Raw genomic sequence first — 57,671 nt, forward strand, 5'->3', positions numbered from 1 at the left:
TCGCGCTGACGATAGACGATGCCCAGGCGCTCGCCGTAACGCTGGCCGAGTTGTGCCAGCAGCGGCAGCGGATCGTGGTCGTTGCAGAAGCGCATCGTCTCGCCCGGCATCAGCGAATCGAGCGCTCCGAAGATCGCCGCGTGGCGAAAGCGCTTGGCGACGCCGCGGGCGTCGAAGGGATAGAGGGCTTCGGGGGTCGGCTGGTCACATGCGTGCATCTTGTCTTCCTTGTCGAAAAGCCGCCGGAACGGACGGCAGGCGGATCATCGGCGGTTTCGCCCGGAAAAACCTTGATCTGCATCGCCATGGCCCCGCGATCCGCGGGGTTTCCGGCAATCACCGCCGCCGACTGTCGACGCCCAGCCACAGCCCGCTGCCGATGATCACCGCCATGCCGGCCAGCGACCAGCCGTCCGGCCAGTGGTCGAACACCAGACCGCCGAGCAGCGTCGCCCACAACAGCTGGACGTACAGGAAAGGCGACAGCAGCGATGCCGGCGCGTTGCGGAACGCATGGATCAGCAGGAAATGCCCGCAGCCGCCGAACAGGCCGAGCAGGCCGACCGCCAGCCATTGCAGCGGCGTCAGCCAGTGTTCCGGCCAGAACCACGGCAATCCGGCCGTGGCGCCGAGGGTGCCGAGCAGCGCGGTGTAGAACAACAGCGTCAGCGGCGGCGTGTGCGCTGCCAGTTGCCGGGTCAGCAACTGGTAGAGCGCGTAGCAGACGGCACCGCTCAGCGCCAGTTCGATGCCGGCCATCGACATGGCGCTGCCTGGCCGGGCGATGGCCAGAATGCCGGCAAAACCGGCCAGTGCCGCCAGCCAGCGGCCCAGCGACAGGCGTTCGCCGAGCCACGGCCCGGCCAGCAGCGCGACCAGCAGCGGCGACGTGAAAAACACCGCCGTCGTCTCGGCCACCGGCATTTTCGACAGCGCCAGGAAGCCGAAGCCGGTGCAGCCGAGCAGCATCAGGCCGCGCAGCACCTGCAGCGGCAATTGTCCGGCGCGGACCAGGCCGCGTCCGAGCCGTGGCCCGAGGACCAGCAGCATGACCAGCAAATGCGTGGTGTAGCGTCCCCAGACCAGCAGCGGCACCGGAATCTCGCGCGACAGCAGCTTGACCGAGCAGTCCAGCAAGGCAAACAGCAACACGGCCCCGAGCAGGTAGAGAATCGCCCTGCCCTGGCGGTTGTCGGCTGGCGTGGCGGCGTGCTCCGGCATTTTTGCGGTCAACTCAGGCGTCGACCGCAAAAGCCTCGCCGGAGGCGAGGAAATTGCCACCGGCCAGGTAATGGACGGTGCGCGAGGCGTCGTCCGGGAAATGCCAGCGGCCGTTCGAGAAAATATCGGCGTCGGCCCAGGCGGCGGTCACTTCGGCGACAAACAGGTCGTGCCGGGCATGATTGTCCGGCTCGTCGATGACACGGCAGGCCAGCCAGGCGGCACAGCCGGCGATCAGCGGCGCCGGCGCGGCCGGTTCGGCGATGACCGCCACGTCGCAAGCGGCGAACTTGTCGCCGTCGCGCCCGCTGACCGAGCCGACCGCCAGCACCTGGGCGGCGATACGTCGGCACGGAATATTCAGCACGAAGGCGCCGCTGGCATCGACCAGTTGGCGGGTGAACGACGTGGCGTCGATCACCACGGCGACTTTCGGCGGCGAGAAATCGACCGGCATGGTCCACGATGCCGCCATCACGTTGCGTCGCTCGCCGTGCGCGCTGGAAACCAGCGTCACCGGGCCGTGATTCATCAGCAGGTAAGCCTTGTCGAGCAGGACGGGCTGGCGGTTCATGGGTTTCCTTGCATGCAAAACGGGGGCCGAAGCCCCCGCGAATCCGGCTTGCGGTCGACCGGCATTTTCCGCGAAAAATCCCGTCGACCGCAGCCGTGTGTTATTGCAGCTCTTCCAGACGGATGCGCTTGACCTTGCCCTTTTGCGCGGCCAGCCCTTCGATCTTGGCAATCGCGGCGTCGGCGGCGCTTTCCTTGCAGACGTGGGTCAGGATGATGATGTCCGTCTCGCCCTCGCCCTCGCCCGGCTCGCGTTGCAGCATGGCATCGATGGAGATGCCCTGGTCGGCCAGGATGCGCGTGATGTCGGCCAGCACGCCCGGCTTGTCCTCGACGCGCAGGCGCAGGTAGTAGCCGGTCTCGATCTCGCTCATCGGCAGGATCGGCAGGTCGGACATGGCGTTCGGCTGGAAAGCCAGGTGCGGCACGCGGTGCGCGGCATCGGCGGTGGCCAGGCGAGCAACATCGACCAGATCGGCGATGACGGCCGACGCGGTCGGCTCGGCGCCGGCGCCCTTGCCGTAGTACATCGTCGCGCCCACGGCGTCGCCCTTGACCAGCACGGCATTCATGGCGCCCTCGACGTTGGCGATCAGGCGCTTGGCCGGGATCAGTGTCGGATGCACGCGCAGTTCGACGCCGTCGTCACGACGCTTGGCGATACCCAGCAGCTTGATGCGGTAGCCGAGCTGTTCAGCGTACTTGATGTCGGAGGCTTCCAGCTTGGTGATGCCTTCGACGTAGGCCTTGTCGAACTGCACCGGGATGCCGAAGGCGATGGCGGAGATCAGCGTCGCCTTGTGCGCGGCATCCACGCCTTCGATGTCGAAGGTCGGATCGGCCTCGGCGTAACCCAGGCGCTGGGCTTCGGCGAGGACGTCGGCGAAGGGCAGGCCCTTGTCGCGCATCTCGGAGAGGATGAAGTTGGTGGTGCCGTTGATGATGCCGGCGGCCCACTCGATGCGGTTGGCCGACAGGCCTTCGCGCAACGCCTTGATGATCGGGATGCCGCCGGCCACGGCCGCTTCGAAGGCGACCATGACGCCCTTGGCCTGCGCCGCCGCGAAAATCTCGGTGCCGTGCACGGCGAGCAGCGCCTTGTTGGCGGTAACCACATGCTTGCCGTTGGCGATGGACTGCATGACCACTTCCTTGGCCACGCCGTAGCCACCGATCAGTTCGACGATGACGTCGATTTCCGGGTCGTTCACCAGCGCGAAGGCGTCATCGGTGACGCGCGCGGCGCCGCCCGTGACCTGCTTGGCCAGTTCGACGTTCTTGTCGGCCACGGCGACGATCTGAATCGGCCGGCCGGCGCGGCGGGTAATTTCTTCCGCGTTACGCTGCAAAACGGTCCAGGTGCCACCGCCGACGGTGCCGATGCCGATAAGGCCAACATTGATGGGTTTCATCAGATTCATGCTCATGAAAAGGGCCGTGCGCTTGCCGGAGAAACGCGAACGGCGATTGGGAAAAGGGCTCAGGCGGTACCGTGCCGCTGACGATACAGAGCGAGGAATCCGGCCAGGCGGGAAATCGCCTCGCGCAGATCGTCCTCGTGGGGCAGGAAGACGATGCGGAAATGCTGGTTGTCCGGGTAGTTGAAACCCGAGCCCTGCACCAGCATCACCCTTGTTGCGCGCAGCACTTCCATGAAGAACTGGCGGTCGTCGGCAATCGGGTACATGGCCGGATCGAGCCGCGGGAACATGTACAGCGCGGCCTGCGGCTTGACGCAGGTGACGCCGGGAATCGCCGTGATCAGTTCGTAGGCCAGATCGCGCTGGCGGCACAGACGGCCGCCCGGACGGACCAGGTCGTTGATGCTCTGGTAGCCGCCGAGCGCGGTCTGGATCGCCCACTGGCCCGGCACGTTGGAGCCGAGCTTGAGGTTGGCGAGCATGTTCAGGCCTTCGATGTAATCGGCGGCGTCGGCCTTCGGCCCGGACAGCACCATCCAGCCGGCACGATAACCGCAGGAACGATAGGCCTTGGACAGCGAATTGAAGGTCAGCGTCAGCACGTCGGTGCTCAGGCTGGCCATCGAGGTGAATTTGACGCCGTCGTAGAGCACCTTGTCGTACACCTCGTCGACCAGCAGCACCAGGCTGTGCTCGCGGGCGATGGCGATGATCCCCTGGAGCAGCGATTCGGGATAGAGGACGCCGGTCGGATTGTTCGGATTGATGACGACGATGCCGCGTGTACGCGAGGTGATCTTGGCGCGGATGTCGTCGAGGTCGGGCAGCCAGCCGTTGTCCTCGTCGCAGCGGTAATGCACCGGCGAGCCGCCGGACAGCGAGGTGGCCGCCGTCCACAGCGGATAATCCGGCGTCGGCACGAGCAGTTCGTCGCCCTCGTTGAGCAGCGCATTGGTCGCCATCACGATCAGTTCGCTGGCGCCGTTGCCGAGGTAGATGTCGTCGAGCGTGACGCCTTCGATGCCCAGTTGCTGGGTGTAATGCATCACCGCCTTGCGCGCGGCGAAGATGCCCTTGCTGTCCGAATAACCGGCCGACGCGGGGAGATTGCGGATCATGTCCTGCTGGATCTCTTCGGGCGCATCGAAGCCGAACGGGGCCATGTTGCCGATGTTCAGCTTGATGATCTTCTGCCCTTCGTCCTCCATCTGCTTGGCGGCGTCCACGATGGGACCGCGCACATCGTAAAGAACGTTGGCGAGCTTGGCGGATTTCTTGATCGGCTTCATGGTGTGAAATGGTCCGTGTCTACGGCGAATCGGCCCAGCCGGGCCAAAGGTATAATCCTACTATCAACGCTTGGTGCACCGCAAAGTGAAACTCCACCTGTCCAATACTGCCGGCCTCAACCTGTTCACCGCCTACGGCGACGGTTATGTTGCGGTCAACCACCAGAAACACGAGAAAAACCTGATCCTGCTGCCGGAAAGCCTGATCGAGGCATGGACGACTGCCAGCGTCGACACGTTGCAGGAAAGCGACATGCAGCAACTGCTCGGGCTGGGCGTCGAGGTGATTCTGCTCGGCACCGGTCGCCGGCTGCGTTTTCCCGCCGGCCCGCTGATGCGCCCCTTCGCACCGGCCGGCATCGGCCTCGAAGTCATGGACCTGCAGGCCGCCTGCCGGACCTACAACATCCTCGCCGCCGAAGGCCGCAAGGTCGCCGCGGCGCTGTTGTTCGACTAATCCCGGTTCTTCCCGGCCGGCGCCCCTCGCCCCGCGTCCGACGATTCGTGCAACTCACTAACGCGGCGTCGCGTACAGACAGGGCTGCAACACCTCGGCCAGCCAGTTCATGAACAGCCGCACGCGCTTGGCCAGGTGGCGCCGGTTGCCGTAGAGCAGCGTCACCGGCAGCGCCGGCGGCCGATGCTCGGGCAGTATCTCGACCAGTTGGCCGCTCTCCAGCAACGGCTGCATGCCATGCACCGGCGCCTGGATAATCCCGAGCCCGGCCAGACAGGCGGCGCGATAGGCATCGGAATTATTCACCACCAGGCTGGCCGGCAGGCGCTGCACGCGCAGTTCGCCACTGGCCGGATCGATGTACTCGAAGCCGGCCGGCTTGTCGCCCAGCGTGCTGCTGTAATGGACGATGCGGTGGCCGGTCAGCGCCTCGGGCGACACCGGCACGCCGTGGCGGGCCAAGTAGGCCGGGCTGGCGCAGTTGCCCTGGCGGAAATAGCCGAGATGGCGGGCAACCAGCGAGGAATCGACCAGCGGCCCGACCCGTAGCACGCAGTCGAAACCTTCACCGATCAAGTCGACGCGACGGTCGGTGCTGCCCAGTTCGAGGGCGATGCCGGGATGCTGTTCGAGGAATTCCGGCAAGCGCGGCATCACCAGGTCGCGCGCCACCGCCAGCGGCAGATCGACGCGCAGGCGTCCGTGCACGCCCGTCTCGTCGTCGCGGAACATCTGGTCCAGCTCGTCCATGTCGGCCAGCAAGTCCTGGCAACGCGCCAGGAAAGCCTGACCGTCTGGCGTCAGCTGGACACGCCGCGTCGTCCGCTGCAACAGCCGCGCACCAACCCGGCTTTCCAGTTGCTGCACGGCCAGCGAGACCGATGCCTTGGGCACGCCAAGGCTGTCGGCGGCGCGGGTGAAGCTGGCCATCTCGGCCACCCGGACAAAAATCTGCATCGCATCGAGCGGGCTCATCGCGCACCTTTATCCAAAACGAGCGAACAGTCTAAACAAAATTCCACGATTTATTCGATGAAATGCCAGCAATAGACTGCCCCCATCATTCAAACCCCAAAAGGAGTGCACCATGACCCGCAAAATCGCCCTGATCACCGGCGGCAGCCGCGGCCTCGGCCGTAACGCCGCACTGAAGCTCGCCGCCCGCGGCGTCGACCTCGTCCTCACCTACCGCCAGCGCGGCGACGAAGCCGCCGAAACCGTCGCCGCCATCGTGGCGCTCGGCGCACGCGCCCTGGCGCTGCCGCTCGACGTCGGCGACAGCGCCAGCTTCGCCAACTTCGCCGAACGCCTGCAGGCCGGTCTGGACACCTGCTGGCAACGCCGCAACTTCGACTTCCTGGTGAACAACGCTGGCATCGGCATCCACGCCGCCTTCGCCGAAACCAGCGAAACGCAGTTCGACGAACTGATGAACATCCACCTCAAGGGCAGCTTCTTCCTGACCCAGCGCCTGCTGCCACTGCTCGCCGACGGCGGCGCCATCCTCAACATCTCCACCGGCCTGACCCGCTTCACCCAGCCCGGCTTTGCCGCCTACGCGGCGATGAAGGGCGGCGTCGAGGTGCTGACCCGCTACCTCGCCAGGGAACTCGGAGCGCGCGGCATCCGCGTCAACGTGCTGGCGCCCGGCGCCATCGAAACCGATTTCGGCGGTGGACAGGTCCGCGACAACCCGCAAATGAACGCCTACCTGGCCAGCCAGACCGCCCTCGGCCGCGTCGGCCGCCCGGACGACATCGGCAACGCCATCGCCCAGCTGCTCGCCGATGAAAGCGGCTGGATCAACGCCCAGCGCATCGAGGCTTCGGGCGGGATGTTCGTGTGAAAGAAAAAAGGCCGGGATCGCTCCCGGCCTTTTCATTTTTCCCGGAATCTGACGGTCGACCGTCAAATCCGGGCAATTTCCGTTCAGCCCTTCTTGTGCGTCGCCAGGCGCGTCCAGGTGTCCACCACCGTGTCCGGGTTCAGCGAGATCGAGCTGATGCCCTGATCCATCAGCCACTCGGCGAGGTCCGGGTGGTCCGACGGGCCCTGGCCGCAGATGCCGATGTATTTGCCGGCCTTGTTGGCGGCGGAGATAGCCATGGCCAGCAGCATCTTGACGGCCGGATCGCGCTCGTCGAACAGGTTGGCGACCAGGCCGGAGTCGCGGTCGAGACCGAGGCTGAGCTGGGTCAGGTCGTTGGAGCCGATCGAGAAGCCGTCGAAGATCTTGAGGAAATCGTCGGCGAGCAGTGCGTTCGACGGGATTTCACACATCATGATCAGCTTCAGTTCGTTCTCGCCCTGCTTCAGGCCGTGTTCGGCGAGCAGGTCGACGACCGCCTGGCCTTCGCCGACGGTGCGCACGAACGGCACCATCAGCTGGACGTTGGTCAGGCCCATCTCTTCGCGCACGCGCTTCATGGCGCGGCATTCCATCTCGAAGCAGTCGCGGAAGCTTTGCGCGATGTAGCGCGAGGCGCCGCGGAAGCCGAGCATCGGATTCTCTTCTTCCGGCTCGTACAGATCGCCGCCGAGCAGCTTGCGGTATTCGTTGGACTTGAAGTCGGAGAGGCGGACGATGACCGGGTTCGGCCAGAAAGCGGCGGCGATGGTCGACACACCCTCGACCAGCTTTTCGACGAAGAAGTCCTTCGGCGAGGCGTAGCCACGGGCACGGCGCTTGATCTCGTCGCGCTTCGAAGCCGGCAGGCGCTCGACGTCGAGGATGGCCTTCGGGTGGATGCCGATGACGTTATTGATGATGAACTCGACGCGGGCCAGACCGACGCCGGCGTTCGGCAGCTGGGCGAATTCGAAGGCCAGCTCCGGGTTGCCGACGTTCATCATGACCTTGACCGGGACGTCCGGCATCGCCGAGATGTCGCGGGTGGTGACTTCGAAGTCGAGGCGGCCGCGATAGACGTGGCCGGTATCGCCTTCCGTGCAGGAAACCGTCACGGTGTCGCCTTCGTTGAGCGTCTCGGTCGCGTCGCCGCAGCCGACGATGGCCGGAATGCCCAGTTCGCGGGCGATGATCGCGGCGTGGCAGGTACGGCCGCCACGGTTGGTGACGATGGCGGAAGCGCGCTTCATCACCGGTTCCCAGTTCGGGTCGGTCATGTCGGCGACGAGCACGTCACCCGGCTTGACCTGGTCCATTTCCTTCGGGTCCTTGACGATGCGCACCGGGCCGACGCCGATCTTCTGACCGATGGCACGACCGGAAGCGAGCACCTTGGAGAAGGACTTCAGCTTGAACTTTTCCTGCTTGCCGGCGGCCGCCTGCGACTGCACGGTTTCCGGGCGGGCCTGGAGGATGTAGAGCTTGCCGTCGACGCCGTCCTTGCCCCACTCGATGTCCATCGGACGACCGTAGTGCTTTTCGATGATCTGGGCGTAGCGGGCCAGTTCCATGACTTCTTCGTCGTTGATCGAGAACTGGTGGCGCAGGCTTTCTTCAACTTCCTCGGTGATCGTCGACTTGCCGGCGACCTTCTCGGCGGCGAAGGTCATCTTGATCATCTTCGAGCCGAGGTTGCGGCGGATCACCGCCTTCTTGCCCTGCTCCAGCATCGGCTTGTGCACGTAGAACTCGTCCGGATTGACGGCGCCCTGCACCACCGTTTCGCCGAGGCCGTAGGAAGACGTCACGAAGACGGCGTCGCGGAAACCGGATTCGGTATCGAGCGTGAACATCACGCCGGCGGCGCCCTTGTCCGAGCGGACCATGCGCTGGATGCCGGCCGACAGCGCGACGTCGGCGTGCACGAAGCCCTTGTGCACGCGGTAGGAGATGGCGCGGTCGTTGTACAGCGAGGCGAAGACTTCCTTGATCGCGTGCATGATGTTTTCCAGGCCGACGATGTTCAGGAAGGTTTCCTGCTGACCGGCGAAGGAGGCATCCGGCAGGTCTTCGGCGGTGGCCGAGGAGCGCACGGCGAAGGACATGTCGGCGTTGGATTCGGCGACCAGGCGCTGGTACTGCTCGGTGATGGCGATGGTCAGGTCCATCGGGAACGGCGTGTCGAGGATCCACTGGCGGATTTCGGCACCGGTCTTGACCAGGGCGTTGACGTCATCGACATCGAGCGCGTCGAGCGTGTCGTTGATCTTCTTATCGAGGCCGGACTGGGCCAGGAACTCGCGGTAGGCGTGCGCCGTCGTGGCGAAGCCACCCGGCACGCGGACGCCGGTGTCGGCGAGCTGCGAGATCATTTCGCCGAGCGACGAGTTCTTGCCGCCAACCTGGTCGACGTCGGTCATGCGCAGTTTTTCGAAGGGGATGACAAGGGCTTCCATCAGGGGTCCTTTCGGTGGGGTCGAAATTGAAAAAGAAAAACGGAAAAATCAGGAAGTCGAGAAATCGGTGTTCAGACGGCGTTCGGCGGTTTCGCGCCGGGCGACCGAACGCAGCGAATGCGCCAGCGTCTCGCGGACGAAGTCGATGTGCGTCTCGGCGGCAGCGCGCGCGGCCTGCGGACGATGTTCGACGATCGCGTTATGGATGGCCGTGTGCTGGCTCAGCAGCAGGTTGTCCGCCGCCGGCACGCTCTTCAGTTCGCCGAGGTTGAGGCGGATGTTGTCGTGCATCAGGCGCAGCAAGGCGGCCGACAGATGGCCGATCAGCACGTTGTGCGAGGCATCGCCGATTGCCTGATGGAAGGCGATGTCGGCGTCGGAGCGCTTTTCGGTGTCGTGGGTTTCAAAGGTGGTCTGCAAGGTCTTGAATGCCTGCGACAGGCGTTGCAGATCGGCATCGGTGGCCCGCTCGGCCGCCCACTCGGCCGCCTGCCCTTCCAGCATGCGGCGGAATTCCAGCATGTCCTCGCGCAAGTTCGGGTAGGAACCCATCATGTCCTGCCACGGGTCGAAGAAGCTTTTCTCCAGCGCGGCCGTCACATAGGTGCCACCGCCCTGGCGACTCTGCACCATGCCGCGCGAGGCCAGCTTCTGGATCGCCTCGCGCAGGCTGGGCCGCGAAACGCCGAGTTCGGTCGCCAGTTCGCGCTCGGGCGGCAGACGATCTCCCGGTTTCAAGGAACCTTCGAGAATCCGGCGTTCGAGCGTCGACGCAACGGCGTCGGAAATGCGCGGTACCTGCAGTCGGTTAGGCATTGGTATGACCAAATTGATTGGTAAGACCAGGCAATTCTAAAACACCGCCCGGGCTTTATGCAAGCCTAGGGATTTCCCTTGATTTATTGACCAAGTTTTGGATTTGCCGTAAATTTTCGCCTCGGTGAATATTGGTCTTACCAATGATCCAACAAAACAATCAGGAGACAAGATGCTTCCTTCCGTTGCTCGGCCGACCGACGTCTATTTTTTTGCCACCTGCGTGGTCGATCAGTTTTTCCCGACCGCCGGCATTGACGCCATCACCCTGCTCGAACGCCAGGGTATCCGCGTGCATTTCCCCGAAGATCAGACCTGTTGCGGTCAACCGGCCTACAGCAGCGGTTTTCCGGACGAGGCCCGCAAGGTCGCCGCGCGCCAGTTGACGCTGTTCCCGAACGACTGGCCGATCGTCGTGCCGTCCGGTTCCTGCGCCGGCATGATGAAACACCACTACCCGACCCTGTTCGCCGACGATCCGGTGCGCAAGCCGCTGGCCGAATCGCTGTCGTCGCGCGTCTGGGAACTGACCCGCTTCCTGGTCGATGTGCTGGCGTTCTCGCCGGAAGACTGCGGCACCGACTGCACGGTCGTCCTCCACACCTCCTGTTCGGCCCGTCGTGAAATGGGTGTGCATCTGAGCGGCCGCCAGTTGCTCGGCGGTTTGCGCCATGTCACCGTGGCCCAGCAGGATCACGAATCCGAATGCTGCGGTTTCGGTGGCACTTTCTCGGTCAAGCAGCCGGAAATTTCCGCGGCGATGGTCGAGGACAAGGTCAAGGCGCTCAAGGCGACCGGCGCCGAACGCGTGGTCAGCGCCGATTGCGGCTGTCTGCTCAACATCCTCGGCCACGCCGCCTGGCAGGACGAACAGGCGGGTCGCCCGCCCAGCCTGCCCGGCGAACACATTGCCAGCTTCCTGCTGCGCCGTACCGGGGGTGCGCAATGAGCGCGCGCGACCGCATCCTGGCCAAATTGCGCCGTAATGCGCCGTCGACCGCAACCCCGTTGCCCGATGTCGGCGCCTGGTTCGCCGATCATCGTCCGGTCGAGACGGCGGCCGACAAAGCCGCGCGCTTCCGCCACTTCATCGAACTGGCGCACGCCGAGGTTCATCCGGTCGACGCCGACAACTGGCTGGATACCTTGCACGGCGTCCTGAAAGCCCGCGGCATCGACAAGCTGCTGGTTGCCGAAGACACCGCACACGGCGACGCCGCACTCGATGCGCTGCCACCGCGCGGCATCGAATGCAGCGTCTACGACATGGCCATCGAAGCCTGGAAAACCGAGATGTTCACCGCCACACCGGCCAGCCTGACCGGCGCCCGCGCGGCGATTGCCGAGACCGGCACGCTGATCCTGTGGCCCGATCAACACGAGCCGCGGCTGATGTCGCTGGTACCGCCGGTTCATGTCGTGCTGCTCGATGCGACGAAGATCTACAACACCTTCTTCGAAGCGATGAGCCACGAAGGCTGGAAAGACGGCCTGCCGACCAATGCGCTGCTGATCTCCGGCCCGTCGAAGACGGCCGACATCCAGCAAACGCTGGCCTACGGCGCGCACGGGCCGAAGGAACTCATCGTGCTGATGCTGACCGCGAAGGAGGATGCGCAATGAGCGAACAGACCACCGAACATCCGTTGCATTTCCGCCCCGACGAAGCCTTCCGCGCCCGTGCCAAGGCGGTCGTCGACAGCCCCTTCCTGCGTCAGAGCTTCCGCGGCGCGATGGATTTCCTGATGAGCAAGCGCGCCGCCCAGTTCCCGGATGCCGACGAACTGGAAACCCTGCGCAGCCTCGGCGAACAGATCCGCCAGTACAACCTTTCCCGCCTGCCCGATCTGCTTTTGCAGCTGGAAACGCGGTTGACCGCAAATGGCGTCAAGGTGCATTGGGCCGAGACGCCGGACGACGCCAACGCGATCATCCTCGGCATCATCCAGGGCCACGGCGCGACCAAGATGGTCAAGGGCAAGTCGATGGTCAGCGAGGAAATCGAGCTCAACCACGCCGCCGAGGCGGCCGGCATCGAGGCGCTGGAATCCGACATGGGCGAGTACATCGTCCAGCTGGCCGGCGAAAAGCCGTCGCACATCATCATGCCGGCGATCCACAAGACCAAGGAAGAAATCGCCCGCCTGTTCGCCGAAAAGGTGCCCGGCGTCGATTACACCGACAACGTCGATGCGCTGATCCAGATCGGCCGCAACGTGCTGCGCCGCAAGTTCCTGGAAGCCGAGATCGGCCTTTCCGGCGTCAATTTCGCCGTCGCCGAGACCGGTACGCTATGCCTGGTCGAAAACGAAGGCAACGGCCGCATGTGCACGACGGCGCCCGGCATCCACATCGCCATCACCGGCATCGAGAAGATCGTCGAGAAGCTCGAGCACGTACCGCCGCTCTACTCGCTGCTGACCCGCTCGGCGACCGGCCAGAACATCTCGACCTACTTCAACATGATTTCCTCGCCGAGAAAACCCGGCGAGAAGGACGGCCCCGAGGAAGTGCACCTGGTGCTGCTCGACAACGGCCGCAGCCAGGCCTACGCCGACGAGCAGTTGCGCAAGACGCTGCAGTGCATCCGCTGCGGCGCCTGCATGAACCACTGCCCGGTCTACACCCGCATCGGCGGCCACGCCTACGGCACGACCTATCCCGGGCCGATCGGCAAGATCATTTCGCCGCACATGCTCGGGCTCGACGGCACGTCGGGACTGGTCACCGCCTCGTCGCTGTGCGGCGCCTGCGGTGAAGTCTGTCCGGTGAAGATTCCGATTCCCGAACTGCTGATCCGGCTGCGTAGCGAAGCCTTTGCCGAACCCCCGGGTCACGCCGGAAAGCCGTCGGCGATGCGCGACCAGGGCGCCGGCTACAGCCCGCTGCAAGCCGCCATCTGGCGTGGCTGGGCGGCGGTTTACAGCACGCCGGCGCTGTATCGCGCCGTCTCCTGGCTGGGCAGCCGCCTGCGCGCGCTGACACCGCGCCGCCAGGGCGGCTGGACCTCGGTCCGCACGCCCCTGCAACCGGCGCCGCAACGGCTGCGTGACCTGATGAAGCAGCGCCACTGATCCCTCCTTGCCCGATGCCGTCGATGGCGGCATCGGGTTTTTTTTGCCCTGACCCGACAACGCATCCGTTCGCCCTCTCAAGTCATCTATAAGACACATGAATGCACTGATCCCTACGCTTGAGGCTAGTCTGCCCGCCCGACAGGTCATCACCGACGATCTGCGCCGACTCGCCTACGGTACCGACGCCAGTTTCTACCGCCTGGTACCGCAGGCCATCGCCATCGTCGAAAACGAGGACGAGGTGCGCAAGGTGCTAGCCGCTGCACGGCAGCACGCCACGCCGGTGACATTCCGGGCAGCCGGCACCAGCTTGTCCGGACAGGCGCTGTCGGACGGCGTACTGGCGCTGATCGGCGAGGGTTTCGCCAGTTTCGAGCTGGCCGACGACGCCAGCCAGGTCCGCGTCGGCCCGGGCATGATCGGTGGCGAAGTCAATCGCCGGCTGGCGCCGTTCGGCCGCAAGATCGGGCCCGATCCGGCGTCGATCGGAGCGGCCAAGATCGGCGGCATCGCCGCCAACAACTCGTCGGGCATGTGTTGCGGCACCTCGCAGAACAGCTACAAGACACTGGCCGGAATGCGCGTCATGCTGGCCGACGGCACGCTGCTCGACACCGAGGATCCGGCAAGCATCGCCGCATTCAAGGCGACGCACGGCGAACTGCTCGACGAACTGGCGCGCATGGGCCGCGACACCCGCGCCGATGCGACGCTGGCCGAACGCATCCGGCACAAGTTCAAGATCAAGAACACGACCGGCTACAGCCTCAACGCACTGGTCGATTTCGAAGACCCGATCGACATTCTGGCGCACCTGATGATCGGCTCCGAAGGCACGCTCGGCTTCATTTCCCGGGTGACCTACCAGACCGTCGCCGAAGACCCGCACAAGGCCTCGGCGCTGGTCTTCTTCCACGATATCCGCAGCGCTTGCGAAGCGGTCATCCGCTTGAAGAACCTGCCGGCCGAGGTCGCCGTCAGCGCCGTGGAATTGCTCGACCGCCCGGCGCTGCGCTCGGTCGAGGACAAGCCCGGCCTGCCGCTGGTCATCCGCACGCTGGGCGATGACGCCGCTGCGCTGCTGATCGAGGTCCGGGCTGCTGCGGTCGACGGCCTGCAGACGCGGATTTCTGCCGCGCTCGGTACGCTCGACGGCATCGCCACCGTCGAACCGGCGATGTTCTCCAGCGATCCGGTGACCTGCGAGATGTACTGGAAGGTGCGCAAAGGCACCTTCCCGGCGGTCGGCGCAGTGCGCCGCACCGGCACCACGGTGCTGATCGAGGACGTTGCCTTCCCGATCGCCTCGCTGGCCGACGCCACGCTCGATCTGCAGGTATTGCTGAGAAAGCATGGTTACGACGAAGGCATCATCTTCGGCCACGCACTCGACGGCAACCTGCACTTCGTGATCACCCAGGATTTCGCCACGCCCAGCGAAATCGACCGCTACGCAAGGTTCATGGACGAACTGTGCGACATGGTGGTGAACAAGTACGACGGCTCGCTGAAGGCCGAGCACGGCACCGGCCGCAACATGGCGCCTTTCGTCGAACTCGAGTGGGGCAAGGCGGCAACCGACCTGATGCGGCGGATCAAGACGCTGTTCGATCCGGAAAACCGGCTCAACCCCGGCGTCATCATCAACGACGATCCGCAGGCCCACCTGGCCAACCTGAAACCGATGCCGGCGGCCGAGGACATCGTCGACCGCTGCATCGAATGCGGTTTCTGCGAGCCATTGTGCCCGTCACACCGGCTGACGCTCAGCCCGCGCCAGCGCATCACCAGCGTACGCGAACTGGCCCGGCGCACGGCGGCCGGCGAAACCCCCGGCACGCTGGCCGAGGATTACGCCTACATGGGCCTCGACACCTGCGCCGGCTGCGGCCTGTGCTCGACGGCCTGCCCGGTCGGCATCGATACCGGCGACCTGACGCGCCGCCTGCGCGGCCGTCGCCTGAGCGGCAGCGCCCGTGCGGTCCACACCTGGAGCGGCGAACATTTCGCCGGCTTCAGCAGCCTGGCCCGACTCGGGCTCAAGGCCGGACATGCCGTGGCGTCGGTGTTCGGCGACGGGCTGGTCGAGCGGGTGTCCGGCGGGGCCTGGCGCGCACCGATGCCGCAGGCCGGCAGCACACCGGCCCCCAGCGCCGCCCACGGCGATCCGGTGGTCTATTTTCCGACCTGCGCCGGCCGCATCTTCGGCCCGACGACGGCGGGCGAAGCGCCGCTCGGCGATGTCGTCCTGACGCTGCTCGAACGCGCCGGCTACGCGCCGATCCTGCCGGCAGACGTCGATACGCTGTGCTGCGGCCAGATGCTGGCCAGCAAGGGCATGGCCGACGAGGCCGAACGCATGGCGACGCGTCTCGAAGCGGCGCTGCTGAAGGCCTCGGACAACGGGCGCCTGCCGATCGTCATGGATGCCAGCGCCTGCTCGGCACGCATGCAGAAATTCATCGCCGGCCGGCTCAAGGTTTACGACTTCCACGAATTCGCCCACGACGCACTGCTGCCGCGCCTGGCCATCGTCAAGCAACGTGAGCCGGTCGCGCTGCACGTCAATTGCAGCGTCCGGCGCACCGGTGCCGACGGCAAGCTGCGTGCCCTGCTCAACGCCTGCGCAGAACAGGTCGTCGAACCCGGCGGCGTGACCTGCTGCGGCTTCGGCGGTGATCGCGGCTTTGCCGTACCGGAACTGAACCATCACGCGCTGCGCCACGTTCATGACGCGGACAACGAAGCGAAACTCGCCGGCTGTGCCTGCGGGGTATCCACCAATCGCACCTGCGAGATCGGCCTGACCGCCGAAACCGGCATCAGCTACCGCTCGGTCGCCTACCTGCTCGAAGCGTGCTCGCGCAAGGAGGAAAACATGGCCTGTTGAGGGGAGACCGGACGAAAAAAACGGCCGGCAGCGAGGTTCCAGCTCGCTGCCGGCCTTGAGACATCGCACGCAGGAGGCCGGCACAGTCAAAAAACACAGACGCCGGCCACTCAATTCGTTTTTGTTATAAGGATCATTGTATGACTTGGCAAATGAATGTCGATCCGTTCGACAACATCGGCCTCTCGGCGCTGGTCGCCGCGCTGCCGATTGCCTTCCTGTTCTGGGCGCTGGCCATCAAGCGCATGAAGGGGCACTTCGCCGCGCTCGGCGGTACCGCTCTGGCGGTGCTGATCGCCGTCACCGTCTACGGCATGCCGATCGACCTGGCCGCGCTGGCCACGCTGTACGGCGGCGCCTTCGGCCTGTTCCCGGTGTGCTGGATCGTCATCACCGCGCTGTTCATCTACAACATGTCGGTCAAGACCGGCCAGTTCGAGGTGATCAAGAACTCGCTGGCGTCGATTTCCGACGACCGTCGCCTGCAGGCGCTGCTGATTGCCTTCTCGTTCGGCGCCTTCATCGAAGGCGCGGCCGGTTTCGGTACGCCGGTGGCGATCACCGCGGCGATGCTCGCCGGCCTCGGCTTCAACCCGCTGTATGCCGCATCGATCTGCCTGATCGCCAACACCGCGCCGGTCGCCTGGGGCGCCATCGGCATTCCTATCGTGGTCGGCGGCCAGGTGGCCGGCATTCCCGACCTAGCGCTCAGCCAGATGGTCGGCCGCACGCTGCCTTTCCTCAGCTTCCTGGTGCCGCTCTACCTGGTGATCCTGATGTCCGGCTGGAAAAAGGGCCTGGAAGTCTGGCCGGCCTGCCTGGTCAGCGGCGGCTCGTTCGCCATCGCCCAGTATTTTTCGGCCAATTCGCCGTTGACCGCACCGCTGCTGCCCGACCTGATCGCCTCGATCACGTCGATCATCTGCACGGTCGCCTTCCTGAAGATCTGGCATCCGAAGGAAAGCTGGCACTTCCCGGATGAACCGAAGCGCGAAGGCAAGGCCGAACTGCGCTACTCCGGCGGCCAGATTTTCCGCGCCTGGGCACCGTTCATCATCCTGTCGCTGTTCGTCTGCGCCTGGGGCATCAAGCCGGTCAATCAGGCCCTCGACCAGATCACCAAGACCGTCTTCAACTTCGCCTTCCCGATTGCCGGTCTCGACCAGATGGTGATCGACCAGGCCGGCAAGGCCAAGGCTGCGGTGTACAAGTTCAACGTGCTGTCGGCAGCCGGTACCGCCATCCTGTTTGCCTGGTTCTTCTCCATCGTCGTCATGGGCGCCTCGCTGAAGACCGCCGGCGGCGTTGCCCGCGACACGCTGAACACGCTGAAATGGCCGATCGTGACGATCGCCACCATCCTCGGCTTCGCCTACATCATGAACTTCTCCGGCATGGCCATCACGCTGGGTTACGCGGTTGCCACCACCGGCGCCGCCTTCCCCTTCTTCGCCGCGCTGCTCGGCTGGCTGGGCGTGTTCATGACCGGTTCCGACACTTCGACCAACGCGCTGTTCGGCAAGCTGCAGGCCGTCACCGCCGAGAAGATCGGCATCGACCCGGTGATCACGATGTCCGCCAACACCTGCGGCGGCGTCTGCGGCAAGATGATCTCGCCGCAGTCGATCTCGGTCGCCACCGGCGCCACCGGCATGGTCGGCCGCGAATCGGAAATCTTCCGCTTCACGTTCAAGCACTCGATCGGCATGGCCATCGTCGTCGGCGGCATGCACATGCTGTGGGCCTATGTCTTCCCGGGCATGGTGCCGCATTACGTCAAGCCGGTGGCCGCCGCCGCTGCGGCAGCCGCCAATGCCGTGCAGGCCGCGATCAATCCGGAAGGCCTGATGTGGCTGGGCGTGTTCGTCGGTCTGGCCGCTTTCGTCACTTTCCTGTCGCGGGCGCTGGGTGCCAACCTGGCCGCGCCGGTGGAAGGCCACGACGAAGTGCATTTCCACTAAGCAATTCCGCCTGGCCGGTGGCTGAACGCCGCCGGCCGGCGATTTTCAACGCCAGGGCGTCGCCGCTTCCCGGCGCGATTCGGGCAAAAGGCTGCGGTCGACCGCAGCCTTTGCTCAAAAAGCGTCTTGCCCGACCGGTGCCCTTGCGTTGACAATCGTCCCCCGACCCCGATCCAGGAGCCCTGCATGTCCGACCTTCCGCTCGATACCGCCAAGGAAGAACCCCTGCGCAACGATATCCGCCTGCTCGGCCGCCTGCTCGGCGACACCGTACGCGAGCAGGAAGGCGATGCCGTTTTCGAGATCGTCGAGAAGGTCCGCCAGACGGCCATCCGTTTCGCCCGCGACGGCAACCCCGACAGCCGCGCCGAACTGGCCGCCCTGCTCGACCCGTTGCCGCGCGACACCACGCAGTCGGTGGTCCGTGCTTTTTCCTACTTCCTGCAACTGGCCAACATCGCCGAGGACGAACACCACATCCGCCGGCGCCGTGCGCACGATCTGGCCGGCTCGCCGCCGCGCGAAGGCAGCCTGATTTTTGCCCTCGATGCGCTGTCGACCGCAGGCGTGACGCCGGAAGCCCTGGCCGATTTCTTCGCCCACGCCCTGGTCGCGCCGGTGCTCACCGCGCACCCGACCGAAGTCCAGCGCCAGAGCCTGATCCGCAACCACCGCGACATCTCCCGTCTGCTCGACCAGCGCGAGCGCCAGCAGCTGACGCCCGAGGAAGATGCCGACAACAGCCTGGCGCTGGCCAACGCCATCCTCACGCTGTGGCAGTCGCGGATGCTGCGCCCGGTCCGCCTGAAAGTCATCGACGAGGTCAAGAACGGGATTTCCTACTTCCAGGAAACCTTCTTCACCGAACTGCCGCGCCTGTACATCCAGGCCACGCAACAACTGCAGAAGCGCCATCCGGAAACGGTCTGGGCACTGCCGCCGTTCTTCCGCGTCGGCTCATGGATCGGCGGCGACCGTGACGGCAACCCCTTCGTCACCGCCGATATCCTGCGCGAAGCCTTGCGCCTCCAGTCGGCCGCCGCGCTAACCCATTACCTCGACGAAGTGCATGCGCTGGGTGGCGAATTGCCGTTGTCCGACCTGCTCGTCCAGGTGACGCCGGAACTGGCCGCGCTGGCCGCGACATCGCCCGACCAGTCGCCGCAGCGGATCGATGAACCCTACCGGCGCGCGCTATCCGGCATCTACGCCCGTCTTGCCGCCACGGCGCGGGCCCTCGACCATGTCGAGCCGGTCCGTCACGAAATCGGCCAGGCCGACGCTTATGCCACGCCGGAAGCACTGCGTGCCGATCTCAAGGTGCTGGCCAATTCGCTCAAGCTGAACGGCGCCGCCAACCTGGCCGGCGGCCGCCTGCGCCGGCTGTTGCGCGCGGTACAGGTGTTCGGCTTCCACCTGGCGCCGATCGACCTGCGCCAGAACTCCGACGTTCATGCGCGCAGCGTCGCCGCCCTGCTGGCCGCTGCCGGGCGCTGCCCCGATTACGAAGCGCTGCCGGAAAACGAACGGATTGCGCTGTTGACCGCAGAAATCGCCACGCCGCGCCCGCTCTACTCGCCCTGGCTGACCTACGACGAGGAAACGCAGGGCGAACTGGCGATCTTCTTCGCCGCCCGCGAACTGCGCGAAAAATACGGCGAGGCCGCGCTGCCTAACTGCATCATCTCGAAGACCGACGGCGTTTCCGATCTTCTCGAACTGGCCCTGCTGCTCAAGGAAGCCGGCCTGCTGCTGCCCGGCGTCCAGCCGCGGCTGGACGTCAACATCATCCCGCTGTTCGAAACCATCGAAGATTTGCAGAAGAGCGCGGCGACGATGGACACCCTGTTCTCGCTGCCCTGCTACCGCGAACTGGTCGCCGGCCGTGCCGACGAACACGAGGTCATGCTCGGCTATTCGGACAGCAACAAGGACGGCGGCTTCCTGACCTCGGGCTGGGAACTGTACAAGGCCGAAATCGCGCTGACTGCCGTATTCCGCAAACACGGCGTGCGGCTGCGCCTGTTCCACGGGCGCGGCGGCTCGGTCGGCCGCGGTGGCGGCCCGTCCTACCACGCCATCCTGGCCCAGCCGGCCGGCGCCGTATCCGGCCAGATCCGGCTGACCGAACAGGGCGAAGTGATCTCGACCAAGTACGGCGCGCCGGATACCGGCCGCCGCAACCTCGAAGTGCTGCTCGCCGCGACGCTGGAAGCCAGCCTGACCGATCACGAGAACCGCGTCGAACCGGCCGAGCCCTTCCATCCGGTACTGGACGAACTGTCGGACCGTGCCTTCCGCGCCTACCGCGGCCTGGTGTATGAGACGGAAGGTTTCCGCACCTATTTCCGCCAATCGACGGTCGTTTCCGAAATCGCCGCCTTGAACATCGGCAGCCGCCCGGCCTCGCGCAAGGCTTCCGATCGCATCGAAGACCTGCGCGCCATTCCCTGGGTTTTCTCGTGGGCGCAATGCCGCCTGATGCTGCCCGGCTGGTATGGCTTCGGTTCTGCGGTCGACGGCTGGCTGGCCGAAAATCCCGACGGCCTCGCCACGTTGCGCCGGATGGTCCGGTCGTGGCCCTTCTTCCAGAGCCTGCTGTCGAACATGGACATGGTGCTGGCCAAGACCGATCTCGCCATCGCTTCGCGCTACGCCGAACTGGTGGCTGACACCACGCTGCGCGAACACATTTTCGGCCGCATCTGCGGCGAATGGGAACTCACCCGCCGTCACCTGCTGAACATCCTGGAGCGCGACGATTTCCTGGCCGACAACCCGATGCTGAAGCGTTCGCTGCAACTGCGCGCACCCTACATGGATCCGCTCAACCACCTGCAGGTCGAACTGCTCAAGCGGCACCGCGCCGGCGACACCGACGAACGCGTGGCCCGCGGCATCCACATCACGATCAACGGCATCGCCTCCGGCCTGCGCAACAGCGGCTAGCAAACGGTTAGAATCGCGCCCCATGACCCAACCGATCAAACGCACCGTCTTCTTCATTTCCGACGGCACCGGCCTGACCGCCGAAGCCCTTGGCCACAGCCTGCTGACGCAGTTCGAGGACGTCGAGTTCAAACAGGTCCGCATCCCCTTTCTCGACAGCGTCGAAAAAGCCCAGGAAGCGGTAGCCCGGATCAACGCCCAGGGCGAATCCGACGGCCTGCGGCCGATCGTGTTCACCACGCTGATCAACCTCGAACTGGCGGCCATCGTGCACCAGGCCGACGCCTTCAGCCTGTCCTATTTCGAAACCTTCCTGGCACCGCTGGAAGCCGAGCTGGGCATCAAGTCCAGCCATACCGTCGGCCGCTCGCACGGTACCGCCGACAGCTCCGACTACAAGAAGCGGATCGAGGCAATCAACTACACGCTGGCCCACGACGACGGAATCACCGACCGCGATCTCGAGGAAGCCGACATCATCCTGGTTGCCGTCTCGCGTTGCGGCAAGACGCCGACCTCGCTTTACCTGGCCATGCAGTTCGGTCTGAAGGTTGCCAACTTCCCGTTGATTCCCGAGGATTTCGACCGCGGCCGCCTGCCGAGCAGCCTGGAGCGCCACCGCCCGAAACTCTTCGGGCTGACCATCCAGGCCGAACGCCTGACGCAGATTCGCGAGGAAAGGCGTTCCGGCAGCAAATATGCTTCGCTGGCCAACTGCCGTTTCGAGATCGCCGAAGCAGAAAAGATGATGCGCCGCGAAGGCATCCGCTGGCTGGATTCCTCGACCAAATCGATCGAGGAAATTTCGGCGACCATCCTGCAGGAACTGGGCTTACGCTGAGCCCTCGGCCGAACAGCGGCGGCTCGCCGCCGCTGTTTCAGAATACAACCTGCTCCAGAACCGCTTCTTCATCAGCCAGGACGTCGTCGACCAATCCCTGGCTATTCCATTCAATTTCAAAGACTTCACCATCGACGGTTTCATACTTCCAGCGGGTTTCCTGGAGGGTCGCTGTCTGATCGGTCCGGGGATAACCGAGGGCAATCAATACCTGTTCCCGATTCATGCCCAGACTTACCTTGCCGGCACGAATGGCATCGCGAACGGCCGCCGGCTGTCGCTCGATATAGATTCCGGGATCGATCCCGCGCATCAGTTTTGCAAGATACGCCTGCTTGCTTTCCTGCTGACGACCGTAATCATGTCCGACCGTCATCGGGCGACCATCGATCAGCACGTGGATCCGATTACCCCCCTCCTCCGTGGGCAAAATACGGGCACCGGCCGGAATGAAGGGGAGTCCGACGAAATTGGAGTCACTGATCCACTGATCCTTGTAGCGCAAATTGCAGCCGGTATAGGACGACGCTGCCAATATTTCCTGGCGTGAGCGCTCGACTTCCCGATTGATTATTTTCTGGCCAATGATCTCCCCGGAATCGACGTCTTCCAGCCAGACTTCCTGATAGTAGGGTTCCAGCCTTCCGCGTACCTGATAAGTCCGGCCGACGCCAAGATCCACAACGATTTCACCCTCCGCCCGGTACGCAGTTTCCTTGCCCATACGAAGCAGCACCTCGATCGGCGCCGCAAAAAAATAGGTCGCCAGCAAGTGCAAGCGATGGCGACCAGCTGCCACCCGAATCTCATTGGACCGAGGAGTCATCCATAAACCTTGTCCCTCGCTTGCCGTGAGAGAACGCCTGGCGCTATTGTCTTCAATCTCGACACCATCGATTTTGGCAACGAGGAAGAAGGCTTTGCCGGATCTCAATGGTGAGGGGAAATCGTTTCCCGGGGAGGATTTGACGCCGGGAGCCAGACCGGAGTTCGAGAACGAATCGCGCAGCAGGGCACTGGGGGTTCCCGGTTTGACGAATTCCTGCGGAATGGCGCTACAGCCGGCCATGACGAGCAGAAAAGGCAAAAATCGTAGCACGCGAAGCTTCATGACCAGGGATTTAAATATAACCGCGCCATACTACTGCAAACGCTGTTGTTCGTCCCCGGGGCAGCGGGCTGGCCGGGAGAATATCGTCAGGTTTTTCGGCGCACTGCCTCGAACAGGCAGACCGCCGCCGCCGCAGAGACGTTGAGCGATTCGACGGCGCCCGACATGGGAATCCTGACCTTAAGATCGGCCAGGTCGATCAGCTCGCGGCGAACACCCTGGCCTTCGGCGCCGAACACCCAGGCCAGCGGCGTAGACCACACCGCGTCGTAAAGCGACACGGCGCCGTCGAGACAGGTGACGGCGACCGTTCCGGCGTAATTCTGGACGAAGGCTGGCAGGTCGACGTCTTCATGAACGTCCAGCACGAAATGCGCGCCCTGCCCGGCGCGCAGGACCCGCGGCGACCAGGCCGAGGCGCAGCCCGGCCCAAGCAGCGCCTGACGCACGCCGGCCGCCGCTGCAGTGCGCAGCAAGGTGCCAACGTTTCCCGGATCCTGGACCCCATCGAGCAAAATGCTGTCGATCCGGCCGTCGACCGCAAGTGGCGACGATGGCGTGGTCACCACCGCCAGCACGCCGCTCGGCGTATCGACCAGGCCCAGTTCACGCATCAACGGGTCGGTCAGCACGATGCCGTGGCGACCGGCAAGGTAATCGGCGATTTCGCCGCCCTTGATTGCCGATTCGCTGACCACCGGCGTGTCGACCAAACCGCGGGCCGCTTCCCAGGCTTTCAGCAGATGCAGGCCGTCGAGCACGGTCTGTCCGGCCTTGCGCCGCTCGCGCCCGGAGCTGGCCAGTTTTTTCAACTGTTTGTAGAAGGGATTGTCGCGCGACTGGATCGGCTTCATAGCAACGACAACTGGCGGGCGACCGGGCCGAAGCTGCGTCGATGCACCGGCGACGCTCCATGCGCTTCCAGCGCCGCCAGATGAGCGGGCGTCGGATAGCCCATATGCTCGGCGAAACCGTACTGCGGATAATGTTCGTGCAGCGCCAGCATGCCGGCATCGCGCGCGGTCTTGGCCAGAATCGAGGCGGCGGCGATCGAGGCAATCTTGCCATCGCCCTTGACCACGGCTTCGACCGGTAGGTCGAGATCCGGGCAGCGATTGCCGTCGACCAGCGCCGAGGTGGGCCGAACGGCCAGCCCGGCCACGGCGCGCTGCATCGCCAGCATGGTCGCCCAGAGGATGTTCAGGCGGTCGATTTCCTCGATGTTCGCCTCGGCGACACACCACGCCAGCGCACGTTCGCGGATCAGGACGGCCAAGGCTTCGCGTTTTTTTTCTGAGAGCTTTTTCGAGTCGTTCAGACCGTCGACCGGACGCGTCGGATCCAGGATCACCGCGGCGGCAACGACCGGCCCGGCCAGCGGCCCGCGCCCGGCTTCATCGATGCCGCAGACCAAACCGTCGGGAACGATCAGCGCAGGCATTCGACGACCGCCTGTGCCGCCTTGTCGGCATTGCCCTGGCGCAGGTTCATGTGCAGTTCGGTGAATGCTTCCTCGATGGCCTTGGCGCCTTCCTTGTCCTGGTAAAGCGCGACCAGCGCCTCGGCCAGTTTCTCCGGCGTTGCGTCGTCCTGCAGCAACTCCGGCACGACAAAGCGGCCGCACAGGATATTCGGCAAACCGACGTAAGGCAGGTAGCCCATGCGCTTCATCAGCCACGCCGACAGTCTGGCGATCTTGTAGGTAATGACCATCGGACGCTTGACCAGCGCGGTTTCCAACGTCGACGTACCACTCTTGACCAGGGCCACGTCGCAGGCGCCAAGCGCATCCTGGGCGTGCCCGAACAGCAGCCGGAACGGAATGTCGGCAGCCTGCTGCCGATAGATCGCCATTTCGAACTGCAGACGCGTCTCGCGCGTGGTCAGCGGCACGACAAAATGGGCGTCGGGAAGATGCCGTTCACGGATCAGGCGCGCCGTCTGCACGAACAGATCGGCCATCAGTGCCAGTTCGCCTTGCCGGCTGCCCGGCAGCATGGCGATGATCGGCAGATCGCGTGGCAACGACAGCTTCTCGCGCACCGCCTTGCGTTCGGTATGCAGCGGAATGCTGTCGGCCAGCGGATGGCCGACGTAGCTCACCGGAATACGGGCCTTTTCGTAGATCGGCGGTTCCATCGGAAACAGCGCCAGCACGCGGTCGACCGCACGCGCGATCTTCTTGATCCGGCCGCCGCGCCAGGCCCAGATCGAGGGACTGACATAATGCACGGTGCGAATGCCCTCGTGCTTGAGGTCGCGTTCGAGGCCGAGATTGAAATCCGGCGCATCGACGCCGATGAAGATATCCGGGCGCATTTCCAGCAGACGCCGTTTCAACTGGCGCCGGATGGCGTAAATCTCGCGGAAGTTCTTCAAGGCGTCGGCGTAGCCCATGACGGACAGCTTGTCCATCGGCCACCAGGCATCGAAGCCCTGCCCCGACATCTTGGGACCGCCGATGCCGTAAAAGGCAGCATCGGGGAAACGCTGTCGCAAAGCCGCGATCAACTGGCTGGCCAGCAGATCGCCGGAGGCTTCGCCAGCCACCAGGGCAATACGAAGCGGCGTGACCATCAGCGGATGATGCCGCGCTTCGATACGTCCAGAAAGTCGAGCATCGTCCGGATTTCGGGTACCGTCTCCGCCTGCTCGGTCAGCTTCGCCTTGGCTTCTTCAAGCATCAGCCCGGACTTGTACAGCGTACGATAGGCCCGCTTCAGGCCCTGAATGGTGTCGCTGGAGAAGCCGCGACGCTTCAGGCCTTCCACATGGATGCCATAGGGCTGCGCGGTATTGCCGGCCGCCATCAGGAACGGCGGGACATCCTGCAATACCAGCGACGAGGCCGCGGTGATCACATGTGCGCCGATCCGGCAGAACTGGTGGACCCCGGTGAACCCGCCGAAAATCACCCAGTCATCGACGATCACGTGTCCGGCCAGCGAAGCGCCGTTGGCGAAAATCGTCTTGTTGCCGACACGGCAGTCGTGGGCGATATGGACATAGGCCATCAGCCAGTTGTCGTCGCCGATGCTGGTCACGCCCTCGTCCTGGATGGTTCCCAGGTTGAAGGTGCAGAATTCGCGGATCGTGTTCCGGTCGCCAATCTCCAGACGGGTCGGCTCGCCTGCGTATTTCTTGTCCTGCGGTACCTCGCCCAGCGAGCAGAACTGGAAAATCTTGTTGTCGCGACCGATCCGGGTATGGCCGTTGATGACCACATGCGGGCCGATTTCCGTGTTATCGCCGATTTCGACGTTCGGGCCAACGATCGTATACGGCCCGATGCTGACATTGGCACCGATCTTCGCACCGGGATCGACGATGGCGGTGGGATGAATCATCTCAGACATCCTTCTTGGCGCAGATCAACTGGGCTTCGGCCGCCAGTTCACCATCGACGCGTGCTTCCGCCTTGAGCTTGAGCACGTTGCGCATCCAGCGCTCGATTTCGACGTGCAGGTGCAACTGGTCGCCCGGCATGACCTGACGCTTGAAGCGCGCGCCGTCGATACCGGCGAACATGAATAACGAATCCTGGGTCGGTTTTTCGCCGGCCGTCTTGAATGCCAGAATGCCGGCCGCCTGGGCCAGAGCCTCCATGATCAGTACGCCCGGCATCACCGGATGGTGCGGAAAGTGACCGGTGAAATGCGGTTCGTTGAAACTGACGTTCTTGTAGGCGTGAATGCGTTTGCCCAGTTCCATCGAGACGACCCGATCCACCAGCAGGAAGGGGTAACGGTGCGGGAGATGCTCCATGATCTCCTTGATTTCCATAGAATCAAGAGTTTGCGTCATTTTCTTTCAGTTTTTTCTCAAGTTCAGAAACCCGTTCGGCGAGATGGGAAAGGCGGCGGATGTGCGCCGCATTCCTGATCCACTCGTCGTGCTCGTCCAGCGGAAACACGCTGGTGTAATGCCCTGCCTTCCTGATGCTCTTCATGACCAGCGACCCGCCCGAGATCATCGTCCCGGCGGCCAGCGTAACATGGCCGGCAATCATCCCGGCACCGCCAACCACGCAGTGCTCCCCAAGTTCGACACTGCCGGCGATCCCGACACAACCGGCCAGGACGCTGTGATCGCCGATCCGACAGTTATGCGCAATCTGGACCAGATTGTCGATCTTGCAACCCTGACCGATCACCGTATCTTCGATTGCGCCACGGTCGACCGTCGTATTCGCACCAATTTCGACGTCATCGCCAATGACGACGGCGCCAACCTGCGGAATCTTGATCCATGCCTTGCCCTCCGGTGCGAAACCGAAGCCGTCAGCCCCGATCACGCTCCCCGAGTGAATGACGACCCGCTTGCCCAGCCGGCAGCCATGGTAGATCGTCACATTCGGATGAATCACACTGCCTTCGCCGATCTCCACCCCATCACCGATCACGGCACCCGCATGAATGACGACCCTGTCGCCCAGGCGGACATTCCGCCCGACAACGGCGTGCGGGCCGATCGCCACGCTGTCCGGCACGGCGGAATCAACGACCGCAGTAGCGTGCATGCCGGTAAAACCGGCTTCATCCGGGTAAAGCAATGCCGCAACGCGTGCGTAATAGACATAGGGATTGGCGGTGACAATACGCGGCCCGGCGAAGGCATCCGCTGCGTCCGGGGACAGGATGACTGCCGCAGCGCCGGTCGCCTGCAGTTGGCCCTTGTACTTCCGGTTGGCAAGAAAGCCAATATCGCCCTCTCCGGCCGTGGCCAGCGTGGCGATGCGACGGATTAGCGTTTCGCCGTCTCCAAGCACATCGCCGCCCAGGCGGGCGGCGATCTGTGCGAGCGAGAATGCCTGCTGCCCGGATACAGCCATCACTTGGCTTCGGACAGCGCCTTGATGACGCGTTCGGTAATGTCGAGGCGCGGGCTGACCCAGACGACGTCCTGCAGGATGAGGTCGTACTTGTCGCTTTCGGCAATCTGCTTGATGGCACGATTGGCCTTCTCGATGACGGCGGCATTTTCCTCGTTCTGGCGCAGGTTCAGGTCTTCACGGAATTCCCGTTGCCGGCGCTGGAATTCGCGCGACAATTCGCCGAACTCCTTTTCCTTCGAGCGACGCTCGTTTTCCGACATGGTCACGGCATTCTTTTCCAGATTTTCCTGCAGGCCCTGCAACTGCTTGGCCATGCGCTGCAGGTCCTGATCGCGCTTGGAAAACTCGCTTTCCAGCTTCTTGGCTGCCTTCTGGGCAGCCGGCGCATCGCGGAAGATACGCTGGGTATTCACATAGCCCACCTTCAGTTCGGCGGCCTGCACGGCCGACAGGCTCAGTGCGGACAACAAGGAAACGAGAACGAGCGATTTAACTTTCAAGGCGATACTCCTGATTAAAAGACGGTACCCAACTGGAACTGGAAGGACTCTGTCTTGTCGGTTTCCTTCTTGTTGAGCGGGAAGCCGATACTGAACTTGAGCGGACCGACCGGCGACAACCAGGCGGCAGAAATACCCGTCGAATACCTCAACTGCCCAAGATCCAGGGTTTCGCCGGACGCGTATACCTGCCCGGCATCAAAGAACAAGCCAATACGGGCTGCACTTTCCATTCCAGGCATGCCCCACAGCAACTCAGTGTTGGCAACGATACGTCTGTTACCGCCAACCCGGTACTCCGTACCAGTCACGGGATCCGGCTCAACTCGGCCAAGGCTGGATGTCTTGTAGCCACGAACCGAGGTGATGCCACCGGCAAAATAGTTTTTGAAGAACGGCAAATCCATATTGCCAATACCATTGCCGTAACCAACTTCACCGTTAAGCATCAAGGTGAACCGCTTGCTCAGCGGAATGTAATGCTGAAGCTGGTAATTTGCCTTGTAGTAAGTCAGGTCGCCACCGGGAATAGCCACCTCGATGCCGGCTTTCTGATAGGTGCCGCGGGTCGGGAAGAAATAGCTGTCCTTGCCGTCACTGACCCAGTTCACCGTGACCGGCAGTGAAAGATTGGTTTCGCCATAATCGCGAACATAGTTCTGATAGCGTGTCGGACTGGTCTGGTCGACAGAAATCGAGGTCGAGTCCACCGCCAGGCCTACGCTGATCGATTCTTTCTCGCCAATCGGAAAGCCCAGGCGGATACCGGCACCCGTAGACACGGACTTGTAGTAAGCGACCGCCAGATTCTGCGTATTGACGGTCCGCTGGTAGATGTCGAAGCCCTGGCTGACGCCGTCCGGTGTGAAGTACGGATTGGTGTAGGAAAAGGCGTAGGTCCGGTAACTTTTCGCCGAATTGACCTGGATCGAGACGTTATTGCCGCTTCCCAGGAAATTATTCTGGGAAATAGAACCTGACAGGATGAACTTGTCGGTACTGGAGGTACCGACACCAAGCATCAAATTGCCCGTCGGCTTTTCGACGACATTCAGATTGACATCGAGTTGATCCGACGTGCCAGGGACAGGCGGCGTCTCCACCGTGACTTCGCTGAAGAAGCCAAGGCGGTCAATACGCTGGCGCGAATTAGCGACCTTGTCGGCATCGTACCAACCGCCTTCCATCTGACGGATTTCGCGTCGAACGACCTCGTCCCGCGTTTTCGTGTTGCCGGTAACATTGACCCGCCGGACGTAAACCCGCTTGCCTGGATCAACGAACACGGTAAAAGCCACCAGATGCTTTTCCTTGTCGATTTCCGGTGCTGCATTGACGTTGGCGAAGGCGTAGCCTTCCTGCCCGAGGCGGTCGCTGATCGCCTTGGTGGAAGCGTTGAGGCGCTCGCGGGAAAAGACGTCGCCGGCACGTACCTGAACCAGCTTCTTCAGTTCGCTTTCCGGAATGTTGAAATCGCCGGCCAACTTGACTGACGAAACCTTGTAACGCTCACCCTCGGTAATGCCGACCGTGATGTACACGTCACGCTTGTCCGGAGAAATGGATACCTGGGTCGATTCGACATTGAACTCCAGATAACCCTGATCCAGATAGAAGGACTTGAGCTTTTCCAGATCACCGGAGAGCTTCTGGCGGGAATACTGATCGTTCTTCGTGTACCAGGTCAGCAAGCCGGGCGTCGTCAACTCGAAGCGCGACAACAATTCCTTTTCGGAAAAGGCCTTCGCGCCGACGATGTTGATCTGCTTGATTTTGGCGGCGTCGCCTTCCTCAATATTGAAATTGATGCCAACCCGGTTGCGCTCAAGCGGCGTGACGGTTGTCGTGATCGTTGCCGAATATTTACCGCGCGACAGATACTGCCGTTTCAGTTCCTGCTCGGCCTTGTCGAGCAGCGAACGGTCGAAGATGCGGCCTTCGGCGATGCCGGTTTCCTTGAGCGCCTTGAGGATGACGTCCTTGTCGAATTCTTTCAGGCCAACGAAATTCAGATTGGCGATTGCCGGCCGTTCCTGGACGACGACAACCATCACATCCTTTTCGACCTCGATCCGGACATCCTTGAAGAAACCGGTCGCAAACAGCGATTTGATGGACTGCGCCGCCTTGTCGTCGTTGAGGGTATCGCCGACCTTGACCGGCAGATAGCTGAACACCGTACCGGCTTCGGTACGCTGGATACCCTCGACGCGGATGTCCTTGACGGTAAACGGCTCGAACGCCATCACCGGCAGCGAAAACAGCCCGGTAATCAGGACGGACAACAAGGATTTCTTCATCGTTCAGCCGCCGAAAAGGCGATTCAAGTCATTAAAAAATGCAAAAGCCATCAGCACGAACAAGATGGACAGGCCGACCTGCTGGGCGACCGCCAAAGCCCGCTCTGAGAGCGGCTTGCGCCTGACGACTTCGATCATATGATACATCAAATGCCCGCCATCCAGCACCGGGATGGGAAGCAGGTTCAAGACCCCGAGACTGATGCTGACCAGCGCCATGAACTTGATGTAGTAGTCGATCCCCATGCGGGCCGACTGACCGGCGTAATCGGCAATCGTCACCGGACCGGAAAGGTTCTTCCAGGAAACTTCGCCAACCAGCATCTTGCCTAGCATGACCAGGCTGAAAACCGATTTGTCCCAGGTTTCGCGAAATGCCCTGACGCCCGCTTCAAAAAAGCTGTAACGAACGACGGTGCTGAATTCGCGACGGGGCATCTCCGACTCGGCCAGCGCAATACCGATACGACCGATACGCTGCCCGCGCTCGGAAATCGCATCGGGAACAACGTCGACCGCAAGACGCTGTCCAGCGCGATCGACGACCAGGGTCAGCGGGCGTTCCGCTGCCTGTCGAATGCCAAGCACCGCCTCGTGCCACCAGGCGACCGGCTTGCCATCGACTTCGACGATACGGTCTCCGCTCTGCAGGCCCGCCCGCGCGGCAGGGCCATCCGGCTCGACTTTTCCGATTTGCGCCGGCAACTGCGGACGATAGAAGCGCACCCCGAGCCGCTCCAGACCATCGCCCTCCCAACCCTCTTCAGCGACGGCATCGAGAAGCAGACGTCGCGCGGCCGGCTCGCCATTCTCGCCGACGATCTGCAGCTCGACGGCATCCCGGGATGCCGCCTTCTTCAGCAACAACCAACGAAAATCTTCCCAGGTCCGCACCGGCTCGCCATCGAGCGCACGCACCTGGTCGCCGTTGCGCAAACCGGCCATGGCCGCCGGGGACTGTGCCGGCGGGTCGCCGACGATGGGCAGCAGTTCGCTGCCGCCAACCATGAAGATGGCCCAGTAAAGGACGATAGCCAGCACAAAGTTGGCCAATGGCCCGGCAGCGACGATCAGGCTGCGCTTGCCGACGGACTGCCGGTTGAAGGCGCGGTATCGCTCCTCGACGGGCACTTCGCCCTCCTGCTCATCGAGCATCTTGACGTAACCGCCAAGCGGGAAGGCGCTGAGCGCCCATTCCGTGCCGTCGCGCCCCAGGCGTTTCTGCCAGACCACCGGTCCGAAACCGATCGAGAAGCGCAACACCTTGACGCCGCACCAACGCGCGGCCAGATAATGCCCGAACTCGTGAACAACGATCAGAACACCGAGGACGACGGCAAAAGCCGCCAGATAGAACGGCAGCTCGCTCACGCGAAAGCCGCCTCCGCAACCAGTTGCTCCGCCAGTCGACGAGCCGCTGCGTCCGCATCGACCACCTCGCCGAGCGAACTTTCCGGCAAGGCCGGCATGGCGCCGAGCACGGCTTCGTTGAGCCGGGCAATCCCCAGAAACGGCAGGCGTTCGGCCAGGAAGGCCGCAACCGCCACTTCGTTTGCCGCATTCAGGATGGCCGGCGCGGTTCCGCCTGCAGCGATGGCGTCATAGGCCAACTGCAGACAACGGAAACGCTCGAAGTCCGGTGCCTGAAAATCCAGGCGGCCGATCCTGAACAGGTCCAGCGCCTCGACGCCGGCGGCGATCCGCTCGGGCCAGGCCATGGCATAGGCGATCGGCGTGCGCATATCGGGATTGCCGAGTTGGGCGAGCACCGATCCGTCGCTGTATTGCACGGCAGAATGAACCACGCTCTGCGGATGAACGACCACCTGGATCAATTCGGGCGGTGCGTCAAACAACCAGCAGGCCTCGATCACCTCCAGCCCCTTGTTCATCATGGTCGCCGAATCGACCGAAATCTTGCGTCCCATGCTCCAGTTCGGATGGGCACAGGCCTGTGCCGGCGTTACCGACTGTAAATCGGCCAGCGAGGCATTGCGGAACGGACCACCGGAAGCGGTCAGCAGGATGCGTTGCACGCCGGCGGCCGTCAGCCCTCTGGAAAAATCGGCGGGCAAGGCCTGGAAAATCGCATTATGTTCGCTGTCAACCGGAAGCAATACGGCGCCATGGGCGCGTACTGCGCGCATGAAAAGTTCGCCAGCCATCACCAGCACTTCCTTGTTGGCGAGCAGGATACGCCGGCCGGACTCGGCCGCCGCCAAGGTCGGCGCCAGACCCGCGGCCCCGACGATCGCCGCCATCACCATGTCGGCTTCAGGCAGCGTTGCGGCGGCGACCAGCGCGGCTTCGCCATGCAGGACCTCGGTCTTGCTCCCCTGCTCACGCAACAGCCGGTTTGCCTCGGCCGCCGACCCGGCATCGCCGAGTACTGCCAGCAAGGGTGAAAACTCGAGGCAATCGGCGACCAGCCGCTCGATCTGGCGATGCGCCGTCAACGCGACAACCCGGTAACGATCCGGATGACGACGCACGACATCCAGCGTGGACTGCCCAATCGATCCGGAAGCACCCAGAATGGTGATGCCCTGGCGCCGGCTCATGCCAGCCACCCGAGCAGCAGCGCCAGCATCGGCAAAGCCGCCGTATGGCTGTCGATCCGGTCGAGCACCCCGCCGTGCCCGGGCAGTAGCTGACTGCTGTCCTTCAGCCCGACCTGGCGCTTGAGCATCGACTCGAACAGATCGCCCATGATCGACACCAGGGTCAGCAAAGGCATGACGACCATGAGAATGAGGATTCGCCCAGCATCGACACCGACCAATGCGATCTGGGATGAGACCGCCAGCACGGTGACCGTGGCCATGGCACCCCAGGCCCCTTCCCAGGTCTTGCCCGGGCTGATGTTGGGCGCCAGCTTGCGACGGCCAAAGGCGCGCCCGAAGAAATAAGCGGCGATATCGGCCAGCGCAACGAGCAGCAAGGCAGCGAATAGCCAGCCGGGCGAGTTTTCCCGCAAGGCAATCAAGGCATACCAGGTCGGCAAGAGGACGATCAACCCGACCGGCAGCATTCGCCAGGCGGACAGGCCCTGCCAGCGGTTACGCAGCCAGAACGGCACCAGACAGAGCCAGAATGCCGCGGAGAGCAACATCGAAAACAGACCGGCATCCGCCAGTTGACCGGGCGTCAGCCCCAGTATCGCAACCAGCAGCAGCAAGGCAACCAGCACGCCGAAGCCCCACTGGCCGACAACCGGAAAAGCAGCCAGCCGGGCGAATTCCCACGCGGCAACGGCGGTGATGGCAGCCGTCAGCAGCATCCAGGCTCGGGGATCGAGCAGGAAAATGGCGGGAATCAACAGTGCCGCGATGACCAGCGCGGTGATCACGCGCGTTCTAAGCATTCGGGGTGTCCGATAACTGCTCGCTGGTCCGTCCGAACCGGCGTTCGCGCTGCTGGTAGGAGGCAATGGCCTTGTCGAACTCGGTCGCGTTGAAATCCGGCCACAGCGTCGGCGTGAAATAAAACTCGGTATAAGCCAGTTGCCAGAGCAGGAAGTTGCTGATGCGCTCTTCGCCACCGGTGCGGATGAAGAGGTCCGGCTCGGGCGCGAAATGCATCGACAGACGGCTTTCAAGATCGGCTTCGGACCACCCGCCGGCCTGATCGGCTTTTTCCGTCGCCAGGCGGTTGACCGCCTGCATGATGTCCCAGCGACCGCCGTAGTTGGCGGCAATCGTCAGCTCGAGGGCGGTATTGCCGGCGGTCTGCGCTTCCGCCTGGCGGATCAGTTGCTGCAGCGGTTCGTCGAAACGCGCGAGATCGCCGATCACGCGCAACCGGACGCCGTTGCGATCGAGTTTTTCGACTTCCTGCTGCAGGGCCTTGACGAACAACTGCATCAGCAGGCTGACCTCTTCCTGCGGTCGACGCCAGTTTTCCGAGGAAAAGGCGAACAAGGTCAGGTAACGGATGCCGCGCTCCAGGCAGCTGCGCACCATCTCGCGAACCAGTTCGACGCCCTTGACGTGACCGGCCACCCGCGGCAGGAAGCGCTTCTTGGCCCAGCGCCCGTTGCCATCCATGATCACGGCGACGTGACGAGGCACCTCCGCCACAGACGGGACATCCCGCGTCGAACTCGAAAAGAGGGCCATTCAGGCGTTCTGCTGCGCCGGGGTCAGATCTGCATCAGCTCGGCCTCTTTGGCGGCGAGCATCTTGTCGACTTCGGCGACGTACTTGTCGGTCAGCTTCTGGATATCGTCCTGCGCCTTGCGCTCGGCATCCTCGGGGATCTCCCCCTTCTTCAGGGCATCCTTCAGGTGATTGTTGGCATCGCGACGAAGATTGCGGATCGCCACCTTGGCCCCCTCGCCTTCATTCTTGACGACCTTGATCATTTCCTTGCGCCGCTCTTCGGTCAGCGCCGGCATCGGCACGCGGATCAGGTCACCCTGGGTGGCCGGATTGAGGCCGAGATCGGAATCGCGAATGGCTTTCTCGACCTTCTGGACCATGTTCTTTTCCCAGGCCTGGACGCCCAGCGTACGGGCATCGACCAGGGTGATGTTGGCAACCTGATTTACCGGCACCGGCGAGCCGTAATAATCGACCATCACATGATCGAGCAGGCCGGTATGCGCGCGGCCGGTACGGACTTTCAGCAGGTCGTTCTTCAGGGCTTCCAAAGACTTCTGCATCTTGCCTTCGGCGCTCTTCTTGGTTTCGGCAATCATTTGTCTCTCCTCAGCAATAGACCAGCGTCCCCTCGTCCTCACCGCAGACCACGCGCTTCAGCGCGCCGGACTTGAAGATCGAGAAAACGTTGATCGGCAGTTTCTGATCGCGGCACAGCGCAAAAGCCGTCGCGTCCATGACCGCGAGATTCTTCGAGATCGCTTCGTTGAAGCTGATCTTGTCGTAGCGGGTTGCGGCGGGATCCTTTTTCGGATCGGCGGTATAGATACCGTCAACCTTGGTCGCCTTCAGCACGATCTCCGCGCCGATTTCCGAACCGCGCAGGGCTGCAGCGGTATCGGTGGTGAAGAAGGGGTTGCCGGTACCGGCACCGAAAATCACGATCTTGCCTTCTTCAAGGTAGCGGATGGCCTTGCCGCGGATGTACGGCTCGATCACCTGCTCGATATTCAGGGCCGACTGCACACGGGCATTCAGACCGCATTGACGCATTGCGTCGGATAGCGCCATGGCGTTCATCACCGTGGCCAGCATGCCCATGTAATCCGCAGTGGCGCGATCCATCCCGGTAGCCGTACCGGCCATGCCGCGGAAGATGTTGCCACCGCCGATCACGACGCCGATTTCCACACCCAGGTCGGCGACCGCCTTGATCTCCGCACAGATTCCCGCGATCACCTGCGGGTTGATCCCGTAGGCATCGCTGCCCATCAGGGCCTCGCCGGAGAGTTTGAGGAGGATGCGCTTGTACTTGGGTGCGGTCATCGGCTTTCCTTTCCAGGAATGTTTTTTATTTCTTGGCAGCAGCAGCGGCAGCCTGGGCGGCGACTTCGGCGGCGAAATCGTCAACCTTCTTTTCGATGCCTTCGCCGACGATGTACAGCGTGAAACCGGCAACGGAAGCGCCCTTGGCCTTCAGCAACTGCTCGATCGTCTGCTTGCCGTCTTCGGCCTTGACGAAAACCTGGCCGAGCAAGGTGACGTCCTTCAGGTACTTCTGCACGGTACCTTCGGCGATCTTTTCCAGCATCGCTTCCGGCTTGCCGGCTTCACGGGCCTTTTCAATGGCAACGCGGCGCTCGGTATCCAGCAGTTCAGCGGAAACGCCCGAGGCATCCAGCGACTTCGGCTTGGAAGCAGCGATATGCATCGCCAGATCCTTGCCCAGTTGCTCGTCGCCACCGACGACATCGACCAGAACGCCAACCTTGGCGCCACCGTGGATGTAGGAAACCAGCTTGCCTTGCGCGGCGCAACGGACGAAGCGACGGATCGTCATGTTCTCGCCGATCTTGCCAACCAGCGCCGAGCGGGTCGACTCGACCGTACCCTCGCCCATCGGCAGTTCGGACAACGCAGCGACATCAGCCGGGTTCTTGTCGGCGACCAGTGCGGCACAGCCGTTGGCCAGCGCGATGAATTCGTCGTTCTTGGCGACGAAGTCGGTTTCCGAATTGACTTCGATGATCGCGCCGGTCTTGCCGTCGGCTGAAATGCTGATCGCGACGATGCCTTCAGCGGCAACGCGGGCAGCGGCCTTGGAAGCCTTGTTGCCCAGCTTGACGCGAAGGATTTCCTCGGCCTTGGCCATGTCGCCGTCGGCTTCGGTCAGCGCCTTCTTGCATTCCATCATCGGGGCGTCGGTCTTGCCACGCAGTTCCGCCACCATGCTTGCGGTGATTGCCGCCATGTTCTTTCTCCTGAGCTTTTGAGACGGGCGGGAGCCTGAACTCCCGCCGTTACAACTAGATGATTACTCGGCTGCTTCTTCGACTTCGACGAATTCGTCGTCGCCGCCGGCAGCGACGATGTCGGCGACAACCTGGCTGCGACCTTCGAGGATCGCATCGGCCACACCGCGGGCGTACAGCTGGATGGCGCGCGAAGAGTCGTCGTTACCCGGAATGACGTAATCGACGCCGTCCGGAGAGTGGTTGGTATCGACCACGCCGATGACCGGAATACCCAGCTTCTGGGCTTCGGTGATGGCAATCTTGTGGTAGCCGACGTCGATGACGAAGATGGCGTCCGGCAGACCAGCCATGTCCTTGATGCCGCCGATCGACTTCTGCAGCTTTTCCAGTTCGCGACGGAAGGTCAGGGCTTCCTTCTTGGACATCTTTTCCAGGTCGCCGGCTTCGACGGCCAGTTCCATGTCCTTGAGACGCTTGATCGAGGTCTTGACCGTCTTGAAGTTGGTCAGCATGCCGCCCAGCCAGCGCTGGTCAACATACGGAGCACCGGCGCGCGCGGCTTCTTCGGCGAGGATTTCGCGAGCCTGGCGCTTGGTGCCGACAAACAGGATGTTGCCGCGATTGGCGGCCAGCTTCTTCACGAAAGCCATGGCTTCGTTGTACTTGGCCAGGGTCTTTTCGAGGTTGACGATGTGAATCTTGTTGCGGGCACCGAAGATGTACGGGGCCATCTTGGGGGACCAGAAACGGGTCTGGTGGCCGAAGTGGACACCGGCTTCCAGCATTTCGCGCATGGTAACGGACATTGCATAACTCCTATTAAGGGTTGAACCGCCATCCGCCGCCAACGTCCGACGCCTATTGCGACGAACACCCTTAATCGGCGGATGTGAGGATTTGACCGCCCGCAACACGCGGACAGCCGTTTTTTCCAGCCGGACAGGCCGGGAAAAACCTGCGGATTATAGCAGAATGGCCGATGAATAGAAGTCTCCGACGTATTTCCCGGGATCCCGCGGGGAACCCCGGAAGCCCCACGCGGACAAAGACCTGGCGAGGCAGACGAACCCGACGGTCTTTGCGTCGCCCCACCCCTTTCCTTTATCCTTGCTGCTTTGAAATCTCCCGAATCCCCATGAGCATCACGATCAAGACGGCCGAAGACGTTGCCAAAATGCGCATCGCCTGCCGGCTCGCTGCCGAAGTCCTCGACTACATCGAACCCTATGTCAAGGCCGGCGTCACCACCGAAGAGATCGACCGGCTCTGCCACGACTACATGGTCGATGTGCAGGGCTGCATCCCGGCACCGCTGAACTACGCGCCGTCGGGCTACGACCCTTATCCGAAATCGATCTGCACCTCGATCAACCAGCAGGTCTGCCATGGCGTGCCTAGCGACCGGGTGCTGAAGAACGGGGACATCATCAACCTCGACATCACGACGATCAAGGACGGCTACCACGGCGACACCAGCCGCATGTTCATCGTCGGCGAGGGCTCGATCCAGGCCAGGCGGCTGTGCGAGATCACTTTCGAATGCATGTGGCTGGGCATTTCGGTCGTTCGTCCGGGTGGCCATCTCGGCGATATCGGCGCGATCATCCAGAAGCATGCTGAGAAGAACGGCTATTCGGTGGTCCGCGAATTCTGCGGTCACGGTATCGGCAAGAAATTCCACGAAGACCCGCAGGTCCTGCACTACGGCAAGACCGGTACCGGTGTCCGTCTCGAGCCCGGCATGATCTTCACGATCGAGCCGATGATCAACGCCGGCAAGGCGGCGATCCGCGAGATGCCCGACGGCTGGACGATCGTCACCAAGGATCGCAGCCTGTCCGCGCAATGGGAACACACGGTGCTGGTCACCGAAACCGGTTACGAGGTACTGACGGTCTCCGACGGCAGCCGCCCGAAGCCCGACTGGATCACGCCGTGAGTGTCGATGTCGCGGCACTGCGGGCCGAGGTCAAGGCACGCCAGCTTGCCTTGCGCGAAGCCTACGAACGCGACGGCGACGCCCCTGCCCTGCTGCGCCAGCGCAGCGCCGATGTCGACGACATCCTGTGCCGCCTGTGGTCGGCGCTCGATTTCCCGACCTCGATCACGCTGGCCGCCGTCGGCGGCTACGGGCGCGGCGAACTCTACCCGGCGTCCGACATCGATCTGCTGATCCTGTTGCCGCAAGCCGCCAGCGCTGCAACCGAAGCCAAACTCGAACGCTTGGTCGGGCATTTCTGGGACATCGGTCTGGAAATCGGCCACAGCGTGCGCACCATCAGCGAATGCCTGAACGAAGCTGCCGCCGACATCACGGTGCAGACGGCGTTGCTGGAGGCCCGGCTGCTGACCGGCAGCGACAAGCTGTTCGCCACTTTCCGTCGGCGCCTGTTCGGCAACCTCGATCCGCTTACCTTCTACGAAGCCAAGCGCCTGGAGCAGCAGGAACGCTACCTGCGTTTCAACGAAACCCCTTACAGCCTGGAACCGAATTTCAAGGAAGCGCCCGGCGGCCTGCGCGACATCCAGGTCATTTTCTGGATCGCCAAGGCCGCCGGTTACGGTTCGACCTGGGAAGCGCTGGAAACCAGCGGCATCATGAGCCAGGAAGGCGTGACCTTCGGCAAGCAGTTCGAGCGCTACCTGCAGCACCTGCGCATCCGCCTGCATTTTCAGGTCGGCCGGCGCGAGGATCGCCTGCTCTTCGACTACCAGACCCTGCTGGCGCAGCGCTACGGGTTCACCGGCTGCGACGGAAAACGTCCGTCGGAGCAGTTGATGCAGGAGTACTACCTGAACGCCAAGGGCGTGACGCTGCTCAACACCATCGTGCTGCAGAACATGGGGGCAGCGCTGGCCCCCGAGGCCGAACAGGTGCCGCAACCGCTGGACGAGCATTTCCAGATGATCGGCAGCCTGCTCGACATCCGTGACGAACAGCTGTTCGAGCACCACCCGTCGCTGGTCTTCGATGCCTTCCTGATCATGCAGGAAAGTCACGAACTGCAAGGGATGACGGCGCGCACGCTGCGTGCACTGTGGATCGCCGCCGACACGATGACCCAGTCGTTCCGCGACGATCCGGCCAACCGCGCGATGTTCCTGCGCCTGCTGCAGAGCGAGCGCGGCATCGTTCACGAATGCCGGCGGATGAACCAGCTCGGCATCCTCGGCGCCTACCTGCCCGCCTTCGGCCGCATCGTCGGCCAGATGCAGCACGACCTTTTCCACGTCTATACGGTCGACCAGCACATCCTTCAGGTTTTGCGCAACCTGCGCCGCTTCACGATGAGCGAATTCGCCCACGAGTACCCGCTGTGCTCGCGCATCATCAACGAATTCGGCGACCCCTGGCTGCTCTACGTCGCATCGCTGTTCCACGACATCGCCAAGGGGCGCGGCGGCGACCATTCCGAACTGGGTACGGTCGACGCCCGGGAATTCTGCGAAAACCACGGGTTGACCGCAGCCGACACCGAACTGATCGTCTGGCTGGTCAAAAACCACCTGACGATGTCGCAGGTTGCCCAGAAGGAAGACCTCACCGACCCGCAGGTCATCGGCAAATTCGCCGCCCTGGTCGGCGACGTCCGCCACCTGCAGGCGCTCTACCTGCTGACTCATGCCGACATCCGCGGCACCAGCCCCAAGGTCTGGAACCAGTGGAAAGGCAAGCTGCTGGCCGACCTCTACTTCCAGACGCTGCATTTCCTCAGCCAGGACGAAGCCCCGCAGGCGCACGGCATCATCGCCGAACGGCAGGCCGAGGCGATGCGCCTGCTGCGCTTCTTCGCGCTGTCGGATACCGTTCACGAACGCCTGTGGAAGCAGCTCGACACGGTCTATTTCCTGCGCCATTCGGCCGAGGAAATCGCCTGGCACACACGTTCGCTGCACTACCGCATCTTCAACAACCAGCCGGTCGTCCGCGCCCGCTTGTGGCAGGAAGGCGTCGGCCTGCAGGTGATGGTCTACACGCAGGACCAGCCCGACCTGTTTGCCCGTATCGTCGGCTTCTTTGCCCGCGCCGGCTACAGCATCGTCGATGCCAAGATCCACACCACGGCGCACGGCTACGCGCTCGACAGCTTCGTGCTGCTCGACATCGAAAACCGCGACAACGCACGCGACATGCTGCCCTTCATCGAGCATGAACTGGAGGAACGGCTGATCCGCCAGTCGCCGCCGGAAGCCCCGTCGTCCGGCCGCCTGTCGCGGCAGGTGAAGCATTTCCCGATCAAGCCGGAAGTCAGCATCCGGGGCGACGAAAAGGGCGCTCATTTCATCCTGACCCTGACCGCCGCCGACCGTCCCGGGATGCTCTACACGGTCGCCAACACGCTGACCCAGCACGGTGCCAACCTGCATACCGCCAAGATCACCACGCTGGGCGAGCGGGCCGAGGACGTCTTCCTGATCAGCGGCGGCGACCTGCGCGACACCGCCAATCGCATCCGGCTCGAAACCGAGCTGATGGAGCGTCTGAAGATCTGATGCTGCGGCCTGCCGCCGAAACGGCGGGCCGCACGGTCAGACCGACAAGCCGAGCGGCTGGCAGGCCTGCGGGCAGCCGACCACCGTTTCGATGATCGCCCGCACGCGGCCCATCGACTCCTGCAGCACCGTTTCCAGACTGGCGAACTGGATGCCGTGCAGGCTGCTGCCCCGCCCGGCCGCATGGTTGGCGACCAGGCTGATCGCCGCATAGGGAATGTTCAGTTCGCGCGCCAGCACCGCTTCCGGCATGCCGGTCATGCCGACGATGTCGGCCCCGTCGCGCGCCAGCCGGTTGATCTCGGCGGCCGTTTCCAGCCGCGGCCCCTGCGTTGCCGCGTAGACGGCATTTTCCTTGATGTCGATCGACAACTGCCGGGCCGCTTCGAGGATGCGGGCGCGCAGCGCGCCATCGTAGGGCTCGGTGAAATCGACGTGGGTTACCGGCTTGCCGGGACCTTCGAAAAAGGTCGACGGGCGGCCCCAGGTGTAATCGATGATCTGGTCCGGCACCACCAGCACGCCGGGTCCCAGGTCGGCACGGATGCCGCCGACCGAAGCCACCGAAATGATGCCGCTGACGCCGTGTTGATGCAGCGCCCACAGGTTGGCGCGGTAATTGACCATGTGCGGCGCGATGGTGTGACCGTAGCCATGCCTGGGCAGGAAAACCGCCGGCTGATCGCAGATGCGGCCGAAGACCAGCGCGCCGGAAGGTTCGCCAAAGGGGGTGCGCACCACTTCGCGGTGCGAGACGTCGAGATTGGACAGCGTGGTCAGTCCGCTGCCGCCGATGATGGCCAGCATGTTCAGTATCTCCTGTGCGCCAGCAGCGAGGCCAGCACGGGTGCGACGCTCTTCAGCGCCGGGTGGTTCGATCCGGGACGCCGCAGGTCGACGACCTTGTCGTCCAGCTTGCGGTACAGCGCATCGCTGCGCGTCGCCGAAAACGGCAGGTCGCGCAGCGTCTTGTCCAGATGGTAGCGGACCAGCGTATCGCGGCCGATATCCTTGGCCTGCCAGGGAATCGCCGTGCGGTCGACGAAATGCACTTGGCCGATGCCGGGCAACGAGGCGGCCAGCTCGGCGACCGCACGATGCACCTTCTCGCGATAGGCGGCCACAGCGTTGCCGCCATCGGACCCGCCGGCACCGGTGGTTTCGGCTGGCGCACCCATCAGCCAGCAAACCGCGGCATCCGGCGCGAACGCCTGAATTTCCGCGTGCTGCGCTGCATTCAGCGCGCCCACGTCGGCACACAGCGTGGCAACGCCCTGCCCGGCCCTTTCGCGTGCCGCCGCCAGGCATTCGGGCAAGGTATCGACGACGAGCACCGTACAGCCGCGGTCGACCAGCGCCTGCGTGCCAAAACCCGGTCCGCAGCCGATTTCCAGCACGCGCCGGCCGGCGACCTGCGCGGCCATCCAGGCATAATCGCCGTGCCGTGCGTAGGCGTCGCCCTCGTTCTGCCAGTAGGCGAGAAAATCGGCGACCGTCCGACCGCTCACGCGCTTTCCTTCTTCGCGTAGATCGCCGGCAGGTTGCGCCAGGCGCCGCCGGCATCCATGCCGCAGCCGAACACGAAACGGTCGGGCACGCTCAGGCCGACGAAATCGGCGGCAATCGGCTTCGGGCGGCCGTGCGCCTTGTCGGCCAGAACCGCCACCAGCACTTCGCTGGCGCCTTGCTGCAGCAGACTGTGGCGAACGGCGGCCAGCGTGATGCCTTCATCGAGAATGTCGTCAACCACCAGCACCGTGCGCCCCTTCACCGACTTCCAGGGGGCCGCACGCCAGGCCAGCTTGCCGCCCTCGTTTTCGGCGCCGTAGCGCGTCGCGTGCAGGTAGTCGAAATCGAGCGGAAATTGCAGCCGGGTGAGCAGTTGACCGCAGAACACCACGCCGCCGGTCATCACGCACAGCACCAGCGGATAAGCTTCGGTCAGCCGCGCGCAGATTTCGTCGCCGACGCGGTCGACCGCCGCCTGGACGGTTTTTTCGTCGAAGATCACTTCGGCATCGGCCCGCATGGCCAGCGCTTCGAGTCGATCCATCATGCCTCCAGCGATTTCAGGTAAGCGTCGAAATCGGCGCCGATTTCGGGATGGCGACGGCCAAAGGTAACCATCGCCTGCAGGTAGCCGAGCTTGGAACCGCAATCGTAGCGCGTGCCGTCGTAGCGATAGGCCAGCACCTGCTCCTCGGCGAGCAGCGAGGCGATGCCGTCGGTCAGCTGGATTTCGCCGCCGGAACCGGGCTTGATCGTCTCCAGGTGATGGAAGATGCGCGGCGTCAGGATGTAGCGGCCGACCACGGCCAGCGTGGACGGCGCCTCTTCCGGCTTCGGCTTTTCGACGATGGCGTTGACCTGCTCCAGCCGCTCGGCCACCGAACGGGCATCGACGATGCCGTAGCTGCGCGTGTCGGCGCGCGGCACGTCCTGCACGCCGAGCACCGAACAGCGGTAGTAATCGTAGGTGTCGGCCATCTGCTTCATCACCGGCGTCGTGCCGTCGAGCAGATCGTCGGCCAGGATCACCGCGAACGGCTCATCGCCGATCACCGGCTTGGCGCAGAGCACCGCGTGGCCGAGACCAAGGGCTTCAGGCTGACGGATGTAGATGCAGTTGATGCTCTTCGGAATCATGTTCTGCACGAATTCCAGCATCTGCTGCTTGCCGCGCGCCGCGAGCTCGCTTTCCAGCTCGTAGGCCTTGTCGAAATGATCCTCGATCGCCCGCTTCGAACGACCGGTGACGAAAACCATCTCGGTGATGCCGGCCGCCACCGCTTCCTCGACCGCGTACTGGATCAGCGGCTTGTCGACGATCGGCAGCATTTCCTTCGGGCTGGCCTTGGTCGCCGGCAGGAAACGCGTCCCCATGCCGGCAACCGGGAAAACGGCTTTCCTGACTTTTTTCATTTCATACTCCCTTGAAAGCCGTTTTCAGCGCAGGCTAACCCGGCATAGCCGGTGTTAAGCCATGCTTTGGCATGGCGGCCACCACCAAACACCGCTTTCCTGACTTTTTTCATGTATTACTCCCTGTATTCAGCATTTCGAGCAGCATCGCCTCGTCGATCACCGCGACGCCCAGTTCGACCGCCTTGTCGAGTTTGGAGCCGGCTTCTTCGCCGGCCACCACGAAATCGGTTTTCTTCGACACCGAGCCGGACACCTTGCCGCCGGCGGCGAGGATCATGTCGCGAGCGTCGTCGCGCTTCAACGTCGGCAGCGTGCCGGTCAGCACGAAGGTTTTGCCGGTGACGGCGGAATCCTGCGTTGGCGGCAGGTCGACCGCCGCCGGCAAGGCGGCCAGCAGTTCGTTGCGACGCATGGCCACGCCGGCCAGCAGACCGCGCATGCCCGGCCGTTGCAGCCAGTCGAGCAAGGCATCGATGACCTCGCCCGGCAAGCCGGCCGACGACAGCGTTGCGGCATCGACCGTGCCGTTGGCCAGCGCGGCGCCGTCGGCAACGCCGGCCAGCTGGCGGGCACGGACCGGCGTCAATTTCGGCACGCCGAGCGCGGCGTACAGTTCGACCCAGTTCAGCCGCTCGGCCAGCGCCGGATTCGGCGCATGCTCGTCGGCCGGCTGGACGCCGGCGGCCAGCAGCGCATCGACGGCGGCAACGTTGCGTTCCTCGGCAAAGAAATCGGCAATGGCCGCCGCCACCGTCGTGCCGATGTCCGGCAGCACGGCGAGCAGCGGCGCCGGCGCGCGACGCACGCGCTCGATGCTGCCCAGCCAGTCGGCCAGCGTTCTTGCGGTCGACTCGCCAACATGACGAATTCCCAGGGCGAACAGCAGCCGCGCCAGGCTCGGCTGCCGGCTGGCCTCGATCCCGGCCAGCAGGTTCTCGGCCCAGCGCGTGGGAATCTTGCCGGCTTTCGCCGTTTCGGGCGTCACGCCGTCCTTTTCGTCGGCACGCCGCTTCATCGCCAGCAGATCGTCGAGCTGCAACTTGTACAGGTCGGCGACGCCATGCACGTAATCGAATTCGACCAGACGCTCGACGAAACGCTCGCCCAGTCCTTCGATGTCCATCATCCGCCGGCCGGCAAAGTGCAGGATCGCCTGCGTGCGCTGCGCGCGGCACGAAAAACCGCCGGAACAGCGGATGATCGCCTCACCCTCCTCGCGCACCGTATGTGCGCCGCACACCGGGCAGGCATCGGGCATGGCGAACGGCACGGCGTCGGCCGGCCGACGTTCGGCGACGACGCCGAGGACTTCCGGAATGACGTCGCCGGCCCGCCGGACGATCACCGTGTCGCCGACGCACAGGCCGCCCTTGCGCTCGACCTCGTCGGCGTTGTGCAGCGTCGCGTTGGTCACCGTGACGCCGCCGACGAACACCGGCTGCAAGCGCGCCACCGGCGTCAGCGCGCCGGTGCGGCCGACCTGGATGTCGATCGCCTCGACCACGGTCAACGCTTCCTGCGGCGGATATTTGTGCGCCACCGCCCAGCGCGGCTCGCGCGAGCGGAAGCCGAGACGGCGCTGCAAGGCCAGGTCGTTGACCTTGTACACCACGCCGTCGATGTCGAACGGCAGGCTGTCGCGCAGCTCGGCAATCCGTCGATGGAAACCGGCCAGCGCCTCGCCGCCCGACAGCACGGCACGATGTTCGCAGACCGGCAGGCCGAAAGCAGCCAGCGCATCGAGGATGCCGGCGTGGGTTTTCGGCAAATCCCAGCCGTCTACCGCGCCCAGCCCGTAGGCGAAGAAACACAGCGGCCGGCTGGCGGCAATCGCTGGGTCGAGCTGGCGGATGCTGCCGGCAGCGGCGTTGCGCGGATTGACCAGGGTCTTTTCGCCGCGCGCGGCAGCCGCCGCGTTGTATTTCTCCAGATCGTCGCGCCGCATGTACACCTCGCCGCGCACTTCGAGCAGCGGCGGGATGTCGGCGGCGTCGCCGGTCAGGCGCAGCGGAATCTGGCGCAGCGTGCGCAGGTTCTGCGTGACGTCCTCGCCGGTCGTGCCGTCGCCGCGCGTCGCCCCGCGCACCAGCACACCGTGCTCGTAGCGCAGGCTGATCGCCAGGCCGTCGAATTTCAGCTCGGCGGCGTAGTCGACCGCAGCCGCGTCGGCCGCCAGTTCCAGTTCGCGCCGGATACGCGCATCGAAGTTGAGCGCCCCGCTCGGCCCGGTATCGGTTTCGGTCTGGATCGACAGCATCGGCAGGTCGTGACGTACCGGCGCGAATTGCGCCAGCGGCCGGCCGCCGACCCGGCGCGTCGGCGAATCCGCGGTCGACAGTTCGGGATGCGCGGTTTCCAGATCGGCCAGCTCGCGGAACAGCCGGTCGTATTCGGCATCCGGCACCAGCGGTTCGTCGAGGACGTAGTACGCGTGATCGTAACGCGCCAGTTCGGCGCGCAGCCAGGCGGCGCGGCCGGCAAGCGGCGAATCGGCCATCACGAGAACAGGCGCAGGGCTTGCGGCGAACCGGCCGGCAGGCCGAAGGACTGCATCGTGGCCTGCGGCTTGCCGATGAATTCGCGGCGGATGTGGTCGAGCTGCGCTTCGCCGAGCGGCTGGCGGTTGTCGTCGACCAGCGCGCCGTTCAGCGTCTCGGCGAAACGCCGGGCCAGTTCGGCCATCTGCTGGAAGACGCGTTCGCCGTGATCGACGCGCGGCACGTCGAGCAGGAAGGTCAGCCCGTGCGTGCTCAGCGAACGCAGGCTATCCGGCGAGAACTGCGTGCTCTCGTAGTTCTGCAGGCAGAACTGGGCGCGGCCGGCATCGTCGTGCCGGGTGAACAGGCCGTCCAGACCCAGCGTCATGCCGGCGGCCTCGGCCAGCGCGCGGATCTTGGTGCCGGGGAAGGCGGTGCCGCGACTGACCAGATTTAGGCCGATTTCCAGGTCGACCGCAGCACAGAAACGGTCGATCTCGGCCGCCTGGTCGAGTACCCGCGACGGCGGCATGTCGGCCACCGCGGTCAGTTCGTCGGCCAGCGCCTGCATGGCCCCGGTGAAGGTGGCAAGATCGCCGCCCGATACCGGTCCCAGCCGGTTCACCAGTTGCAGGCCGACGCGCAGCCGGCGCACCGGCAGTTCGCTGTCCGAGCGCAGACGCTCCCATTCGCGCGTCTTCTCGTTGAAGCCGATCCAATGCACCGGCTTGTGCAGGCGTTGCAGCGTATCGCGTTGCGACTGCACGATCTGGCGCGCCGGTACCGCTTCGACCAGTTCCATGGCGACGATGAATTCGAGACGCGGGTCGAGCAGTTCGCTGGGCACGTCGCCGGCCGGCACGTCGATATGGATTTCCTCGACCGCCGTCGCGCGGACGGGCGGCGGCGCAACGGGTGCCGGTTCGGCGGCGGGCGTTTCGACTACGGGCGGGACGACCGCAACCGGCTCGGGTTCGGGCACAGGTTCGGGTTCGGGCGCCGGCAGGTCGGCATAGACCGGCGGCGGGATTTCCGCTTCGACGACCTCGTCGACCGCAGGCGGTTCGGCGAACATCGGTTCCTGCCGCTCGACCGCCGTTTCCCAGGGCGCCGCCGGCGTTTCGTCGGCCGGCGGCAGCACCGGCTCGGGCGCCGGCTGGCGCTGGCTGCGTTCGAGCAGCACATCGTCGTGCTGCGGTTTGAGAACGGACTCCGCCACCTTGCGATGCCGGTATTCCTGCCATTTGTTGTAGCCGACCACGCCCGCCACCGCGGCGGCGGCGAGGCCGATCATTCCCAGTTGAAGCTCGGTCATTTAAGCCGCATCCCTCATCTTCAAGGCTTCTTCGATATCCACTTCGACCACGCGCGACACGCCGCTCTCCTGCATCGTCACGCCGACCAGCTGCTCGGCCATTTCCATGGCGATTTTATTATGGGAAATGAACAGGAACTGCGTGGCACCGGACATTTTCTTGACCATACCGCAGAAACGCTCGGTATTGCTATCGTCGAGCGGCGCATCGACCTCGTCGAGCAGGCAGAACGGGGCCGGATTGAGCTGGAACATCGAGAAGACCAGCGCGATCGCGGTCAACGCCTTCTCGCCGCCGGACAGCAGGTGGATGGTCGAATTCTTCTTGCCCGGCGGCTGCGCGATCACCTGGACGCCGGCGTCGAGGATTTCCTCGCCGGTCATCACCAGCTCGGCACGGCCGCCGCCGAACAGTTCCGGGAAAAGCTTGCCGAAATGGCCGTTGACCGTATCGAAGGTGTTCTGCAGCAGGTCGCGGGTTTCGCGGTCGATGCGGCGGATGGCGTTTTCCAGCGTTTCCATCGCCTCGGTCAGGTCGGCCGCCTGCATGTCGAGGTAGCCCTTGCGCTCGCTCGCCGTCTCCAGTTCCTGCAGCGCCGCCAGGTTGACCGCGCCGAGTTCGGCGATGGCGTTGGTCAGCCGGGTGATTTCGCCCTGCAGCGACGACGGGCGCAGCGCGTTGCCCGAGGCTTCGCCGATCAGCGGCAGCAGCGCCGCTTCGTCGGCGCCGGCTTCGAGCAGTTGCATGGCGAACTGCTCGGCGTTGAGCGCCGCCGCCTGCTCCTTCAGCTTGAGATCGCCGATCCGCGCACGCAGCGGTTCCAGGCCCTGCTCGATCTTCAGTCGTTGCTCTTCGAAGGCGCGTAAGGCCTGGGTGGCTTCTTCCAGCGCATCGCGCTTGCCGGCCAGCGCCTTTTCCGCCACCTGGCGGGCTTCCAGCGCCTGCTGCAGCTGTTCTTCCATGACATCGGCCGGCGCCGCCTGAACCTGCTCGGCGCAGGCCAGACGGTCGCGTTCGATGCGGCCGAGTTCGCGCTGGGCCACCGCTTGCTGCGCGAAGATGTCCTGCAACCGGCTTTCGGCCTCGCGGGCGGCAAACTGCGCCTCGCGCAGCGCACGATCGAAGTCGGCATTCTTCTCGCGTTCGGCACGCACCGCCCGCTCGCACTCGTCGAGCCGCGACTGGGCGCCGGAGACCAGCACGCGGATGCGGTTCAGGCCGTCGCGAATCTCGGCGATGCGCTCGTCGGCGGCCATGTCGCGCTCGCGCTCGGCTTCTTCTTCCTCGGTCAGTTCGGCCAGTTGCTCGGCGACGCGTTCCTTCTGTTCGTTGTAGCGGGCCAGCGCCTGGCTCAGCTTCAATACTTCGACCTGCACGGCATGCACGCGCTGTTGGCGGTCATTGACGTACTGGCGCGTCTCGTCAAGTTCTTCCTGCTTGTCGGCGTATTGCTCGTCGAACAGCGCCAGCTGCTCGCGCAGCGTTTCGGCCTTTTCCTCGGCCAGTGCGACACCGTCGGCCAGCGCCTCGATCTCGCGCTGGCGCTCGAGCAGGCCGTGCTCGCCCTGGTCCGGCGCGAAGAAGGTGATGCCGGCGCGGGTCAGCAGATCGCCGCCGCGGGTGACGATGACGCTGCCGGCCGCCAGCGTCTGGCGCTGGGCCAGTGCGTCGGCCAGGGTCTCGGCGGTAAGTACCGGCGCGAGCCAGTCGGCGAGCGCGCCGCGAACCGCCGGATCGTCGGCGCGCACGCGGTCGGCCAGACGGTTTTGTGCGGTCGACGGGCCGTCGACCGCACAATCGCCGAGAAGCACCGACAGCCGGGCCGCCGGGCGGTCGTGCAGCCATTCGGCAAGCTTGCCGGGATCGTCGCAGGCAATCGCCGACAAGCGTTCGCGCAGCACCGCTTCGACGGCCGTTTCCCAGCCGGCGTCGACATGGATTTTCTGCCACAGCGCCGGCGCCGTCGCCAGACCGTGGCGTTGCAGCCAGGCCGGCAGTTCGCCGCTGCCGGCGGTCTTCGCCTGCATCTGTTCGAGCGCTGCGCGGCGCGCCTGGGCCGCGGCCAGCTCGCGTTCCAGGCGCTGCAGTTCGCCCTGCACCGTCCGTCGCCGCGTATCGAGCTGCGGGATTTCTTCCTGCAGTTGCTGCAGATGTTCCTGGTCGCCGGCCAGTTCCTCGCGCAGCAATTCGAGTTCTTCTTCCTTCTCGGCCAGCGCGAGTTCGTCCGGCGCCTCGCCGAAGGTTTCGTCGCGCAGCCGCTCGCGGCGCTGGGCAATCGCCTGCAGCGCGCGCTGGGCGTGCGACTTGTTGGTCAGCTCCACTTCCAGCTTCTGCTCGCCGTTGGTCGACCGGGCCTTCAGCCGTTGCAGTTCGTCGAGCGCCTGCGCATGGTCTTCCTCGACCTGCGGCGCCAGATCCATCTGGGCGTGCAGCCTTTCCTCGGCTTCGTCGACGCGCAAACGGGTCAGTTCCCGCGTTTCTTCCCATTGTTCGCGGTCGACCGCAAGTTTTTCGGCATTTTGCGTCCAGTGCGCCAGTTCGTCTTCCAGCTGGACCAGCCGCGCTTCCAGCTGACTGCGCGATTCGCGGCGATGGCGGATTTCGGCTTCCAGCCGGGCGACTTCGGCGTTGGCCGCATACATGTCGCTCTGCGCGGCATGCAATGCGTCGCCGGCGGCGAAATGCGCCTCGCGGGTTTCCTCGGCGCGCGCTTCGGTTTCGCGCAGCGCAGCACTCTGCGCTTCCAGATCGGTCGTCGCCTTGCCGACTTCCAGCGCCAGCCGCTGACGTTCGGCCTCGGCTTCGCGCTTCCTGAGCAGCCACAGCAACTGTTGCTTCTGCACCAGTTGTTCGTTGAGCGCGTGGTAGCGGCGGGCGACCTCGGCCTGCGATGCCAGCCGCTCGATCTGGTGGCCGAGTTCTTCGCGGATGTCCTCGACGCGCAGCAGGTTTTCCCGCGTGTCTTCCAGTCGTCCCTGGGTTTCCTTGCGCCGCTCCTTGTAGCGGGTGACGCCGGCGGCTTCCTCGAGGAAGACGCGCAGGTCGTCCGGCTTGGCCTCGATGATGCGCGAGATCATCCCCTGGCCGATGATCGCGTAGGCGCGAGGCCCCAGCCCGGTACCGAGGAAGAGATCGGTGATGTCCTTGCGCCGGACTTTGAGGTTGTTGATGAAATAATCCGACTGGCCCTGCCGCGTCAGCACCCGCTTGACCGACAGCTCGGCGTACTGCGACCACTGGCCCATGGCCCGGCCGAGCGAGTTGTCGAAGATCAGCTCGACCGAGGCGCGCGACACCGGCTTGCGGTTGGTCGAGCCGTTGAAGATGACGTCCATCATCGACTCGCCGCGCAGTTCCGAGGCTTTCGACTCGCCGAGCACCCAGCGCACCGCGTCCATGATGTTTGACTTGCCGCAGCCGTTCGGACCGACGACGCCGACCAGCTGCCCGGGCAGGGACACCTGGGTCGGATCGACGAAGGACTTGAAGCCGGCGAGTTTGAGTTTGGTCAGACGCATGCGCGAATCGGGGCGAGGTTCCGGCCGATGCCGGAAGAATGGGGGCGAATGATAGCATCGCCGCCCCGGCGCGCCGCCTTCTCGCCGGCCGGACGCCGTCGTCAGGCAGGGCAACGGATGGGAAACGGTGGCATCGGCGACTCCCGCGCAAGGCAAACGCCGACGATCACCGTGCGGACGCTCAGCCGACAGCTTCCTGCGTCTGCGCGTAGCGCCCGGCGATCAATTGCTCGACCTGGCGGGTCAGCGCATGACCGTCAAAACGACTGGCCAGCTCGCGCGCCGCGGTCATGAATTCGGATTCGGAAAAACCGGCGGCGTCGGCCATCTGCAGCCACAGCGAACGCGTCGCCAGCGGTTTGAACGACGGCATCTCCAGTCCGGCCGCCTGCCAGCGCTCCGACCAGCTGTCGAGCGGGGTCTCTGGCCCCTTGCCGGCCTCCGTCTTGGTGTCGGCCGGCGGCGCCAACGTCGGATCGTCACGAACCAGCGCCGCCATCGCATTGGCAACATCGAACTCGTGCTGAGCGTCGGCCTCGCTGGCCATCGGCGTTTGCCAACCCTGCATCTGGACGCGCATCGACAGGTTGAGCAGCAGGTTGTAGCGGGCCGATGCGGTTTCGTCCATGTTCGCGTGGCCGCCTGCCGACAGGCTGCGCATCTCGGCGCGGAAATCGTCGAGCAGCGCCTGGCTTTCCGGCTGCAGCGGCAGCCCGAGCGGACCTTCGGCACCGAGCGCGCCGGATTCGCGGATCGCGGCCAGCCGGGACCGCGCTTCGCTCAACACATCCTCGGAGAAATCCTTGTCGAACCAGTCACGGACCGACTGCGGCAAAGCCATGCCGGCGGATTTTGCCGCTGCCTCGGCTTTCTGGGCCGCCATCGCCGCCGCCGACAGACTAACTTTGCTGCTCGCAGCGGCGCTTGCGGTAGCGGCCACCGGCGTTTCCGGCACAGTACCGCGGGCTGTCGCGAGATAGGAGACCAGTCCTTGGGTACCGCCAAGCGGATTGATCGAAAGCATGCCGAGCTCACTGTGGTAAATGACGAGGCCCGTTCCACGCAAAGCGCATGCCACCCAAAACTTGCTCAATGAAGTGATGCACCAGCGGCATCGACAGCCCCGCCGTCTCCCCGCCGTCTCCCCGCCGTCTCCCCGCCGACCTATTCCCGGGGATCGCGCCGGCGGTCGAGCCGGCCCGGCGGATTTCGGCGATAATCGCGGCTTTCGACCGTACTGTCCGTAGCCCCGTGAATCCCCATCTCGCCCAACTCCAGCCCTACCCCTTCGAAAAACTGCGCGCGCTGTTTGCCGGCGTGACGCCGAATCCGGATTACGCGGAGATCAAGCTGTCGATCGGCGAGCCGCAGCACGCCACCCCGCCGTTCATCATGGAAGCGCTGCAGCACAACCTGATCGGCCTGGCCAATTACCCGACGACACTGGGCATCCCGGCGCTGCGCCATGCCATCGGCGAATGGTGCGGACGACGCTACGGCATCGCGCTGGATCCGGAAACCGAGATTCTTCCGGTCAACGGCTCGCGCGAGGCACTTTTCTCCTTCGCCCAGTCGGTGATCGACGCCAGCCGCCCGCGGCCCATCGTCGCCAGCCCGAATCCGTTCTACCAGATCTACGAAGGCGCCGCCTACCTGGCGGGCGCCGAACCGCGCTTCCTGAACAACCTGCCGGAAAACGGCTTCGCTTTCGACTACGAGCAACTGACACCCGAAGAATGGGCGCGCGTGCAACTGTTCTACGTCTGTTCGCCGGGCAATCCGACCGGCAAGGTGATGTCGCTGGACGACTGGAAAACGCTGTTCGAACTGTCCGACAAGTACGGCTTCGTCATCGCCTCCGACGAATGCTATTCGGAAATCTACTTCGACGAGGCCAATCCGCCGATCGGCGGACTGCAGGCCGCCCGCTTGCTCGGTCGCTCGTTCGACCGGCTGGTGATGTTCTCCAGCCTGTCGAAACGCTCCAATGTGCCCGGCATGCGTTCCGGTTTCGTCGCCGGCGATGCCAAGCTGCTCAAGGCCTTCCTGCTCTACCGGACCTACCACGGCTGCGCGATGGCGCCACCGGTCCAGGCCGCGTCGGTCGCCGCGTGGAACGACGAGGCGCACGTGCTCGACAACCGCAATCAATACCGCGAGAAATTTGCCGCCTGCACGCCGTTGACCGCAGAAGTGCTCGGTACCGCCATGCCCGACGCCGGCTTCTACCTGTGGGCCCGGACGCCGATCGCCGACACCGACTTCGCCCGCGGCCTGCTCGAACACTATAATGTCGTGGTTCTGCCCGGCAGCTTCCTGGCACGCGAGTCGCAAGGCGTCAATCCGGGAGAAAATTTCATCCGCATCGCGCTGGTTGCCGGTCTCGGGGAATGCCTCGAAGCGGTCCGGCGTATCCGCGAGTTCGCCAAGAAACTCGCCTGACAATCACCATCAAGAGAGAAAGCACATGACGCATCCGCTGCAAGCCACCATCGACGAACTCTGGGAAAAGCGTACCGAACTCACCACCCAATCCGCCGACGCGATCAAGATCATCGAATCGGTGATCGGCGATCTGGACAGCGGCAAACTGCGCGTCGCCGAGAAGATCGACGGCCAGTGGGTGGTCAACCAGTGGGCCAAGAAGGCCGTGCTGCTGTCCTTCCGCACCCGCGACAACCGCGTCCAGGAAGCCGGCGACGTGCGCTTCTACGACAAGGTCGACACCAAGTTCCAGGGCTGGAGCGAGGAACAGTTCAAGGCCGGCGGCTTCCGCGTCGTGCCGGGCGCCTTCGCCCGCAAGGGTTCGCACATTGCGAAGAATGTCGTGCTGATGCCGTCCTTCGTCAATATCGGCGCCTTCGTCGATGAAGGCACCATGGTCGACACCTGGGCCACCGTCGGTTCCTGCGCGCAGATCGGCAAGAACGTTCACCTCTCGGGCGGCGTCGGCATCGGCGGCGTGCTTGAGCCGATCCAGGCCGGTCCGGTGATCATCGAGGACAACTGCTTCATCGGCGCCCGCTCGGAAGTCGTCGAAGGTGTTGTCGTCGAAGAAAACTCGGTGCTCGGCATGGGCGTCTATCTCGGCCAGAGCACCCCGATCTACGACCGCGCCACCGGCGAGATCAGCTACGGCCGCGTACCCAGCGGTTCGGTCGTGGTCAGCGGCAACCTGCCGAAGGGTGACGGCGCCTACAGCATGTACGCCGCGATCATCGTCAAGCGCGTCGATGCCCAGACCCGCTCGAAGACCAGCATCAACGAACTGCTGCGCCCCTAACCCCACTTCCCGCGAAGGCCAGGGCCATGATCCTCGACAAACTGTTCCAGCTGATGTCGGAAAAGCAGGCCTCCGACATCTTCATTTCCGCCGGCACGCCGATTCACATCAAGATTCAGGGCAACACCATGCCGGTGAATCAGCAGGTGATGATGCCGGACATGATCGACAAGATCGCCGAGGAACTGATGTCGCCCGATCAGGCCCGGGTCTTTGCGGAAACGAACGAGATGAATCTCTCGTTCGGCGTGCCGCAGGTCGGCAACTTCCGCGTCAACCTGTTCCGCCAGCGCGGTTCGATCGGTGTCGTCGTCCGCTTCATCATGGGCAACATCCCGGCGCTCGACACGCTCGGCATGCCGCCGGTGCTGGGCGAACTGATCATGGAAAAACGCGGCCTGATCCTGATCGTCGGCGCCACCGGTTCGGGCAAGTCGACGACCATCGCGTCGATGCTCGACTACCGCAACGCGACCCGCGCCGGCCATATCCTGACCGTCGAGGATCCGATCGAATTCCTGTTCCGGCACAAGAAATCCATCGTCAACCAGCGTGAAATCGGTATGGATACCCAGGACTGGGGTACTGCACTGAAAAATGCCATGCGCCAGGCGCCGGACTGCATCCTGATCGGCGAAATCCGCGACCGCGACACCATGCAGGCCGCCATTTCCTACGCCCAGACCGGCCACCTGTGCCTGGCGACGCTGCACGCCAACAACTCCTACCATGCACTGAACCGCATCATCAGCTTCTTCCCGATCGAGAACCGGCCGGCGCTGTTCCTCGACCTGTCGGTCGCCCTGCGGGCGATCATCTCGCAGCGCCTGGTGCGCAAACCCGACGGCAAGCGCATGCCGACCTGCGAAATCATGCTCAACACGCGCCACATCAGCGAACTGATCGAACGCGGCGAAGTCCAGGGCATCAAGGATGCGATGGAGCAGACACTGGCGCCGGGTTCGCAGACCTTCGAACAGGATCTGTTCCGCCTCTATCACGAAGGCACGATCACGCTCGACGAAGCGCTGGCCAACGCCGATTCGCCGACCAACCTGTCGTGGCTGATCAACAACTCCGAATTCAACGCCGGAGCAGGCAAGGAAGAGAAGAAGATCGATACCGCGCTGGAATTCGATACCACCGACGAAGGCGGCGCCTCGTTCAAGGAATTCACCATCAGCCTCGCCGACGACGAGGACGAAACCGCTCCAACTCCCTGATGACCGACCCCACACTCGAACTGGCACGCCAGATCATGGCCTGCCCGTCCGTCACGCCCGACGACGCGGGCTGCATGGACATCCTCGGCGCACGCCTCGCTGCCATCGGCTTCTCGCTGGAATGGCTGGACCGCAACGGTACCCGCAACCTCTGGGCGCGCCGTGGCACGACCGCACCGCTGTTCGTCTTCGCCGGCCACACCGACGTCGTCCCGACCGGCCCGCTGGACAAATGGACCAGCCCGCCATTCGCCCCGGAAATCCGTGACGGCAAGCTCTACGGGCGCGGCGCCGCCGACATGAAGACCGGCGTCGCCGCCGCCGTCACTGCGGTCGAGTCCTTCGTCGCCGCACATCCGGACCATCCCGGCTCGCTCGCCTTCCTGCTCACCTCCGACGAGGAAGGCGACGCCAACGACGGCACGATTGCCGTCACCGAAACCCTGCAGGCGCGGGGCGAGCATCTCGACTACTGCATCATCGGCGAGCCGACCTCGGTCAACAGGCTCGGCGACATGATCAAGAACGGCCGCCGCGGCTCGCTCTCCGGCGTGCTCGAGGTCAAGGGCATCCAGTGCCACATCGCCTACCCGGAAAAGGGCCGCAACCCGATCCACCAGGCGGCGCCGGCGATCGCCGAACTGGCCACGACCGAGTGGGACCAGGGCAACGAATACTTCCCGCCGACCACCTGGCAGATCTCCAACATCCACGGCGGCACCGGCGCGACCAACGTCGTTCCCGGTCAACTCGAAATCAAGTTCAATTTCCGTTTCTCCACCGCCAGCACGCCGGAAGGCCTGCAGCAACGGCTGAGCGCCATCCTCGACCGGCACGGCCTGGAATACGCGATCAAATGGACGCTCGGCGCCCGCCCCTTCCTGACCGGCCGCGGCCCGCTCGCCGACGCGGCGATCGAGGCCATCCGAGAAACCTGTGGCATCGAAACCGAACTGTCGACCACCGGCGGCACCTCGGACGGCCGCTTCATCGCGCCGATCTGCGGCCAGCTGCTGGAAATCGGCCCGTCCAATGCGACCAGCCACAAGATCGACGAATGCATCGCCGTCGACGCCCCGGCGCAACTTTCTGCGGTCTACCGCCTGATTCTCGAAAAAATCCTCCTCGCATGACCGCCCACGCCCAGCACGAACTGATCACCGTCCGCGACTTCATCCGCCACGCGGTCAGCCGCTTCAACGCCGCCCAGCTGTTCTTCGGCCACGGCAGCGACAACGCCTGGGACGAAGCGGTCTACCTGACGCTGCACGCGCTGCATTTGCCGCTCGACCGCCTCGAACCCTTCCTCGACGCCCGCCTGCTGCCGGACGAGCGAGTCCGCCTGCTCGACCTCTACAGCCGCCGCTGCCAGGACCGTCTGCCGGCCGCCTACCTGACCCACGAGGCCTGGCTCGGCGAGGACCGCTTCTACGTCGACGAGCGCGTCATCGTGCCGCGCTCCTTCATCGCCGAACTGCTCGACGAGCAGCTGACGCCGTGGGTCGCCGACCCGTGGGCGGTCGAAAACGCGCTCG

The 57,671-nt window shown here is 64.1% G+C and carries 49 protein-coding genes (2 of these 49 only partly in view); 16 read left to right on the plus strand and 33 right to left on the minus strand.

What is annotated here, in order from left to right; translation table 11 throughout:
- The 5 genes from L0962_RS17585 to L0962_RS17605 form a co-directional block, all read right to left on the minus strand.
- A protein-coding gene (locus tag L0962_RS17585) for a DUF2249 domain-containing protein (RefSeq protein ID WP_234087854.1) crosses the window boundary here: on the minus strand, positions 1-218 show its 5' portion. The gene continues 40 nt to the left of window position 1, outside the view; the window shows 218 of its 258 coding nt (coding positions 1-218); it begins with the start codon at positions 216-218; its stop codon lies off the left edge, out of view.
- Between the two features lie 118 nt (positions 219-336).
- The gene (locus L0962_RS17590; protein WP_234087855.1) at positions 337-1,221 is read right to left on the minus strand and encodes a DMT family transporter; all 885 of its coding nucleotides are present in this window, start codon (positions 1,219-1,221) and stop codon (positions 337-339) included.
- Between the two features lie 13 nt (positions 1,222-1,234).
- Complete coding sequence (locus L0962_RS17595) at positions 1,235-1,795, minus strand: flavin reductase family protein (protein ID WP_234087856.1); 561 nt, start codon at positions 1,793-1,795, stop codon at positions 1,235-1,237.
- Between the two features lie 100 nt (positions 1,796-1,895).
- A complete protein-coding gene (locus L0962_RS17600; RefSeq protein WP_234087857.1) occupies positions 1,896-3,206 on the minus strand; it encodes a homoserine dehydrogenase in 1,311 nt (436 codons plus the stop codon).
- Positions 3,207-3,274: 68 nt separating this feature from the next.
- Positions 3,275-4,504, minus strand: a complete 1,230-nt coding sequence (locus L0962_RS17605; RefSeq protein WP_234087858.1) for a pyridoxal phosphate-dependent aminotransferase — start codon at positions 4,502-4,504, stop codon at positions 3,275-3,277.
- 85 nt (positions 4,505-4,589) lie between these two features.
- Between L0962_RS17605 and L0962_RS17610 the strand changes: the two genes are divergently transcribed.
- Positions 4,590-4,961 carry an Mth938-like domain-containing protein gene (locus L0962_RS17610; protein ID WP_234087859.1) on the plus strand — a complete coding sequence of 124 codons (372 nt, stop codon included), beginning with the start codon at positions 4,590-4,592 and terminating at the stop codon, positions 4,959-4,961.
- A gap of 57 nt (positions 4,962-5,018) precedes the next feature.
- On the opposite strand, the gene L0962_RS17615 is transcribed toward L0962_RS17610, so the two are convergent.
- Positions 5,019-5,936, minus strand: coding sequence for a LysR family transcriptional regulator (locus L0962_RS17615; protein WP_234087860.1), 918 nt, complete (start codon positions 5,934-5,936; stop codon positions 5,019-5,021).
- Positions 5,937-6,048: 112 nt separating this feature from the next.
- Between L0962_RS17615 and L0962_RS17620 the strand changes: the two genes are divergently transcribed.
- Positions 6,049-6,807, plus strand: a complete 759-nt coding sequence (locus L0962_RS17620) for an SDR family NAD(P)-dependent oxidoreductase (protein WP_234087861.1) — start codon at positions 6,049-6,051, stop codon at positions 6,805-6,807.
- An 83-nt stretch (positions 6,808-6,890) separates the two neighbouring features.
- Here the strand turns inward: L0962_RS17620 and ppsA are convergent, their stop codons facing one another.
- Positions 6,891-9,266: a phosphoenolpyruvate synthase gene (gene ppsA / locus L0962_RS17625; RefSeq protein WP_234087862.1), complete on the minus strand. Its 2,376-nt coding sequence runs from the start codon at positions 9,264-9,266 to the stop codon at positions 6,891-6,893.
- Between the two features lie 48 nt (positions 9,267-9,314).
- Positions 9,315-10,082, minus strand: a complete 768-nt coding sequence (locus L0962_RS17630; protein WP_234087863.1) for a GntR family transcriptional regulator — start codon at positions 10,080-10,082, stop codon at positions 9,315-9,317.
- A 172-nt stretch (positions 10,083-10,254) separates the two neighbouring features.
- Between L0962_RS17630 and L0962_RS17635 the strand changes: the two genes are divergently transcribed.
- The 7 genes from L0962_RS17635 (at position 10,255) to L0962_RS17665 (ending at position 21,800) form a co-directional block, all read left to right on the plus strand.
- A complete protein-coding gene (locus L0962_RS17635) occupies positions 10,255-11,031 on the plus strand; it encodes a (Fe-S)-binding protein (protein ID WP_234087864.1) in 777 nt (258 codons plus the stop codon).
- Positions 11,028-11,705, plus strand: a complete 678-nt coding sequence (locus tag L0962_RS17640) for an LUD domain-containing protein (RefSeq protein WP_234087865.1) — start codon at positions 11,028-11,030, stop codon at positions 11,703-11,705. Before L0962_RS17635 ends, L0962_RS17640 begins: the two co-directional genes overlap by 4 nt.
- Positions 11,702-13,156: a LutB/LldF family L-lactate oxidation iron-sulfur protein gene (locus L0962_RS17645; RefSeq protein WP_234087866.1), complete on the plus strand. Its 1,455-nt coding sequence runs from the start codon at positions 11,702-11,704 to the stop codon at positions 13,154-13,156. Before L0962_RS17640 ends, L0962_RS17645 begins: the two co-directional genes overlap by 4 nt.
- Positions 13,157-13,253: 97 nt before the next feature.
- Entirely contained in the window at positions 13,254-16,049 is a 2,796-nt protein-coding gene (locus L0962_RS17650; protein WP_234087867.1) for an FAD-binding and (Fe-S)-binding domain-containing protein, read from the plus strand.
- 140 nt (positions 16,050-16,189) lie between these two features.
- Positions 16,190-18,010 carry an L-lactate permease gene (locus tag L0962_RS17655; RefSeq protein ID WP_301332272.1) on the plus strand — a complete coding sequence of 607 codons (1,821 nt, stop codon included), beginning with the start codon at positions 16,190-16,192 and terminating at the stop codon, positions 18,008-18,010.
- Between the two features lie 186 nt (positions 18,011-18,196).
- Positions 18,197-20,959: a phosphoenolpyruvate carboxylase gene (gene ppc, locus L0962_RS17660; RefSeq protein WP_234087868.1), complete on the plus strand. Its 2,763-nt coding sequence runs from the start codon at positions 18,197-18,199 to the stop codon at positions 20,957-20,959.
- A 22-nt stretch (positions 20,960-20,981) separates the two neighbouring features.
- Positions 20,982-21,800, plus strand: a complete 819-nt coding sequence (locus L0962_RS17665) for a pyruvate, water dikinase regulatory protein (protein WP_234087869.1) — start codon at positions 20,982-20,984, stop codon at positions 21,798-21,800.
- Between the two features lie 37 nt (positions 21,801-21,837).
- Here L0962_RS17665 and L0962_RS17670 read toward each other — a convergent pair whose 3' ends face one another.
- From L0962_RS17670 to rpsB, 17 genes are all read right to left on the minus strand, one after another.
- Complete coding sequence (locus L0962_RS17670; protein WP_234087870.1) at positions 21,838-22,911, minus strand: hypothetical protein; 1,074 nt, start codon at positions 22,909-22,911, stop codon at positions 21,838-21,840.
- Positions 22,912-22,997: 86 nt separating this feature from the next.
- Complete coding sequence (locus tag L0962_RS17675) at positions 22,998-23,765, minus strand: RNA methyltransferase (RefSeq protein ID WP_234087871.1); 768 nt, start codon at positions 23,763-23,765, stop codon at positions 22,998-23,000.
- Positions 23,762-24,352: a ribonuclease HII gene (rnhB, locus tag L0962_RS17680; protein WP_234087872.1), complete on the minus strand. Its 591-nt coding sequence runs from the start codon at positions 24,350-24,352 to the stop codon at positions 23,762-23,764. The genes L0962_RS17675 and rnhB overlap by 4 nt, the downstream gene beginning before the upstream one ends.
- On the minus strand, positions 24,340-25,488 hold the full coding sequence (gene lpxB / locus L0962_RS17685) for a lipid-A-disaccharide synthase (protein WP_234087873.1): 1,149 nt from the start codon (positions 25,486-25,488) through the stop codon (positions 24,340-24,342). Before lpxB ends, rnhB begins: the two co-directional genes overlap by 13 nt.
- Positions 25,488-26,267, minus strand: a complete 780-nt coding sequence (gene lpxA, locus L0962_RS17690; protein WP_367398039.1) for an acyl-ACP--UDP-N-acetylglucosamine O-acyltransferase — start codon at positions 26,265-26,267, stop codon at positions 25,488-25,490. The genes lpxB and lpxA overlap by 1 nt, the downstream gene beginning before the upstream one ends.
- Complete coding sequence (fabZ, locus tag L0962_RS17695; protein WP_234087875.1) at positions 26,260-26,694, minus strand: 3-hydroxyacyl-ACP dehydratase FabZ; 435 nt, start codon at positions 26,692-26,694, stop codon at positions 26,260-26,262. Before fabZ ends, lpxA begins: the two co-directional genes overlap by 8 nt.
- Positions 26,695-26,698: 4 nt before the next feature.
- Complete coding sequence (gene lpxD, locus L0962_RS17700; RefSeq protein WP_234087876.1) at positions 26,699-27,742, minus strand: UDP-3-O-(3-hydroxymyristoyl)glucosamine N-acyltransferase; 1,044 nt, start codon at positions 27,740-27,742, stop codon at positions 26,699-26,701.
- Entirely contained in the window at positions 27,742-28,245 is a 504-nt protein-coding gene (locus tag L0962_RS17705) for an OmpH family outer membrane protein (RefSeq protein ID WP_234087877.1), read from the minus strand. Before L0962_RS17705 ends, lpxD begins: the two co-directional genes overlap by 1 nt.
- Before the next feature lie 14 nt (positions 28,246-28,259).
- Positions 28,260-30,545 carry an outer membrane protein assembly factor BamA gene (bamA, locus tag L0962_RS17710; protein ID WP_234087878.1) on the minus strand — a complete coding sequence of 762 codons (2,286 nt, stop codon included), beginning with the start codon at positions 30,543-30,545 and terminating at the stop codon, positions 28,260-28,262.
- A 3-nt stretch (positions 30,546-30,548) separates the two neighbouring features.
- Entirely contained in the window at positions 30,549-31,916 is a 1,368-nt protein-coding gene (rseP, locus tag L0962_RS17715; protein WP_234087879.1) for an RIP metalloprotease RseP, read from the minus strand.
- Positions 31,913-33,106: a 1-deoxy-D-xylulose-5-phosphate reductoisomerase gene (gene ispC / locus L0962_RS17720; RefSeq protein ID WP_234087880.1), complete on the minus strand. Its 1,194-nt coding sequence runs from the start codon at positions 33,104-33,106 to the stop codon at positions 31,913-31,915. Before ispC ends, rseP begins: the two co-directional genes overlap by 4 nt.
- Positions 33,103-33,909 carry a phosphatidate cytidylyltransferase gene (locus L0962_RS17725; RefSeq protein WP_234087881.1) on the minus strand — a complete coding sequence of 269 codons (807 nt, stop codon included), beginning with the start codon at positions 33,907-33,909 and terminating at the stop codon, positions 33,103-33,105. The genes ispC and L0962_RS17725 overlap by 4 nt, the downstream gene beginning before the upstream one ends.
- The gene (gene uppS, locus L0962_RS17730) at positions 33,902-34,663 is read right to left on the minus strand and encodes a polyprenyl diphosphate synthase (RefSeq protein ID WP_234087882.1); all 762 of its coding nucleotides are present in this window, start codon (positions 34,661-34,663) and stop codon (positions 33,902-33,904) included. Before uppS ends, L0962_RS17725 begins: the two co-directional genes overlap by 8 nt.
- Before the next feature lie 23 nt (positions 34,664-34,686).
- Positions 34,687-35,244 carry a ribosome recycling factor gene (frr, locus tag L0962_RS17735; RefSeq protein WP_234087883.1) on the minus strand — a complete coding sequence of 186 codons (558 nt, stop codon included), beginning with the start codon at positions 35,242-35,244 and terminating at the stop codon, positions 34,687-34,689.
- A 10-nt stretch (positions 35,245-35,254) separates the two neighbouring features.
- Entirely contained in the window at positions 35,255-35,971 is a 717-nt protein-coding gene (gene pyrH / locus L0962_RS17740; RefSeq protein WP_234087884.1) for a UMP kinase, read from the minus strand.
- A gap of 25 nt (positions 35,972-35,996) precedes the next feature.
- Entirely contained in the window at positions 35,997-36,896 is a 900-nt protein-coding gene (gene tsf, locus L0962_RS17745) for a translation elongation factor Ts (RefSeq protein WP_234087885.1), read from the minus strand.
- Between the two features lie 63 nt (positions 36,897-36,959).
- On the minus strand, positions 36,960-37,706 hold the full coding sequence (rpsB, locus tag L0962_RS17750) for a 30S ribosomal protein S2 (RefSeq protein WP_234087886.1): 747 nt from the start codon (positions 37,704-37,706) through the stop codon (positions 36,960-36,962).
- Between the two features lie 329 nt (positions 37,707-38,035).
- Between rpsB and map the strand changes: the two genes are divergently transcribed.
- Both map and L0962_RS17760 read left to right on the plus strand, forming a co-directional pair.
- On the plus strand, positions 38,036-38,839 hold the full coding sequence (map, locus tag L0962_RS17755) for a type I methionyl aminopeptidase (protein WP_234087887.1): 804 nt from the start codon (positions 38,036-38,038) through the stop codon (positions 38,837-38,839).
- Positions 38,836-41,394: a [protein-PII] uridylyltransferase gene (locus L0962_RS17760; RefSeq protein WP_234087888.1), complete on the plus strand. Its 2,559-nt coding sequence runs from the start codon at positions 38,836-38,838 to the stop codon at positions 41,392-41,394. The genes map and L0962_RS17760 overlap by 4 nt, the downstream gene beginning before the upstream one ends.
- A 36-nt stretch (positions 41,395-41,430) precedes the next feature.
- On the opposite strand, the gene L0962_RS17765 is transcribed toward L0962_RS17760, so the two are convergent.
- The 8 genes from L0962_RS17765 to L0962_RS17800 all read right to left on the minus strand — a co-directional run bounded on the left by L0962_RS17765 (position 41,431) and on the right by L0962_RS17800 (position 52,654).
- Complete coding sequence (locus L0962_RS17765) at positions 41,431-42,201, minus strand: S-methyl-5'-thioinosine phosphorylase (protein WP_234087889.1); 771 nt, start codon at positions 42,199-42,201, stop codon at positions 41,431-41,433.
- A gap of 2 nt (positions 42,202-42,203) precedes the next feature.
- Positions 42,204-42,902, minus strand: a complete 699-nt coding sequence (locus L0962_RS17770; protein WP_234087890.1) for a class I SAM-dependent methyltransferase — start codon at positions 42,900-42,902, stop codon at positions 42,204-42,206.
- Positions 42,899-43,450, minus strand: a complete 552-nt coding sequence (locus L0962_RS17775) for a hypoxanthine-guanine phosphoribosyltransferase (RefSeq protein WP_234087891.1) — start codon at positions 43,448-43,450, stop codon at positions 42,899-42,901. Before L0962_RS17775 ends, L0962_RS17770 begins: the two co-directional genes overlap by 4 nt.
- Entirely contained in the window at positions 43,447-44,316 is an 870-nt protein-coding gene (gene galU / locus L0962_RS17780) for a UTP--glucose-1-phosphate uridylyltransferase GalU (RefSeq protein WP_234087892.1), read from the minus strand. Before galU ends, L0962_RS17775 begins: the two co-directional genes overlap by 4 nt.
- Positions 44,317-44,425: 109 nt before the next feature.
- On the minus strand, positions 44,426-46,816 hold the full coding sequence (ligA, locus tag L0962_RS17785) for an NAD-dependent DNA ligase LigA (RefSeq protein ID WP_234087893.1): 2,391 nt from the start codon (positions 46,814-46,816) through the stop codon (positions 44,426-44,428).
- On the minus strand, positions 46,816-48,111 hold the full coding sequence (locus L0962_RS17790) for a cell division protein ZipA C-terminal FtsZ-binding domain-containing protein (RefSeq protein ID WP_234087894.1): 1,296 nt from the start codon (positions 48,109-48,111) through the stop codon (positions 46,816-46,818). The genes ligA and L0962_RS17790 overlap by 1 nt, the downstream gene beginning before the upstream one ends.
- Entirely contained in the window at positions 48,112-51,630 is a 3,519-nt protein-coding gene (smc, locus tag L0962_RS17795) for a chromosome segregation protein SMC (RefSeq protein WP_234087895.1), read from the minus strand.
- A gap of 181 nt (positions 51,631-51,811) precedes the next feature.
- Positions 51,812-52,654 carry a hypothetical protein gene (locus L0962_RS17800; RefSeq protein ID WP_234087896.1) on the minus strand — a complete coding sequence of 281 codons (843 nt, stop codon included), beginning with the start codon at positions 52,652-52,654 and terminating at the stop codon, positions 51,812-51,814.
- Between the two features lie 227 nt (positions 52,655-52,881).
- Here L0962_RS17800 and dapC point away from each other — a divergent pair, with 227 nt between their 5' ends.
- The 5 genes in view from dapC to prmB are tightly spaced (at most 26 nt apart) and all read left to right on the plus strand, a layout consistent with a single transcriptional unit that may run on beyond the window.
- Entirely contained in the window at positions 52,882-54,072 is a 1,191-nt protein-coding gene (gene dapC, locus L0962_RS17805; protein WP_234087897.1) for a succinyldiaminopimelate transaminase, read from the plus strand.
- A 25-nt stretch (positions 54,073-54,097) separates the two neighbouring features.
- Positions 54,098-54,913 (plus strand): 2,3,4,5-tetrahydropyridine-2,6-dicarboxylate N-succinyltransferase, encoded by an 816-nt coding sequence (gene dapD / locus L0962_RS17810; RefSeq protein ID WP_234087898.1) that lies wholly within the window; start codon positions 54,098-54,100, stop codon positions 54,911-54,913.
- Positions 54,914-54,939: 26 nt separating this feature from the next.
- Positions 54,940-56,136, plus strand: coding sequence for a PilT/PilU family type 4a pilus ATPase (locus L0962_RS17815; protein WP_234087899.1), 1,197 nt, complete (start codon positions 54,940-54,942; stop codon positions 56,134-56,136).
- Positions 56,136-57,269, plus strand: coding sequence for a succinyl-diaminopimelate desuccinylase (dapE, locus tag L0962_RS17820; protein WP_234087900.1), 1,134 nt, complete (start codon positions 56,136-56,138; stop codon positions 57,267-57,269). Before L0962_RS17815 ends, dapE begins: the two co-directional genes overlap by 1 nt.
- Positions 57,266-57,671: the beginning of a 50S ribosomal protein L3 N(5)-glutamine methyltransferase gene (gene prmB, locus L0962_RS17825; protein WP_234087901.1), read on the plus strand. The gene runs 491 nt beyond the window's last position; the window shows 406 of its 897 coding nt (coding positions 1-406); it begins with the start codon at positions 57,266-57,268; its stop codon lies off the right edge, out of view. Before dapE ends, prmB begins: the two co-directional genes overlap by 4 nt.

The organism is Azonexus sp. R2A61, assembly GCF_021401135.1.
Lineage (GTDB): Bacteria > Pseudomonadota > Gammaproteobacteria > Burkholderiales > Rhodocyclaceae > Azonexus.

Coding starts and splice junctions, on each gene's coding strand:
- L0962_RS17590 (WP_234087855.1), bottom strand. CDS start 1,221: ATGCCGGAGCACGCCGCCACGCCAGCCGACAACCGCCAGGGCAGGGCG.
- L0962_RS17595 (WP_234087856.1), bottom strand. CDS start 1,795: ATGAACCGCCAGCCCGTCCTGCTCGACAAGGCTTACCTGCTGATGAAT.
- L0962_RS17600 (WP_234087857.1), bottom strand. CDS start 3,206: ATGAAACCCATCAATGTTGGCCTTATCGGCATCGGCACCGTCGGCGGT.
- L0962_RS17605 (WP_234087858.1), bottom strand. CDS start 4,504: ATGAAGCCGATCAAGAAATCCGCCAAGCTCGCCAACGTTCTTTACGAT.
- L0962_RS17615 (WP_234087860.1), bottom strand. CDS start 5,936: ATGAGCCCGCTCGATGCGATGCAGATTTTTGTCCGGGTGGCCGAGATG.
- L0962_RS17620 (WP_234087861.1), top strand. CDS start 6,049: ATGACCCGCAAAATCGCCCTGATCACCGGCGGCAGCCGCGGCCTCGGC.
- ppsA (WP_234087862.1), bottom strand. CDS start 9,266: ATGGAAGCCCTTGTCATCCCCTTCGAAAAACTGCGCATGACCGACGTC.
- L0962_RS17630 (WP_234087863.1), bottom strand. CDS start 10,082: ATGCCTAACCGACTGCAGGTACCGCGCATTTCCGACGCCGTTGCGTCG.
- L0962_RS17635 (WP_234087864.1), top strand. CDS start 10,255: ATGCTTCCTTCCGTTGCTCGGCCGACCGACGTCTATTTTTTTGCCACC.
- L0962_RS17640 (WP_234087865.1), top strand. CDS start 11,028: ATGAGCGCGCGCGACCGCATCCTGGCCAAATTGCGCCGTAATGCGCCG.
- L0962_RS17645 (WP_234087866.1), top strand. CDS start 11,702: ATGAGCGAACAGACCACCGAACATCCGTTGCATTTCCGCCCCGACGAA.
- L0962_RS17650 (WP_234087867.1), top strand. CDS start 13,254: ATGAATGCACTGATCCCTACGCTTGAGGCTAGTCTGCCCGCCCGACAG.
- L0962_RS17655 (WP_301332272.1), top strand. CDS start 16,190: ATGACTTGGCAAATGAATGTCGATCCGTTCGACAACATCGGCCTCTCG.
- ppc (WP_234087868.1), top strand. CDS start 18,197: ATGTCCGACCTTCCGCTCGATACCGCCAAGGAAGAACCCCTGCGCAAC.
- L0962_RS17665 (WP_234087869.1), top strand. CDS start 20,982: ATGACCCAACCGATCAAACGCACCGTCTTCTTCATTTCCGACGGCACC.
- L0962_RS17670 (WP_234087870.1), bottom strand. CDS start 22,911: ATGAAGCTTCGCGTGCTACGATTTTTGCCTTTTCTGCTCGTCATGGCC.
- L0962_RS17675 (WP_234087871.1), bottom strand. CDS start 23,765: ATGAAGCCGATCCAGTCGCGCGACAATCCCTTCTACAAACAGTTGAAA.
- rnhB (WP_234087872.1), bottom strand. CDS start 24,352: ATGCCTGCGCTGATCGTTCCCGACGGTTTGGTCTGCGGCATCGATGAA.
- lpxB (WP_234087873.1), bottom strand. CDS start 25,488: ATGGTCACGCCGCTTCGTATTGCCCTGGTGGCTGGCGAAGCCTCCGGC.
- lpxA (WP_367398039.1), bottom strand. CDS start 26,267: ATGTCTGAGATGATTCATCCCACCGCCATCGTCGATCCCGGTGCGAAG.
- fabZ (WP_234087875.1), bottom strand. CDS start 26,694: ATGGAAATCAAGGAGATCATGGAGCATCTCCCGCACCGTTACCCCTTC.
- lpxD (WP_234087876.1), bottom strand. CDS start 27,742: ATGGCTGTATCCGGGCAGCAGGCATTCTCGCTCGCACAGATCGCCGCC.
- bamA (WP_234087878.1), bottom strand. CDS start 30,545: ATGAAGAAATCCTTGTTGTCCGTCCTGATTACCGGGCTGTTTTCGCTG.
- ispC (WP_234087880.1), bottom strand. CDS start 33,106: ATGAGCCGGCGCCAGGGCATCACCATTCTGGGTGCTTCCGGATCGATT.
- L0962_RS17725 (WP_234087881.1), bottom strand. CDS start 33,909: ATGCTTAGAACGCGCGTGATCACCGCGCTGGTCATCGCGGCACTGTTG.
- uppS (WP_234087882.1), bottom strand. CDS start 34,663: ATGGCCCTCTTTTCGAGTTCGACGCGGGATGTCCCGTCTGTGGCGGAG.
- frr (WP_234087883.1), bottom strand. CDS start 35,244: ATGATTGCCGAAACCAAGAAGAGCGCCGAAGGCAAGATGCAGAAGTCT.
- pyrH (WP_234087884.1), bottom strand. CDS start 35,971: ATGACCGCACCCAAGTACAAGCGCATCCTCCTCAAACTCTCCGGCGAG.
- tsf (WP_234087885.1), bottom strand. CDS start 36,896: ATGGCGGCAATCACCGCAAGCATGGTGGCGGAACTGCGTGGCAAGACC.
- rpsB (WP_234087886.1), bottom strand. CDS start 37,706: ATGTCCGTTACCATGCGCGAAATGCTGGAAGCCGGTGTCCACTTCGGC.
- map (WP_234087887.1), top strand. CDS start 38,036: ATGAGCATCACGATCAAGACGGCCGAAGACGTTGCCAAAATGCGCATC.
- L0962_RS17765 (WP_234087889.1), bottom strand. CDS start 42,201: ATGCTGGCCATCATCGGCGGCAGCGGACTGACCACGCTGTCCAATCTC.
- L0962_RS17775 (WP_234087891.1), bottom strand. CDS start 43,450: ATGATGGATCGACTCGAAGCGCTGGCCATGCGGGCCGATGCCGAAGTG.
- galU (WP_234087892.1), bottom strand. CDS start 44,316: ATGAAAAAAGTCAGGAAAGCCGTTTTCCCGGTTGCCGGCATGGGGACG.
- ligA (WP_234087893.1), bottom strand. CDS start 46,816: ATGGCCGATTCGCCGCTTGCCGGCCGCGCCGCCTGGCTGCGCGCCGAA.
- L0962_RS17790 (WP_234087894.1), bottom strand. CDS start 48,111: ATGACCGAGCTTCAACTGGGAATGATCGGCCTCGCCGCCGCCGCGGTG.
- smc (WP_234087895.1), bottom strand. CDS start 51,630: ATGCGTCTGACCAAACTCAAACTCGCCGGCTTCAAGTCCTTCGTCGAT.
- L0962_RS17800 (WP_234087896.1), bottom strand. CDS start 52,654: ATGCTTTCGATCAATCCGCTTGGCGGTACCCAAGGACTGGTCTCCTAT.
- dapD (WP_234087898.1), top strand. CDS start 54,098: ATGACGCATCCGCTGCAAGCCACCATCGACGAACTCTGGGAAAAGCGT.
- L0962_RS17815 (WP_234087899.1), top strand. CDS start 54,940: ATGATCCTCGACAAACTGTTCCAGCTGATGTCGGAAAAGCAGGCCTCC.
- dapE (WP_234087900.1), top strand. CDS start 56,136: ATGACCGACCCCACACTCGAACTGGCACGCCAGATCATGGCCTGCCCG.